The following is a 57671-nucleotide window of genomic DNA, read 5'->3' as shown; positions in this document are numbered from 1 at the left end:
GCGGCGATGAAGGTTCTTGGCCAACGGCAGGTTTGGGCCGGAATCAGTCCGTTTCGTCATTTTGCGGAATTGGCGGCATAAGCCGAGGGTTCGGTACCAACTCTTCGTTCAGTAAGAAACTTTGCAACAGATCCGCGTTGCACAGAGTCAGGAAGCGCCTGACCAGTCCGCGCCGCATGCTCCGGTCAGGAACCCATCGCTTAGACGCAGGTTGGGGTCATCCGCCGTGATCTGCTGCGCAACACCACCTTGGGGCAATGTCTTATCCAGACGCTGGCGGTACAATTCACAAAGTTGCGCAAACCCCTTGGATTGTGGGGACAGGCGCAGGGCTGACACTCCGGCCGCACGCAATTGTTCAATCTGATGGTCGGTGCAGGCGTAGCTGTCGGATAAGGTCTGTACCCCGTTCATCGCCATGAAGGGCCTGCCGTCACCAGTCAGAACCTCGAGCCCGTCTGGGTCGTCTTCGCAGGCGAATTGGCAGTTGTCCTTGGTGCGTCCGTGCAGACGCGCGTGATAGCAGCGCCCGGAAATGGCCAGTGGCAACCGGCCGTGGCCCCAGACCTCGATCGCGATGCCCAAATCATCGGCTACCCGCGTCAATGCCTCAACTGATGCCAGCGGCAATTCCGGCGGCAGACAGACTTGAATTGCGCCACGGTCCGCCAGCCAGTTCAGCGTGCCTTCATTGTAGACATTCACCAGCGGTCCTACGGTAAACGCGCAGCCCTTGGGCAGATGGGCCAGGGCGGTCAAATCATTGACCTCGACCGTCACACCCATTTCGGCCAGTTCGGCGGTCAGCTTGCGTTCGCGATTCAGCGTGATCAGCGCAAGGCTGGTGAGTGAAACCTGTTTCCCAGCGTCGAACAAAGCGGAAATCGTTTCGGGGATACGATCCTGATAGAAGGGCAGGCGTTTGGAACAGACCAGCTCTCCGATCACCACACGATCGACCGGAGATTGGGTGAGGTCATGATAAAACCCGGTCCAGAAATTGGCGGGCCAGAAGAACTGGCTGGGCCCGACTGTCAGTTCCATCGCGTTATCTCCATGTTTTCTTATAGGCGCCGGTTGTCATGGCCTGCCCCTCGGACAGGCGGGCAAGCATGCCCTCGGGCATCGGGCGCCCGGCCTCAAGCGCATCCACCGCCGCGCGGAAATTACGCACCACCTGCGTGACATAGGATTTCGACCGTTGCCGCCCTTCGATCTTCAATGCCGTAACGCCTGCCTTTTGCAATTGCGGGATCAACTGCTCGGCGTTCAGGCTGACCGGATCTTCGAACAGATGTCCGGTTTGGGATCCTGCGGTGAAACACCCCTTGCACAGGGTGGGGTAGGGGGCCGGTTCCCCTTTGTCGACACGGTGGATTAGATAACCTCCCAGACGCGCATCCAGGACGCCCCGATCTTCGGAGTAGTCCACATGGCTGGCGGGTGAGCAGACACCGTTCATGTTTGGTGACAACCCGGTGGCATAGGAAGAGAGCGAACAGCGCCCTTCGGCCATCACGCACAGGCCGCCGAAGACGAACACCTCAGTCTCAACCTCGGTTTCGGCATTGATGGCGGCAATCTCGGGCACGGACAGAACGCGTGGCAGGACCACACGTTTGACGCCAAACGTGTCGGCGTAGAAATTGATCACATCGGCATTGGCAGCGGCGGCCTGTACCGACAGGTGCCGACGCAATCCGGTGTGGGTGCAGGCGGTGTGGTCCAGCAGTCCAAGATCGGCCAGGATCACTGCGTCCGCGCCACAGGTTTCGGCATCTGCCACGGCTCTATGCCAGATCGCCTCATCCCCTGCGCGGGGGAAAGTATTGATGGCAACCAGCACTTTTGAGCCGTGTTGATGCGCAAAACTCACGGCATCGCGCATTTCGCTGCGATTGAAGTTCAAGCCAGGAAAGTTTCGGGCGTTCGTTTCATCGTTGAAACCGCAATAAACCGTATGTGCCCCCGCCTTGACGGCGGCCCGCAAGGCGGCGGGCGTTCCTGCTGGGCAGACTATTTCCATTACCATATTACTGCGTCCTCGGGTCGGGCCAAGCAGAGGCCAGTTTGACGCTCGGCCAGGGCAATCAGCTTTTGCACCGGACGCGCAAATGGCCCTGAAAACTTGGCCGCTTCTTGCGCCAGGTCCAGTTCGGCATCGTCCACGGCATTGCGCAGGGCGAGGGCTGCGCCGGTATCGCCCTCAACCACCAGATCGCGCGAGAAAAACAGCGCATCGCCATCAAAGGCACCGTGAACCAGGCCAAGTAAGGCCGCAAGCGGACCCGAGATCCTGGCCACCCCGTTCCCCCGACTGCGAGTCAGGGTCACCTTTGGTCGACCATCGTTGGGATTGAGACACAGAACAATCGGCAGGTCGACCGGGTCGAGTACAAAATCAGTCTTGCTGTATTCGCCCAGGCGCTGAAACAGGCCGGGTGAGGTGCGGGCAATTTTGCGCGCAAAAACCGTCAGCGAAAGGGACAGGGGCGCAAGCGGTACCAGCCGCAGCGCCGCCGCCAGAGGGGTGGGGCAGTGCGGTATTGTTATGTGAGGATCGGACAAACTGACCTCCGGCGGTTTAGCAGGTCCTGCTGTCGTAGGCGGGTGCAGGTGCCCGTGAATTGACTGTTGTCAATTCTGCGCGACAAAATCGTTGTTAGGGGAAGGGCAAATTACCGGAGCTGTCCCATTCGCACCTTACCGAAATTTCCCACCCTTCGTGATTTTCTTGGTTGGAGCGAAAGCATCGGCCAATTCCAGGCGGTGTCCGAACCCGTCTCTTTGCGCCACCAGATGACGGCCGTGCATCGCGCTGTTTTGGAAGCACAAGGGCCGGTTCTGCTGTTTGATCACCCGATAACGGCGCAGGGCGACCGATTGGATATTCCCGTCGTAGTCAACCTGTTCGGCACCGCCCGGCGCGTCGCCGCAGGGCTGGGCGTTGCGCCAGATGGCCTAGACGAATTGGGATCCTTTCTGGCGGCGCTGCGCAGCCCCGCGCCGCCGGATGGGTTGCGCGATGCCCTGTCACGCTGGCCGATGCTGAAGGCGGCGTTGGCAGCGCGTCCAAAAACCGTTCGGTCGGCGGCGGTTCAGGATGTTGTCCACACCGGGACAGATGTCGACCTGTCTGCATTGCCGGTACAGACCCATTGGCCGGGCGATGCCGGGCCACTGATCACGTGGCCCGTGGTGGTGACCCGCCCTTTTGGCAGCGATGCCGGGGATGTCAGCCGCTATAATGCTGGTATCTACCGTGTGCAGGTTCTGGACCAGAGCCGATTGATCATGCGCTGGCTGCCTCATCGCGGCGGGGCGGGGCATCATCGCAGCTGGGTACAGCGTGGCGAAAAAATGCCTGTGGCCATCGTTTTGGGTGCCGATCCTGCAACGCTGTTGTCAGCGGCGCTGCCGCTGCCGGAAACCGTGTCAGAGGTGAGTTTTGCAGGTGCCTTGAACGGCACTCGAACCCGGATGATACCTGCCAAATCTGTGCCACTGTTGGTGCCAGCCGACGCCGAGATTGTGTTGGAAGGCTGGGTTTCCCCAACCGATACCGCCCCCGAAGGCCCGTTTGGCGACCACACTGGGTACTACAACCCGCCCGAGCCGTTTCCTGTAATGCACGTCTCTGCCGTGACACATCGTGAGGCACCAGTTTACCTGTCCACTTATACAGGTCGCCCCCCGGATGAACCTGCCATCATCGGCGAAGTGTTCGCCCGGCTGTCATTGCCGACCATCCGCGCGCAGATTCCCGAAGTGTGTGACCTCTGGCTGCCGCCTGCCGCTTGTTCGTATCGCATGGCGGTTGTCAGTATCGACAAACGCTATCCCGGACAGGCGCGGCGGGTGATGATGGCGCTTTGGGGGATGTTGCCGCAATTCAGTTATACCAAGATGATCGTGGCCGTGGATGACGATATCGATCCGTCGAACTGGGACGACATCGCTTGGGCGCTGGCCACCCGCATGGATCCTGTGCGCGATGTGATGTTGCTGGAGAATACTCCTATAGACTACCTCGACTTTGCCTCGCCCCAACCCGGATTGGCGGGCAAGATGGGCATCGATGCCACCAACAAGATCGGCTCGGAAACCTCGCGCGAATGGGGTGAGGTCATGCGAACCTCAGTTGCCGATGCGGCCTTTGCTGCTGATCTGTTGGGCCGGATCATGCCGGGGCTGAGCCAATGAGCGCTGCCCGTGTCATATTGGGGGTGTCCGGTGCATCGGGCGCAGCGCTAAGCCTTGCTGTGGCGGGCAATTTGTCGGGGTTGGGAGTTGAGATTGATCTGGTCGTCAGCCCGGCGGCCAATCTTACGTTGGCGCAGGAATGCGGCGCGGATGCGTTGGACGATCTGTGCAATCTGGCGACCCGGCACCATGCGACCGGCGATGTGGGGGCAAGTATCGCTTCCGGTTCGGTCCCGGTTGCGGGCATGATTGTAGCGCCTTGTTCGATGCGCACGCTTGCAGCGATTTCGTTGGGTCTGGACGACAACCTGCTGACCCGAGCAGCCAGCGTGCAGCTTAAGGAACGCCGTCCTTTGATCTTGCTGACCCGCGAAGCGCCGCTGACGCTGGCGCATCTGCGCAATATGACCTCTGCAACGGAAATGGGGGCCGTGATCATGCCGCCCGTGCCCGCTTTTTACCTCAAGCCGCAAAATTTGAGTGACGTGATCGATCAGATTGCTGCGCGGGCCGTTGATTCCCTGCGTTTGAACGACCCCACCGCCGCGCGCTGGAATGCGGGTGCCTGAACAGGGCGCGAATTGGATGTTACGGAATCCATAATTCTGCCACTATGGTGCAATCTATTGGCGAGTATTGGTTTTTCGGGGTTCTCTCATTGTGAACGCTCTTTTTCCTGATATTTCGGCAGCACCAGTCAAAACCCCCATTTTTAACGTTGAAACCGAATTGAATGGCGCCGTTCGGGCCGAGCTGCGCCAATTGGAGGCGCGCAAGCAGTTTGCACTGAACCTGCCTTTTGCCCTGGCCTTGAGTGTCTGGGCTGCCATTTTCCTTGCTGAATCCGTGGGCACTTTCTTTGTTTCATGGCATTCGAATCTGGGCTTTTCGGCGGCCGGTGAACAACCTTGGATCGCGTTGTTCGTCGGGCTGCTATGTCTGTTCTTTGCGCGGTCGAGCGCGTTGAAAGCAGGCAGTTTCTGGGCGATCTGGACGGGTCGCGCACCTGTTATTCTTACCCCAACTGAGCGTGTGCCCGAGGCGGTGACTTATTCGATTGAGCAAGATCACGTCACCGCGCAAGAGGAGGATTTCACCGAATCTTGGCATTTTGCGCATATCTCTAAACTTGAACGCAATGGGCGGTTCGTGATGTGGCGCAGCCCCGACATGAGGTTGCTTTTTATCCCCTTGCCGACCGAGCAAGACGCCCAACACCTGCTGCGCAAACTCAAACAGGAAAGCCGTTCGGGCAAAGGCGGTTTTGCGCTACAAGACGCACCGGATGCGGCGTTGGTGCAGAATACCTCGGCCCGCGACGCGTTTGAGGCGCTTGAAGGGGTCGCAAGTAAAACAGGAACCAAATGCCCCAATAGGTTGGATTCTGTTTTCAACTATTTGACTTTCCTAATCCTCACCGGGTTTGCTGCGCTTGGCCTGTGGTCTCTTGTTTCGGGTGAAACCGTGCAGGCAGGTTTTCCGCTGTTCAATCAGCTGTGCGTCGTGTTGTTGGTCACCGCACTGATGGCGCATGCGTCATTTTTTCGAAGGCATCTGCCCCGTCTGCGGCATCTTCACTTTGCTCGTTACGGGCTTGTGCGCGGCATCGCGTGGGGGCCGATCGCCGTGACCTGCGACACGTCAGGGTTGGAGATCTGGCGGGAAGGTAGGGTTTTGCGCATCGGCTGGAACATGGTGCGCGCGATACACAGCGAAAATTACCTGACTGTTGTTGAGCTGACCGACGACCAGGTTCTTGTTGTCCCTGAAATCCCTTCGGCGACAAATCTGTTGGCTGCCCACCGCACATCGCGGGGATTGGGCCCATGGGATGGTGCCAGACATGCCACGGTACCGAAACAGGGAAAAAAGAAACGGTGGTGGTCGTTCCTGATCAGCGGCGTGGTCTGGTTGATTATTTTCGTGACGATCTTGGGATTCATCGGCTGGCTTCAATCCAAACCCGCCGCAGCCGAGATGCTGCGAAATCCAACCCTGCCTGCATGGTACGAAGAGGTTTCACCACAGGATCGACAGGCCGCTTTGGCAGCAGACAGACCCGTGAGCCAACCCCTGTTTGACGAGAAAATGCGGGTCGAAGAGGCCGGGTATGAAATCGTCAGACAGGGATTTTTTGTTGTTCACGACCGGTCCAGTCTTGAGGATTTCGGTGAGGTTCGCCTGACGATGGATCCGATTTTCGAACGCACCACATTGCATCGGCTGCGGATACATCGGGGCGGAAAGACATTTGACCAACTCGACTTGCCGTTCCGAGAGTTGAGTCTGGAGCGTGAACTTAAATCCGGCGTGATGCAGGGTGATATTGAATATTTCGGCCAGATCGCCGATCTGCGCGTGGGGGATGGAATTGAGATCATCTGGTCGAAAAAGGCGACAACACCGGTTTTTCCTGACCAGTTCCACTATTGGGCAGACAAGCCCAGAGTCAGCAGTTGGACGGAGAGGCGGATAAGCATCGACTTGCCCGCGTCGACCCGTTTTGGTCTAAATCATACCGAAGACTTCTCGATCAGCCGCCGCGAAGCCAATGGGCGCACGGTCTTGTCGTGGGCTTTTGACGGGATTGAGGAAGACGACGGAAACCTGCATGCGGCAGAGGCCTGGGATGTCTCGAATGACGGGATGCAGCTGTCCACGTTTCTCGATTGGGGACAGATCGCACAGCGCTTTGCGACAGATTACCGACCTCGTCCCGATCTTTTGCCCGATGATCTGATCGCAATACTTGAGGAGATCGCGGAGCAATCGAACGACCCCGAATGGCGCGCGACTCAGGCCCTGCGGCTGGTTCAGGACCGTGTGCGGTATTTCAGTGTTTCCATCGGGGAAGGCGGTTGGATACCCCGTACGCCGAATACGGTCTGGTCCACAGCTTATGGGGATTGCAAGGATAAGGCGCTGTTGCTGATTTCGATGCTGGCGCATCTGGGTATTCAGGCCGATGCGGTCATCGTGGATCATGAAATCGGACCTGCCTTGCCACGCATGTTGCCGTCACCCTTTGTTTTTGATCATGCGATCGTTCGCATTCGCGATGTACAGGGTGACTGGTTCGTTGACCCAACCGACCTGTTGCAGGGCGGGGTCGGTCGGGCCATTTCGCTGACCGGTTTCACCTGGGGGCTGCCGCTGTCGGCTGACAGCACCGAACTGGTCGAGATTGTGCGGCATCTGCCGGATGAGCCCACGTCCGAAGTTCTGCAAGAATACACTTTGTTGGATGAAGGTCCGGTGGCGGCCATTCTGGATGTCACCGAAACCTGGCGCGGTGTGAACGCAGATTACAGACGGTGGCTTTTCGATCGCCAGGATGAGGAACAGCGGCACAAGAATTACGAAGATTGGTATGCGGATCGCCTTCCCGGTGCCACGCATCCCGATGCGATGGTTGTTGAGGACGATCTTGACGCCAACGTCATTCGGCTGGTGCAGCGATATTCCCTGCCGCGCGACGGGTTCGAAGAAGACGGCCTGTGGGAGGACCTGAGCCACTTTGGCTATGCGGTTTCGGATCAGCTTTACGAGCTTGATGATGACGCGGTGTTGGCAGGGCAATCGCAGGTTAATAATCCGATCCACGCTGTACACACAGTGGTCATGCGCAACGTGCCGGCACCCCTGAACCAACCGGTCGGTCACAGCTTTGAAAACCGCTTTGTCGATTTTGAAACCAAGGGCGAGTGGAACGAAGCTGAGGCGTCCTTGCGCTATGAGTGGGTCCTGAAAACCAAGAAAACCACACTAAAGCCGGGAGATGAAGACGCCTGGCGCGAGGCGGCTGATTACGTTGACGATCATGACTTTTACAACGTCAACTTGCATCAAAACCTGTTCGGCCTGGAATTGGATAAGCCGGTCTATCTGGGGCAGAACGCAACTCAGCTGATGGTTCTTCCCCTGCTTGTGTTGGTGGCCATGGTGACGTTTGTGATGTTCCGTCGCGGTGTCAGAACTGAAGTGGCAGCCAGCCGCGCAATGTTGGGCGCGGACCGGCGCTAATGCCCGCCTCGCCTTGTTATCCGCCTTGCCGGGAAGACAGGATCCAATCACGCACAATCTCGGCCTTTGGTGTCAGGGGACGGGTTTTGGACCACACCAGATAAAACCCTTTGCCCGTTTTCCAGGCCCATTCAGGACGCGCCGCCAGCATGCCCTGCCGCACCAGCGGAGCCACAACATGATGCCAGCCAAAGGCAAAGCCCTCGCCAGCCATCGCGGCCTGCAAAACCAACGCATAATCGTTCAGCCGCAGACCTGTGCGAGGAGTGACCTCGGTGATGCCAAAGGTGCGAAACCACTGTTCCCAAGTGGGGCGTTCACGGATTGGCTCCTCTAGGTGAATGAGCCGTTGATTCAGCAGGCCTGGCACATTCTTGAGCGTGACGGCGGCGGCCATGACGCGGGGAGCGGCGACGGGATAGATCATCTCATCTGATATCAAATGTGCGTCGCAATCGGGCCAATTGCCATCGCCCAACCGCACGGCAAGGCTGATGGTTTCCACGTTCAGGTCCGGCTCGCGATCGCTGGATTGCAGGCGCAACTCAATATCGGGGTGGTTTTGCTGAAACGACGCGATACGAGGCATAAGCCAGTAGTTGTTGAATGCCGAGGAGGCGCTGAGTGTCACGTGATCATTGCTGGCAAATTGTCGGATCGAAGCTGCGGAATGCGACAACAGTTCAAACGCGCGGGTGACATCTGAAAACAGACGGTTTCCTGCATTGGTCAAAGTGATCCTGCGATGGCTGCGCCGAAACAAAACGACGCCAAGTGAGGTTTCCAATTGCTTGATCGAGGCACTGACGGCGGGTTGCTGCACATTCAACTCCTCGGCCGCCTTGGTGAAAGATCCCGTACGCGCAGCAGCTTCGAAGACGACCAGATGGCGAGGTGAGGACAGAAGGGACCAGGGTTTTTGCATAACTTCAGATTATGCTAAACATAAAAATTTTCAACCGTCACAGAGGTGCGATTGAGCACTATGGTTTTTTAAAGAAACATGGCGATGAGGGTTTCAATGGCACGGCGCGCTCGGACATCCAGAAATCGGCAGGACACGCGCGCGGCGGTGCCCACTTCGCCCTATATTCAGCGTCAGGCCCCGTTTTACGATCTGCTGGATGAGGAACAGGCCGTCCGTCTGGAACAGCAGGTGGATTGGATTTTGCAGGACGTGGGCATTGCCTTTCGCGACGATCCCGAAGCACTTGTGCTTTGGAAACGGGAAGGGGCCCGGGTTGACGGTGATATCGTACGGGCCCCTGCAGATTGGATCCGCGCCCTCTGTGCCAAGGCTCCCCGTGAGTTTACCCAGTTGGCGCGCAATCGGGATCGGTCCGTTGTCATTGGTGGTCGAAATCAGGTTTTCGCCCCGATATATGGCGCACCTTTCGTGCGCGACCTGAAAGGTGGGCGGCGCTATGGCGATTTGAAATCCTTTGAGGACCTTGTCAGACTGACCTATATGCACCCGAACCTGCATCACGGCGGCTTTGTGACCTGCGAACCCTGTGATGTTCCGGTCAGCAAACGGCATCTGGATATGTTGCTGGCCCATATGACGCTCAGCGACAAACCACATCTTGGCGCCATCACCGAGATGAGCCGCGCACAGGACAGCGTCGATATGGCCGAGATTGTTTTCGGTGCGGACGTGATGGCGGAAAACTGTGTCATTATGGGCAACGTGAACACCAACTCGCCGTTGTTGGTGGATCGGGTGGTGACCGAAGCTGCCCGCGTCTACAGCAGCCGGGGACAGGGCATGATTGTGGTGCCGTTTATCTTGTCCGGGGCGATGGGGCCGGTTTCGACCGCGGCCTCAGTTGCGCAGGCGATGGCTGAGGCGATGATGGTCTGTGCCTATGTTCAGCTTCTCCGTCCGGGCTCGCCTTTTGTTTTGGGGAACTTCCTGTCCTCTATGTCGCTGAAATCCGGCGCGCCGACTTTTGGCATGCCCGAACCGGTGATTTCAAACTACGCAATCGGACAACTGGCCCGCCGCGTGGGTCTGCCTCTCCGTTGCGGTGGATCGTTGACAGCCTCAAAGATCGAGGATGCGCAAGCTGCTTATGAAAGCGCGGATTCGATGCATTCAACCATGCTGGCCGGGGCAAATTTCGTTCTTCATTCAGCGGGTTGGCTGGAAGGTGGTCTGTGTACAGGGTTCGAAAAGCTGATCATGGATGCGGATCGGCTTGGGTCGTACCAAAAGGTTCTGGATCTTGGGCTGGACACATCAAACGAAGCTCTGGCCCGCGATGCCTATGAAGAAGTCGGTCCCGGCGGCCATTTCCTGGGCTGCGGCCATACTATGCGTCACTATCAGAACGCGTTTTACGAACCGGCACTCAGCCACAGCGAAAATGTCGAAAGCTGGGAGGATGAAGGTGCCAAGGACATGCGCACCCGCGCTTATGAACGCTGGACCCAGATGCTGAAAGACTATGAAGCGCCCCCGATAGATGTGGCGTTGAGAGAAGAGCTGGAGGCATTCGTTGCCAAGCGCAAAGAGAGTCTGCCCGACGCCTGGTATTAACCCTCCGACCTTTCACCTTTGCCGGTCAACCAAGGAAAACACGTATGCCCGAGATTCAAAAAGACGAAACAGTCACCGGCAAACCGCTGCCGTCCCACGCCAAGGTCGTTGTAATTGGTGGCGGTGTCGTTGGCTGCTCGATCCTGTTTCATCTGGCCAAATTCGGCTGGAAGGACGTGGTGCTTCTGGAACGAGATGAGCTGACCTCGGGTTCGAGCTGGCATGCGGCGGGGCAGATTCACACGATCAGCTCGGACCCGAATATCAGCCGTCTGCAAAGCTATACCATTGATCTGTATAAAGAGATCGAGGAGACCTCGGGCCATTCGGTTGGATTGCATATCACTGGAGGGTTCTACGCGGCCTCGACCAAGGAGTGGTACGACTATCTGAAACGCGAGCGGTCCAAGGCGCGCTATATGGGCCTGCATCAGGAGTTCATTTCTCCGACCGAGTTGGCCGAACGGCACCCGCTGGTCGATCCGAAACACTACTATGCAGCACTGTGGGATGATCAGGACGGTGATCTGGACCCGTCGGGCGCGACCTATGCCTTTGCCAAATCTGCGCGCGTTCATGGCGCGCAGTATTTTACCCATTGCGGTGTCACTGCGATGTCGCAGCGCCCCGACGGATCGTGGGATTTGACCACGCCCAAAGGTCAGATCAATGCCGAGCACGTGGTGAATTGCGGTGGGCTGTGGGCGCGTGAGGTCGGGCATATGTCTGGTATTCACCTGCCGGTGCAGCCGATGGAACATCATTACCTGATCACCGAGAAAATCCCTCAGATCGCCGAGCGGATGGAGATCATGGGAGAGGCGGGGCGTCTGCCCGCCGGGATCGACTATGAGGCCAACATCTATTTCCGGCAGGAACGGCAGGGAATGCTGCTGGGCACGTATGAGCCGAAATCGACCCCATGGAAGGTAAACGGCACGCCGTGGGATTTCGGGCATGAACTGCTGCAACCCGATCTTGACCGTATCGCCGACCGTTTGCAGATGTCGTTTGAACGCATTCCTACCATTGGTGAGGCCGGGATCAAGGACATGATAAACGGGCCTTTCACCTTTGGCCCCGATGGCAACCCGATGATCGGCCCGGTGCCAGGGATGAAGAACTATTGGGTCGCTGTGGGCGTCATGGCGGGCTTTTGTCAAGGCGGCGGCGTGGGCCTGACCATGGCTGAATGGATGATCGACGGAGAGCCCTCGATCGACGTCTGGGCCATGGATGTGGCGCGGTTCGGTGAGTTTGCGACGCCAGACTGGGGCACGATCAAATCCTCGGAGAACTACGAACGCCGTTTCGTGATGACGTTTCCGAACGAAACGCTGCCCAAGGGACGGATGCAGAAAACCACCGCGCTGTATGATCGGCTGGTCGCAAAAGGCGCGCGGATGGGGCAGGGCTTTGGGCTGGAAAACGCGTTGTGGTTTGCCGATGGTCCTGAGGACGCGCATGAAGATCCGACGTTTGAGCGTAACCGCAGTCACGACTATGTCGCGCGTGAGGTGAAAGCGGTGCAAGAGGCTGTTGGTGGGATCGAGATTGCCAACTTTGCCAAGCACGAGTTCAAAGGCGCGGGTGCGCGGGCCTATCTGGATTACGTGCTGGCCGGGTATGTACCCAAACCGGGGCGCCTGACGCTGACACCGATGTTGACGCCCAAAGGTAAGCTCTATGGTGATTTGACCGTGGCCTGCCTGGCCGACGATCACTTTATCCTGTTTGGATCGGGCGCCATGCAAGAGGCGCACCGTCGCTGGTTCGAAAAGGACCTGCCGGATGGTGTGAGCTATGCCAACGTGTCAGATGACTGGCACGGCGTCGCATTGTCTGGTCCCAAATCCCGCGAGTTGTTGGCGCGGCTGACGCGAGAGGATGTCTCGGCTGAGGCCTTCAAGTTCCGCGATCTTCGTCAGACCTTTGTCGCTGGGGTACCGGTGATCCTGAACCGTATCTCATTCAGCGGCGAGCTGGGCTATGAGATTTACTGCAAGCCACAATACCTGCTGCGTCTGGCCGAAGCCATCGAAGAGGCCGGGGCTGATCTGGGCTATCGCTGGTATGGGGCCCGCGCGTTGATGTCGATGCGGCTGGAGAAAGGGTGGGGTGTCTGGACGCTTGAATTCCGCCCGGATTTCAATGCAGTCGAAAGCGGCATGGACGTCTTCATCAATTGGAACAAGGAGTTTGTCGGCAAGACGGCGACCGAGGCGGCCCGAGCGGAAGGCATCAAACAGAAGCTTGTGACCATGACGATCGACGTCGACGCAATAGATGTGTCGAATGATGAGGCGGTCCTGAAGGATGGCACTGCCGTCGGGTATGTCTCGTCCGGTGGTTTTGCGCATCGGGTCGGGGCGTCGATGGCGATGGGATATGTTTTAGCGGACCATGCCGCGCCGGGAACAATCCTGCAGGTGGAAATTCTTGGCGCGTTCTATGACGCCACAGTCTTGGGTGCGCCAATTTACGACGCCAATGGAGCCAATATGCGCGCCTGACCTGACGGCCATCAGCGTTCGTCAAAGGCGTTGTTCACGGTCTGATGTACAGGCTTCAGCATATAGGCGAGCAGAGTATTCTCGCCCGTTGTCATCTCTGCCACCACGGTCATCCCAGCCTGAAGAGGACGTTCATACGCGCCGCTGCCGACGGATTTTCCGGCCAATTGTATCGACGCCCGGAAATAGGTTTCGCCTGTCATCTCGTCGACAAGCGGCACCGGAGACACCGCGGCGATCTTACCATGCACTTTGCCAAAACGCCGTACATCGTAGGTATCGACGGTCAGGTTTACGGGCTGCTCTGTTCCGATATGCCCGATCTCGCCATTTGGTATGCGGGCCTCGACCATCAGGTCAAGCTGCGAGGGTAGCAACTCGAAAATCGTCTCACCGGGTGCGATGACTTCACCCGAGTTTGGGAAAGCAACGGATTGTACGATCCCCATGTTGGGGGCCGTGATACGAAGCTCTTGCAGCTTGCGATCCACGATGTTCAGTGACACCAGCAGCTCGCTGCGCATGTCGGTCAGGTCTTCGATCTGGTTCAGCATCTCTTGCCGCAGGGTCAGTGTCTGCTCGGAAATACCCGCCTGAGCAAGCGTCAAAGCGTTGCGCGCCTGGGCTAGGCGGACTTCTCCGTCTGATGCCGCAGTGCGCAGGGCATCCAGCTGGTCGGCATCCCTCGCGAGATCACGCGAGGTCGTCAGCCCCTGCCCATGCAGACGGCGTGCGCGATCCAGTTCGAGTTTTTTGCGCTCAACCCGTTCCAAGGTGAATTTCTGCGAGGCCTTGAGGATTTCGAGTGTCTCTTGTTGCTGCAGGATTGTCTGCTGTTTCACACGCTGGCTTTCGGCGTGGATTTCCAGTGTAGCCGCCGCACGGTGCATATTTCGGCTGCGCAGCGATACCAGCTGAGCCTTGGAGACCGCGCCGCCGTTAGACAGAGTTTCCAAAACGGTACGGGCCTGCGACAGTTTGCGGTCCAGCGTCGCGAGTTGTTCGTGCAGTTTTTGCTGTTCCTTGCTGAGATCTGGGTGGCGCAATTCGACCAGCACATCGCCTGCCTTTACCCGATCACCGTCTTGAACAAATACGCGCTCGACAATGCCGCCTTCCATTACTTCGATCTGCGTATAGTCACCCACTGGCACAATGGTACCGGGGGCACGCGTGACCTGGGGCACCTCGGTAAGACTGGCCAAAATAACCAAAGCAGCCACCATGCCAGAAAAGACAATGGCATTCAGCGCCGCAAATCGCGTCTGACGGGTCTTTTCCTTGTGTTTGACCTTTGCAATTGGACCCCTTTTCTGCCGCGTTTTAAAGGAAATGCGCATTGTTCAGGCTCCTGTTGCTTTCAAAACTGCCTGCACCTTCTTGACGGCTGCAGGCCCGGTGTCATCGATGACGACACGATCCCCGTTCAGATAAATCAGCCGATCCGCCATCTGCATGAGCGAACGGTCGGCGGTGGCTATCAAAACGGTTTTGTTGCCTCGTTGGCTGTCCAGCCATGTCTTGAACCGGGTGCGGCGTGCCTGCGACAATCCGTTGGTCGGTTCCGAGAACAGATATACAGAGGAACGCCGCGCCATGCTGCGTGCCAAGGTAAGTGATTTGAGAAGTTCACCAGAAAGATTGGACATAAGCTGAATATTCAGGCGTGTGTCACAGCCTTCGGGCAGGGCATCAATTTCACTTCGAATTCCAATGCTGTCCAATGCCGCGCGGATGTCGTCGTCATCCAGCGTAGGGGCGGCCAGACGGAAGTTCTGTTTCACGGTCCCGTGGAACAGGCGTGGGTCATAGGTTGCATATGTCACCGATTTTCGCAGCTCATCACGCGCGATCTGACGGATGTCTATACCATCATGTTCGATCACACCGGCCAGCGGCGTCGCAAGCCCGCTGATCAGGTCCAGAATTGCCGTTCGGCTGGCTATGTCCCGGCTCATGATGACGACCAATTCTCCGGGTGCGCAGCTGAATCCGGTTGCTGTCAGCAGCGCTGGGTTCAGCGGGTCGGGTCGATAGCTGACCCCTTGAAACGAAATTGCGCCGCGCAGAGTTTTTTGGTGCGACCGGCCCTGACCCAGCTCAAGCTCTTGCGTCAGAGCCAGAACCTGATCCGCTTGTTTCTGGCTATTGCGGTAGCCGACAAGCTGGCCGAGCGAAGACTGAAAGGCCTGGAGCGGGGCCAGAACTTTCGACACAAGCGCAATTGAGGCAATCAAGGCACCAAAGCTCATGCTGCCCGCAACCGCGCCATGGGCGCTGAGGACGATGGCGCCTACAGACCCAAGGGTGACAATGGTTTGCGACAGGGATTGCACCAGGTTGCGCAACTGACGCGCGCGGGCTGTTGCGGCCTCGGCCACTTCGGCCAGTGGCATGCTGCGGCGCAACCATTGCTCCTGCATTCCCAAGTTGGTCAATGCGCGCTGATGTTCGACCGCATCCTGAATGACCATGGTGCTTGCTCTGGCGGCTTCACCTGCCGCGTGATCCAACCGCTGTTGGAAGGGCAGGGCGAGAAACCCGATACCCAACAGCAAAACCGCAAGCCCAAGTGTCAAAAGCCCAACGGAGGGGACTAGATACGCCAATACAGCCAAGAACATAACCGCAAACGGCAGGTCAATCAGGGTGGTTACCATCTGGCCGGTAAACAGCTCTCGCAAGGATTCAAAATGGCGAAACCGCGCTATTTGCTGGTTTACGCTGGATTTTTGCAGTTGCGACAGCGGCAAGCTCATCAGTTTTGCAAACAGATCAATGGCCAGCATACGCTCTCCGTTCTGGCCAACATGGGCCAATGCTTTTGTGCGGACGTAGCGAAACAGAAAATCCGACATCGACAGAATGGTCACCCCAATGGCCAGCGACATCAGCAGATCAGTCGAACCGGACGGAATCACACGGTCATAGATCGCCATGATCAAAAGCGGTGCCAGCAGCCCCAGCAGATTGGTCAGAAATGCCGCCAGCAATAGGCCGGGGACCATTTGGCGTAATACCTTGAAAGCCCCTCCGACAGTTCTGAGTTCTCGCTGGGAAGGCTGATAGTTGTATTTTTCAATGCGGATCACCGTGCAGGGCATAGACCGCACGTTAAATCGTGTCCGATTGCCGGTGTTCAGATCCGCAATCCGTAGCACATCTCCTTCGCGGCCAAGCACCACGTAACTCCCCCCGCGCGTCAGAACTACCAAAGCAGGACATTCTTCTTGGGTTATGTCGCTCTCAAGACAGGTTGTATGCACATGGGGCACTTCCAGGTTTTCAAGCGTCCGGAGCAGGTCAGCGGCATCAAGCGTTTCGGAGAGATGGGGAAATGCCTCGGCGATCGCGTCTGCATTGTTTTGCCAGCCGCCGACCAGCAAAAGATGCTTCAACAAGGACGCGGCATCCTGAGTGTTGACCATGCTCATGCCACGTCCTTTCTTTGCCGGTTGGCAAACTGCTCGTCACATGCGTCTGCTTTCCAATCTGCAACCTCATCTCCTGTCAGGTGCGTCAGCTGGCAGGTCACGTCCGCAAGACGCGCCATGCGTGGATCGGGGCTGTCCATAAGGATCGTCGGTCGCGAATTAAGACTGGAAAGACAGTCTGACAAAGCCTCACGCTCAGCCGTGTCCAGAACCGAAGTTGGTTCGCTCATGATCAACACTTGCGGTTGCAGCGCCAGTACGCGGACCAATGCGATCAGTTGGCGGTTGACGGGATCGTCCTCAAACACACGGCCCAAACCCATCATGGTATTGTAGCCCATCGGAAGGCGATTGATCCGTTGTTCCAGACCTAACCGCGCGGCAAGTTGTTTCGCCCGAGTGATCTGATCTTCGTCGCCAAAGGCACTGAGGTTTTCCAACAGGGTTCCGGACAAGATGGCCGGATCGGTCTCCAACATGACGATGGCATTTGGCCCGCGCCAAGACACGAGGGAGTGCGCCGGTATTCCGTCGATCATCACCTCACCGGCAGTCGGCATCCGCAGTCCGGCCACCGCGTCATAAAATGCCTGCACTTTCCAGCGCGCCGCGCCATCGACCAACGCGATCTGACCAGGCGCTAGTGTCAGAGCCTTCACCATCACATCTTCAGCTTCTGCGCTGTCGCGCCTGAGTCTAAGGTTGCGCAAGGTAATCCTGCCTTTGATTGGAGCGGCGTTTTTGGGAATAGGCGGAGTGGTCTTCAGAGCATCAATCTCGCGCAGTTTGCCCCAGGAAAACGCCACATTTTCGGACTGCACCCACAAGGTCATCAACTTGGTCAATGGTTGCACGATGCGGCCGTTCAGCAACATACAGGCGGCCATCTCGGCGATCCCGATCTGCTGTTGAATTACCAGAAAAGCGCCAAGCAGACCCATCGCGGCCACTGAGACCTGCCCGAAAATTGCACCGAAGTTCTGCGCAAGGCCGGAAAACCGAATCAAGCGATGACTGATTTCAACCGTTTGATCCTCTAAAAGCTCAAAGCGGCGCGTCATCTGACGTTCCATCCTGTTGGCTTTAATGGTCTGGCTGCTTGAAAGCACTTCGGACAAAAAGGCGTATCGGCGGTTGTCCAGTGACTTGCGCCTGTCAAACAGGGACCATTGCGCCCTTTTCATGACCAGTGAGAAGACCAGGACCGCCACCAGCCCGACCACGGGAACCAACACCAGCCATCCTCCGATCAATGCCACCATAGCGGCTAAAACCAGGGTAAATGGCAGGTCGATCAGCAAGGCGTGGTTCTGTCCGGCATGATGATCGCGCAGCTGGGCTATGGCTGCAAAGCGATCCAGATAGGTGGATGCCGGGTGACGTGAAAACGCGGTCACATCAGCGCGCAGCACTCGGCTGGCAAAGCGGTGATAATTTGATACTGCTGCCCGCTCAGACGTGACGTTCAACAATGTTGAACGGCTCCAGCGCAGGATCATTTCGATTGTGACGCTTGTCAGCAGAAGCAGCGTCAGCATCGTCAATGTTTCGGTTGACTGAAAAGGGATGACACGGTCAAAGATCAGCAAAATAACGACCGGCATGATCAACGCCACTGTATTCAGTGCCAGTGATGCAGCCAGAATAGGCACTTTTGTCGCAAGGGTGCTGTCGCGTCCCTTGAAATCCTGTTCTTCCATGTCTGCCCCGTTCAGTGACTCTTGTTGAACAGACGTCAGAACTTCTTTCATTTTCATAAACTTACCGGGTTCGAGACGAGAGAAGTTGAATCAAATGCGCTGGAATATGGAAAGGCTGGTTTAACTTTTGATCGCTACGCTCCGACTCTCAGGTATTGAAAACGGGGTTTGTAATGGCTGAGCTTGACAAAAATGGGCCGAGCCTGAGCCTGGCAAAGGAGCAGCGCGATAAGGAAGATTTAGCGTCCGAGTTGTCGAAAGGGGCACAAGTCACCCCCGAAGATCAAAGCCGCAGCACGCTTCACACCGGTGATCAAAAAAAGGGCAGTGCCGTTGCCAGGGCCACCACGGAGGGGGTGCATATACACGCAAAAGAAGAAAGCGCTGCGTTGCCGGTTGAAGCTAGCCCTGAAGTCGGCGGCGAAGTTATTGGCGTTTCAACCGAAGTGTCGGGCCCGATTGCAGCAGAGGTGGCCAGTGTCGAAACGCGTCAGAATTTCTCGACAGTACTGCGTCAGGCTGACAACGAAATCCTTCACCTGAACCAGAAAGAAATCAGTACTATTGCGGAACCTGCCGAGGTCTCTGGTAGCCCTGTGCAATCGGCACGGCAGTCGGAAAATTTTAGCGCAGACGAGGCCAGGCAAAAAGCTGAAGAAACGCCGCAATCGAACCACGCGCCGGAAAGTATCGCTCTGACCTCTGTCGCGGTTTCGGAAAACGTGGATGGTGCTGTTGTGGGCACCTTGTCGGCCCACGATCAGGATGCAGAGGACAGCCACAACTATACCGTCTCGGACGACCGGTTCGAGGTTGTGGATGGCGAGTTGAAACTGAAAGACGGTGTTGATCTGGATCACGAGACCGAACAACAGATCGATGTTCAGGTAACTGTCACGGATGCTGCGGGGGCCGTTTATACCGAAGATTTCACCATCGAGGTCACCGACATAAACGATGCCGTCACTGGTATGGAGCTGTCTGACCAAGCCGTTGCCGAAAACGTGGACGGTGCCGTGGTCGGCACCTTGTCGGCCCACGATCAGGATGTCAGCGACCACCACAGCTATACCGTCTCGGATGACCGGTTCGAGGTTGTGGATGGCGAACTGAAACTGAAGGACGGTGTTGCGCTGGATCACGAATCCGAGCCGCAGATTGATGTTCAGGTGACCGTCACGGATGCAGCGGGAACCGCGCATACCGAAGAATTTGCTATCGATGTTTCGGACCGGAACGAGATGCCATCAAGTCTGATCCTGAGTACTGAGTCTGGAAATCTTATCCACAACGGCAGTTTTGAGAGTTTTGATGTCGATCCCGGGCGATGGAACATCTTCCGCGATGATGAATCCGGCGCGTGGGAAACCGATAATGGCATGGAGATCTGGGATAATCTGGGAAACACGCATGCCTCGGACGGAGAGCAGCATCTGGAAATGGACGCGGGCCGCGGCGTCGACAGTTTCAGTCAGACAATCCAAACCAGCAAAGGACAGGTCTATGACCTTGGCCTTGATCTGCGCGAACGGCTGGCCAACGGCACCGACACGGTCGAGGTTTATTGGAACGACACTCTGGTCGGTGAGCTGAACCCCTACAGTACGGATTGGACCACCTTTGAGATGCAGGTCGTGGGCACCGGTGAAGATCGGTTGGAACTGCGTGAAGCTGCCGATGAAAATGACTCTTACGGGGCGCTGGTGGACAATGTCACGTTGACCGCTGCGCCGAGTACAATCGCCGAAAATGTAAGCGGGGCGATTGTCGGGCAGTTGAGTTTCGAGGACCCGGATATTGGCGACAATCACCGTATCGAAGTCTCAGATAACCGTTTTGAAGCCGTCGACGGCGTCTTGCGCCTGAAAGAAACCGCAGCGCTTGATTTTGAAGACGCTAGCACAGTCGACGTCTCGGTCACTGTAACGGATGCAGGTGGGCTCAGCACATCAGAAACGTTTTCCGTTGAGGTGGCTGATACCCATGACCTGTCAGTCTCGACCGGGTTTCAAGCGCAGTATTTCGACGTAGATCAGCGGCTGGCGTCATTGGATGATATTGATTGGACCGCAGAACCCACCCATCAGGAACTGATTTCGCAGGTCAACTATGAAAACGGCCGGGATTCGTTTTGGGAAGGTGGGTCCAGGGACACGTTCGGCGTTGAAATCACCGGCTCGGTACAAGTGGATGAAGGCGGCATATACCGTTTCGACCTGGGCGGCGACGACGGGGCGCAGTTGATTATCAATGGAGAGGTCGTGGTCGCAAATGACGGGCTGCATGCCTATCAGACCAAATCTGGTGAGGTGCATCTGGACCCCGGTACGCACCATATCGAAGTGCGCTATTTCGAAAATTACGGCCATGCTGGCCTGAAACTGGAATGGGAGGGTCCGGGCACAAACGGGCTGGAACTTGTCACGGCCCCCGACATTTCGGCCGCGCAAACCGTTTCCGGCATGCCTATTGCAATGAACGTTGCTCATCCAGAGGTCGAGTTGAGTGAGACCATGAGCCTAGCTTTGAAAGGTTTGCCCCCGGGCACCATCGTCGAAGCAAGCGGCCAGAGCGTGCAGGCGGATGGTGACGGCAACGTCGACATCACCGGGTTAGAATCAGAGATGCTGTCAATCACGCCGCCGCATGACTTCGCAGGGGAAATCAACGCAACTCTTACCATGACCCAGGACGGTGGCGCCAAGATCAGCCAACCTATCGCAGTAAATGTGGCCGAGGCGCAGATCACCGCGCCAACTGCTGGTCTGACCAAGGGATTCCGTGCCGACTATATAGATGTGGATCATCGCGTTGGAAAATTGGATGACGTGAACTGGGATGCCAATCCTGACCATCAGGAACACACTGCGGAAATCGACTATGCGAACAGCCGGGATTCCTTTTGGGAAGGGGGCAGCAAGGATACATTTGCAGCCCGGATACAGGGGCAAGTCACGGTTGAAGAAGGCGGCCAGTACACATTTTTCACATCGGCGGATGATGGTGTGGTTGTCTATGTCAACGGACAGGAAGTCGTTAAAGACGACGGCAATCACGGGTATCGTGGCGACTCGGGTCAGATTGAACTGGAACCCGGCACGCATGATATCGAAGTACGATACTTTGAAAATTACGGTCGTGCGGGGTTGAAACTTGAATGGGAAGGCCCGGATGTTGAGGGGCGTCAGACGGTACAGGCCGATCAGGATGTTGCAGTTGATGTGAATGGGACGTTGGATGTGGGGGTTGCACTTGAAGCCGCCAGCGTAGGTGCAACTGTCGCCATCGAGGGTCTGCCACCCAACACAATTCTGACCAGCGGTGATAATGCCCACGTCACAGATGGCGGTCCCGTCGATCTTTCAGGGTGGAATACCGATGCATTGGAGATTTCACCTCCGCCCGGATTCGAAGGTGCGATAAACGGTGAGATTGTCGTTTACGACACTGCATTCAACGGTGCATCTGTGACGTCCAGCAGTGAATTCATGATAGCGGTTGGTGAAGCAGACAATGCTCTGGGTTCTGAAGGTCCCGGCCCTGACATGATTTTACCTGAAGGTGACCAAACCGAAGCATCAAGGCATGCTGATATGGCATGGGATGATTTGCCGGAACGTGACGGTTCGGGTGAGGCCGAGGCATCGGGGATTTCGCAATCGGATGTGCTGGCCGAACCTGTCTCGATCCAGAATGTTCCTGATGTCACCCAAATCGGAACTGAAACCCACGAGCGGCTGGACTGGTGAGGGAGCAGTTGGCGCAGGGTGGGCGTGCCATTTGTCTTGGCCCATCCACCCACCGCCCTCAACGTTTCATTTGGTCCTAACCGCGTCCGCGATAGGGGGGGACGCCCTGATCGGGTATCCAGACATGTTCGGGTGTGGAGCCGGTTTGCCAGAACACGTCGATCGGGATGCCGCCGCGTGGATACCAATACCCACCGATCCGCAACCATCGGGGCGACAAGAATTCGACCAGACGGCGGGCGATGGAGACGGTGCAATCCTCGTGAAACGCGCCATGGTTCCGGAAGGAGCCAAGAAACAGTTTCAGGGATTTCGATTCTACCAGCCAATCTCCCGGCACATAGTCAATCACCAGATGTGCAAAATCAGGCTGCCCCGTCATCGGGCAGAGCGAGGTGAATTCGGGCGCGGTAAACCGCACGCAATAGTCGATATCGGCCTGCGGGTTCTGGACCCGCTCCAGCTCGGCCGCTTCGGGTGAGCTGGGCAGTTCTGTTTTCCCGCCCAATTGGGTCAGATCGCTGTAAATGGTTTCCATTGTATGCTCCTTTTCGGGGTCAGACCCCGCGTTTGTTGCCCCATAGCAAGACGTGCAGCTGCGGCAGAACCCGAGGTGAAAACCAGCCATCGGCGGTTACCTTCTCTACCAGCCACAACAATCTGTCCGACAGGGATTGCGGATCGACGGGCAGATCGGGATCGACCTCAGCGTTGCCCGGTTGCAGATAAAGGGGCAGTGCCGGATGGCGGTCCGCCACCGTGCGGGCCCAGTCATAGTCAACCTCATCAAAGATCACGATTTTCATCACCATCTTCGGGCCGGTTTGGGCCGCGTCGAGGCAGGCCGCAAACGCGTTCCAATCCACGGTTTCGCCGCTTGACGGCGGTTTCGGGCTCAGAACCAACGTATCCAGATCGCCGAACCAGGGTTTCGCAATTGAACCCTGGGTTTCGCAGGCAAACCGATACCCTTTTGCCTGGCCCTGCGCGATCAGGGGACCAAAGTCTTGAATGGCAGGGTTCCCACCAGACAGCGAAACGGTTAGGGGCCGCCCGCCCGACAAGGTTCGCACTCGTTCCCAAACCGCATCCGTGGACATAGCCGCCCACTCATGGCGAAAGGCTGTGTCGACCGCGTGCATGCTGTCACACCAGCTGCACCGATAATCGCAGCCGCCAGTGCGTACAAACACGGTGGGTTCCCCGATCAGCGCGCCTTCGCCCTGAATCGTGGGGCCGAAAATCTCGGCAATGCGCAGACGGGTCATGGGCGGTACTCGGCCCAGGTTTTTGGCGTTTCGCTGACCCGGACGGCCGCTGTTTCCGGCCAGCGCGCGACACACCAGTCATAGAAATGACGCGCCATGTTTTCCGCTGTGGTCAGGATGTTCATCACGTCGTTCAGATGCCGGTGGTCGAACGTCTCGTCAATATAAGTCTTGAGCGGCTTAAGCTCGCCGTAATCCCGCACAAACCCGTCGGCGTTCAGGTCGGATGCGGCCAACTCGACCTCGATGATATAGTTGTGCCCATGCATGCGGGCGCATTGATGATCGTCGGGCAGGTGGGTCAGTTGATGCGAGGCGGAAAAGTGGAATTCCTTGGTGATCCGGTACATCAGGCGATTTCCTTTTGTGCCGTTGCCGCGACCCAGAATTCCGGGTCCTCATAAGTGGTTGGGTCTTCGACATTGGCCAGGTGAAACGCCTCGCGCCGCTCGACACAGGTGCCGCAGCGGCCGCAATGGTGTTCGCCGCCTTTGTAACAAGACCAGGTCTGCGCAAAGGGCGTGTCACACCGCGCACCTTCGGTGACAATATCGGCCTTGCTGCGATGGACAAACGGGGTGAACAGGGACACATCGGCGTAACCGTCCAGCGCGTGCTTCTGCATGGTCTCAAAGGCTTGCGTGAATTCCGGCCGGCAATCGGGATAGATAAAGTGATCGCCGCCATGCACCGCCGTGGCCACCGCATCGGCCCCGCGCGCTGCCGCCGCGCCAAACGCCACGGTCAGCATGATGGCGTTCCGGTTGGGAACCACGGTTACGCGCATGCTGTCTTCGGCATAATGCCCGTCTGGGACATCTACATCATCAGTCAGCGCCGATCCGGTCAGAACGGCTCCGACCGGGCGCAAGTCGATGATATCATGGGGGACACTCAATCGCTGCGCGCACAACGCGGCATAGTCCAGCTCTTTCCGGTGGCGCTGTCCGTAGTCAAAGGAAATCAAGCCCGTCAGCTGGTGATCGCGGGCAACCATATGCGCCAGCGACACCGAATCCAGCCCGCCCGAGCAGATTACGATCGTTTTCATATTTTGAACCCTTGTTTTGTTACCCGGGTAGGCTGCGACCGGGATGCGCCCTGTTACACACGGGGGCTAGGCGTGCCAACCCCCCCATTCCCGCAATCACGCGCTTGTGGTGGATGACCCGTGGGTCCCACGGCGTGACCAGACATTCACTTGCTGTGTTCAACACCGGGTAAACTAATCGGCATGATCCTTGAAACTATCTGGAAACAAGAAATTGCACCCTCTAATCTTCCACTAACATTTGGCCGATCAACCCCAGGTTTAAGCCACCAACAGCCGTTTTGGACCACAAGTGCGAGTCAGCGTAGGAATTGCCGTATCAATACTTGTCGCGCTTTCAATCGGCGCGTCGACTTTTGTGGTGCATTCGCTGTGGTGGACGACCGCGCGGGAAAACAGCCGGATGTTGGCGGCCGAAATCAACAGTCAAATCGCCAACACTGTTCGGATCGAAGTGGGATTGACCCTAAGGTCCGCCGAAGCGGCCTGGGCCGCGGTCCGGACAATCTTTGTCCAGAATGTGATTCAGACACAGCAAGCCGACAAGCGAGAGTTTGTGTTCCTGTCGCAATTGCAGGCGCAGCCCAACATATCGTGGATTACCTTCGGTTGGCCTGACGGAGATTTCTTCGCCGCCCACCGTTTAGGTGACAGCGGGCTGGAGATGATCGAAATCAACGACGAGATCCGGGATCGGAGCCTGCGCAAGGACCGCTACATATTTATTCCCGGGGACATCCAATTCGAAGACCGCTCGTTTTCGCCAACCCAATACGATCCGCGTGATCACGCCTGGTACGGCAACTTCATCGATCGCGATACGCCGGACTGGATCGAGGTGCGCGATCTGCCGGGTAGTGACAAGACGGTGTATGCCTTTGCCGGGGCAATCGACGTGAACCGCAGACGCCAAGGCGTGTTGACAGTGGCCATCGAAACGGATCGCCTGTCGCGCTTTCTGGGATCTTTGCGGCCAGGTGAGTTCGGCGCGGCCTATATTTTAAGCGCGGATGGCAAGGTGATCGCCGTGCCTGACCCGGAGGCGGATGAGGTCACCCCGGCGCGGATGGGTGAGGGTGAGCTGTATGAGGTTGCCAAGATGTCCGGGGAAACCCTTTTGGCGACCTCTGGTCCGAATGTCGCCGGCAGTTTGACGACCCGTGTGGTGTATGACGACGTGCCCTATGCCGTGGCACTGACCCCGCTTGGATTTTACGGCTGGCGCGTGGCGACGGTCATACCGGAGGCAGCCTTCCTGTCGGGTATCGACCGGACGCTTGTCAATCTGATCTATGCGCTGCTTGGTGTGGTGGTCGTGGCGACTGGTCTTGCCATTTGGTTGATGCGCAAGGTTGTGGCAAACCCCTTGTCGCGCGTTGCCGAAGACCTCAGCCGGATTGAGCGTTTTGATGTCGAACAGGTCTCGCGGCGTCCCTCGCGCCTGAAAGAACTCAATAATCTGTCCGCTGCGACGGCGAACATGGCGGCGGGTCTGTCGGCGTTTCGAAAGTATGTGCCGACTGACCTTGTGAGAATGCTGGTGGCGGCGGGTATCAAGACGCAGCCCGGAGGGGAAACAAAAACGATATCTGTGCTGTTTTGTGATGTGTCGGGTTTCACCGGCCTGACCGAAAAGCATGGCCCGAAGATTGTCGAGTTGATGGCACCGTTCTTTAGCGCTGCGTCATCGACCATTGAACGGCATCACGGAACAATCGATAAGTTCATCGGGGACGCGGTAATGGCGTTCTGGGGTGCCCCGAGAGAAAACCTCGACCACGCTGAAGATGCCTGCCGTGCTGCGCTTGAACTGGTTGAAGTTGTCGAAAGCGCTGGCTTGCGAAACGATTCCGACGACTCGTTGCGCGTCAGGGTCGGTCTGAACAGTGGTGAAGCTCTGGTTGGGAATATCGGATCGGAACAGCGGCTGAACTACACGGCAATCGGGGACGTCGTGAACGTAGCAAGCCGTCTGGAGGTGGCCAACAAGGCCTATGGCAGCGCCATCCTTATTGGACCCGATACTCGCCGAGAAGCAGGTGATGCGATCATCGTCCGGGAACTGGATACGCTTGAAATTGCTGGCCGGTCCGGAGAATTGGTTGTTTTCGAACTGATTGCCATGGCTGACAGTGTCGCTGAGACGCCACCGTGGATCGAGGCTTATGAAACAGGTCTTGCCCATTACCGGGCCAGGCGCATGTCCGAGGCGGTCACGTCCTTTGAAACCGCAGATAGTATGCGCGGTGGCGACCCTGCGTCCGTTTCGATGATCAAGCGAGCAAAATCGTTGCTGGCAGACCCTCCGCTGGGTGACTGGACGGGCGTTGCGTTCATGGATGATAAGTAGAGTTTCGTTGCTATGTTCGGGGGCGTGAGGCGCCCGTCACTCTGTTTTCTGGCCGCCCGTCTTGAAATTTTGTTTCGTTTTTCTGGCAATTACTGAAACATCATGACAGCGCGAGCTTGATAGTTTAGTTGTTCAATTTAAAGCAAAATTGACAATGTCTCGGTGAATATAGTGGAACACGTAGCCTTCACGTTTGAGATGGGAGTGGTGTGCGCTTTGTTAGCCTTCACCGTTTTCCTTTTCGTATCGGAAGTTGTCAGAATAGACCTTTCTGCGATACTGGTTTTGGTTCTGGTCGGCCTTCTTAGCTATGCTCCGGGGCTTGAGAACCTTGCCAATGTTTCGCAACTGTTCGACGGATTTGCGTCCAACGCGGTGATATCCATCATAGCGGTTATGATCGTGGGGGCGGGTCTGGATAAAACCGGCATCATGAACAAAGTTGCGGCGGTCATTTTGAAATATGGCGGCACCGCCGAGAACCGGGTGCTGCCAATTGTTTCGGGCACGGTCGGCGTTATTTCATCCTTCATGCAGAATGTCGGGGCGGCCGCATTGTTCCTGCCCGTTGTCAGCCGGATTTCCTCAAGGTCCGGAATCCCTCTGTCCCGCCTGCTGATGCCCATGGGGTTTTGCGCCATTTTGGGCGGCACGATGACAATGGTGGGCTCATCACCGCTGATTTTGCTTAACGATCTGGTCCTCACTGCAAACAAGGGGCTGCCTGCTGACCAGCAGATTGAACCATTTGGTCTATTCTCGGTTACACCGATCGGAGCGGTCCTGATCCTAACCGGGATCGGGTATTTTCTGCTGCTTGGACGATGGGTATTACCGGGTGATACCGGATCTGACAGTACCGGCACAGGGCAGGGGACGCAGGAGTATTTGCAGCGGGTGTACGGGCTGCAGGCAGATGTTTTCGAGGTGATCGTGCCCGAGGATAGTCCGCTGGTGGGGCGCATTCTGGCTGATATCAACCACGAAGAGCACCTGTACATAATCTCTACGTTCTATCGTGGCAAAACGTCGATGGTTCAGGTTTTGACTGCTGAAATTGCAGCGCCTTGCAGGTTGGCCATCATCGGAAACCGCTGGGATGTAGAACAATTTGCACTGAAATTCGGTCTGACCGTTCTGCCGGAACTGGATATCTTCGTTGAAGAATTTGCACCAACCAATGCTGGCATAGCCGAAGTCGTTGTGACGCCCGATAGCAAACTGATCGGAAAATGCCCGCGTGAGCTTTTGTTTCGCAAAACATACGGCATGTCGTTGCTTGCAATTCATCGCGGCGAAGAAACGCTTAGCCATGTTGAAACCGACACGCACGAATCCACACAGATCGGGCTCGAGGAATTTCACGCAGGTGACATGCTTGTTGCGCATACCCGGTGGGACAACTTAATGCGCATTAAGCGGGACCCTGATTTTGTCGTTGTAACAACGGATTTCCCGCAGGATGAATTGCGGCCGCAGAAGGTTGGTTGGGCCTTGGCTTTTTTCGCAATTTCCCTGTCGCTAATATTGTTCACCGACGTTCGTTTGTCGCTGTGCCTGCTGACTGGCGCCGCGGGAATGATGCTCACGCGTGTATTGAGTGTGGATGAGGCTTATCGCGCCGTCGGATGGAACACCGTATTTCTGTTGGCATGTCTCATACCGTTGGGGCAGGCGGTGCAAAATACTGGAACGGCGGCATGGATTGCGCAGCAAATCATGATCATTCTGAACGGCTGGCCGATTTGGGCGCTACAGGCTGGTGTCGCGATATTGGCCACGGCCTTTTCGTTGGTCATGTCAAATGTCGGGGCCACTGTCTTGCTTGTGCCGCTTGCCATTTCGATTGCGGTGGCGGCCGGTGGCAACCCCGCTGTCTTTGCACTGACCGTAGCTATCTCAACCTCGAACAGCTTCATCATTCCGACCCATCAGGTCAACGCCCTGATTATGGGCCCTGCAGGCTACAAAGTTATGGATTTTGTGCGTTCGGGTGGGGTTATGACAATTCTATTCCTGGTTGTTTCCCTGTTGATGCTCAACGTCATCTACTGAGCCGCCAAGACGCGTAGCCCGATCAGATCTGTTTGTTTCTGATCAGGGCGCTGGTTGACTGGGTAACTTATCGGCGGACGTTTTGGATCAGTCTGTTATTTCTTTCGCGACAGAAACGAAGGATAAAAGTGGTAAAAAATCACCCTTCTGATCAATGGCTTATCATTGATCCACGCGGCGCTCTTTATGACCGCCAGTGTTACTGGGCTAGAATGTCTTTTGTAGATTTCACATCCGCGATTTCACCGTCAAGCGTTGCCATGCTGACCGAATGAACTTGAGCGGCACTGTGGGATTTTCCGTCCGGGCCGGTAAGCCCATATGTCCAAACAGCATCGGCCGCATAGGTTGGCTGAAAGCCAAGATCAGCTGCACTTCGCGTGGTCGATTCTACACAATGATTGGCGGTCGCGCCGCACAGGATAACACGCTCGACACCAGCGTCTTGCAGAATTGCCTGCAATGGTGTTCCCGCAAAACCGCTGCTGCCGGTCTTGACGACGATAGGCTCATCGGTGGCAGGGGCCGCGAACGGTTGAACTGCACAACCCGGGGCGTCAGGGTGAAACGGGTCATCAGGATCCGTACCATGATGGTGAATATGGACGACCGTACTGCCGTCACCGCGAAACTTATCCAGCAGCCGGGTAATATTGCTTTCTGCCTCAGGACATGATCGTTCCGTGCCCAACGCATCCTCGTGCGCCAGGGCCATCTGAACATCAATCACCAGAAGTGCGGTTTTCATACTTTTCGATCTTTAGCTCGCGGTTTCGGCCTTGCGGCTGGCCAGTATGTTTTCCACCCGCTTGCCGTAAATGCGAATGTTGATCTCATCCCCGATTTCGCGGTCGGGCTGTTCGTCATAAGTCATCGTGGCCGTGATACGGGGGCGGTCACCTTCAACCTTGGTCACACCATGTAACGAGTACCCGCCACGGAACAACGTCAGCGTTCCCGCCCCGCGCACGAAGGTCTGGGCATGGGACAAGTCCCCATCCAACAAGCGGTCCACCGCCTCTCGGTCCTCATCCTCGTCTGTCCGGGAATTCGGAATAAAGGTGAACTCGCCACCTTTTTCGGCGGCCTGCAACAACAGCGTCACGGTGCATTCAGTTGTATCATAGTGCCAGGCATGTCCGCTTCCGGGTTGCAGGGCGACGACGTTGAGCGCCTGAAACTCATCCACGCATCGATACAGTTGGTCTTTCATCTGCACCCGCCGTACAAACTCGGTCAAAATTTCCGACTGGTACAGCTGCTTGAGGCCCGACTCTGCCGGTATCTGATCATCTGCAAGCTGCGCGGCGCTATGAATGAACTCTTTCCGGCGCGGATCATCGTCGGGCAGCGAAGGGTCAATCGCCCCCTGATAGATGTTTCGCTTCACGCGCAAAATCTCCGCTGTCGGGAGCAGGGCGTTTGCCTCTGCATTCAAATGTTTCAAAGCCTCGGAATGCAGAAAGCTGTCCAGATTGCACCAGCCATTGGTGTTGATGCTGTGCTGACATTCGGCCAAGAACTGCGCACCCGGGCCATTGTCCAAATCGGCAATTGGATAGCGGTCGAGGTCTACAAAATCCAGAGCGACATCCCGTTTGGATTGGCTGGTGTCAGTCATGATGGTCTCCTTTAGGAAAGCTCAATCGGTCAGCGGTGCGGTCACATACCCCGATACTATGCAAGACCCTCATGATCAGATAAAACGAAACAATATGCGCCCATGAACATAAAAAATTTATGAAAAGCTGATGCGCCACAATCTGAACCTCAACTGGTTGCGGAGTTTCGAAGCCGCAGCGCGATTGCTGAGCTTCACATCCGCCAGCCAAGAAATCGGCCTGACTCAGACTGCCGTAAGCCAGCATATCAAAGCCCTTGAGGCGCAGCTGGGCGATAAGCTGTTCGTGCGCCGCCCCAAAAGTCTGCAATTGACCGATGTGGGCAAAGCTTATTTGTTGCCTGTCCGCGAAGCACTGGGCACGATTGAGATGTCCACGACGGGCCTATTTGGTCCCCATGCGGCGGCGACGATCACTATACGCGCCTCGATGGCCTTTATCATGTGGCTGTCTCCGAGGTTGGATGGCTTTCTGCACGCTCATCCCGATACCAGCGTCAAACTGATGACCTCGATCTGGAAGGATGCCTCGGATCAACACCCGGTCGACGTCGATATCGTCTTGGCCTCCAAAGACTATGCGGGCCCTAATCTGGAGCCGCTTTCGGACGAAGCGATTGTTCCGATTGTCAATGCTGCGTCCCAAGGCAGGATAAAAGGGCCCAAGGATTTATTGCAGTACCCCTCAATTCATATCCTGGGTTTTGATGATCATTGGGCGCGCTACCTGTCTGCCTTTTCGCTGAAATCAACGCGCCCTGGTGCGCGGTTGGTGACCGACACCTCAACTGCCGCCATCGAAATGGTTGCAGCTGGTTTGGGCTGTGCAGTGGTCATTGAGCGTTTTGCGACACAGGCGATCGCGGCCGGGCAGAACATTCGCATCGCTGGCGAAGCGGCAGCATTGGAGCAATCTCACTACCTGATCCGAACAGATCACCGCGCCGCTGTTCGGCCACAAGTCGAAGCGTTCAATTCTTGGCTTCGGCAGCAGTTCTGAGTTTTGCACCCTGATGCTGCCTGATGAGTTGAACCGGGCCGCAACAGAGTCAGAATGAGGTCCTGCACCCTTTCTTCCCAAAACATGGGGGAAACCCCCATATTAACCCGCGAATATTCACGTGAACGAATCTTGCACCGTCGGTGATAGGGTGAGACCATCGCGGTACAGTCCGAGCCAACAAGCGACAAAGGGGTGTTTATGCAACCAGGCAATCTCAGGCTATTGCCAGTTTACAAAGAGAAAGAACTGGCCGACCTGTCTCTGTGCCGTTCAAGTTCTTCTTTGTCGACGGCGATCTATAGTCTCCGGTGCAATTCAGACTTCAAGCAGGGCGATCCCATCGTTGTTCAGCCCGAGCGCAATGCAAATGTCCTTTCGCACTGCTTCGACAAGGCGCTGCCTTTTGTCGGATGTCGGTTTTGAGAATGGAATGCCCAGAGACTTTCTTTATTCCGGGATACGTACACAATTCGCGTAGACCCCGAAACATGGATGCAGGATCGAGATGATCATGCGTCCTGTGTTTTATCAAATGGCCAGTTCATGATGAGCAAAAATCTCACTTGCAATAGTCAACCAGAGGCTGCCGAGACCCAGCGTTCGGCGTCAAAACTGGTCAATGTGATGAACATCGACCGCGATGATGCACTGGGTATTCGCGATCAGATCCGCGCAGAATTGGCTTATTTGATTTCAAGCGGCGTTCTGCAAAACGGGACGAAATTGCCGTCTTGCAGAGCGCTTGCGCGGGATCTGAAGGTCTCTGTGAACTCGGTGTTGGGTGCATATTCCAGGCTTGTTGACGAAGGTACGATAATTTCGAAGCCAAAATCTGGCTACTATGTCTCACTCAATCTGAATCGAACACAGACCAAAGCAGATCAAGAGATCAACGCGAATTTCCCGAACATTGTCGAAAGAATAACCAGAAGGCGTTTGCCTTCCCAAGCGGGCTGTATCACGCGGCCCGCGGATTGGCCGGACTATCAGTTCCCATTTGTGTGCAACCAGGCTGCTTCGAACAGATTTCCTTTGGCCGAATGGCGCGAGTGTTCTCGACTGGCGTTGAACATGCGCGATCTCAGCAATTGGACAGGTGACAACCAGTATCGTGATTCCGACACCTTTGTTGAACAAATCTGTAGCCGGTTGTTGCCGCATCGAGGCATCGTCGCCAAACCTGAAAACGTGCTGATAACCATGGGCGCGCAACAGGCCATCTATATCGTGGCGGCTTTGCTGCGTGGCTTTGGCCGCGTCGTTGCAATCGAGGATCCAGGATATGCGGACGCGCGTAACATATTCGAGCAGACCTTTGATGAGGTCCGGTTCATCCCCGTCGACAGTGAGGGTCTTATTGTCGATGAAAGACTGGCCGGATGCGATCTGGTCTACGTGACGCCAAATCGTCAGATGCCAACGGTTCTGTCTATGTCGCAGACCCGAAAACGTCAGCTACTGGAAATGGCAAAGAAGGAAGATTTCCTGATTATCGAAGACGATTATGAAGGGGATATGGACTTTGATGAGAACAGTCTGCTTCCATTGTATAGTGGGCATTCTCAGGGGCGGGTGATCTATACTGGCAGCCTTTCAAAAAGCTTGGCTCCGGGTCTGCGGCTGGGTTATCTGGTCGCTCAGGAATCTCTGGTGCAAGAAGCGCGTGCCTTGCGCGGAATGATGATCCGCCATCCGCCGCACGTCATTCAACACACCGCATCTCTGTTCCTGCGTTTTGGTCATCATGAGACGCACCGGGCAAAGATGCATCAGATTTTCAACGAACGCTGGCACGTCGCATCGCAGGTCATCCAAGAGTTGTTTCCCGATTTCGAGTTGCAATACGAATATGGCAGCACGAACTTTTTCTTCCGCAGCACCCAGGGGCACAGCGCTTATCAAATCGCGGAAGCTGCACGTCAAAGGGGCGTGATAATCGAGCCGTCAAGCGTCTGTTTTTCTGATGAAAAAAAGGGGGAAATAACCTTCAGGCTTGGCATTTCCGCTGTTCCTGCAGGCAATATCGAACAGGGTCTTCGCACCTTGCGCAGCGCCATTGATGCGCTCTAGCTGTGCCCACACTTAAATTCATCTGTGTCTATCCAAGAGGCCGACAAACTTACCTTTATTGATGGGCAAGGCCAATCGGGCTGGTCTGATCGAGTCACTTGCCCATGCGAAAGCAAGTTATTTTTATTGTTGATTCACCGTGCCCACAGGCCCGTCAGGTCGAATGTAGCGAGGTGAGAGATGAATATTCTGGGGCACTTTGTATCCAACGAATTTTGGCCAGGTGCGAGCAACAGGATTTCTGAAATTGTAAACCCGGCCACGGGGACGGTGACCGGAAAAGCAACGCTGGCCTCTGTCGAAGATGTAGACACCATCGTTAAAACAGCGGCCGAGGCGGCGCCGGGCTGGGCTGCAAAACCGCCTGCAAAACGCGCGATGGTTATGTTCGAGTTTCGCGATCTTCTCAAAAAACATACCAATGAACTGGCTGAACTGCTGTCGTCAGAGCATGGAAAAACACTGCCTGACGCAAAATGTGAGATCGCGCGCGGTATCGAAGTTGTCGAATTCGCGTGTGGGATTCCCCAACTTCTTAAAGGCGAGTATTCAGAGGCCGTTGCAGCAAACGTAGATTGTTTTTCCGTCAGGCAGCCTTTGGGCGTTGTTGCAGGTGTAACACCCTTCAATTTTCCCGCCATGGTGCCACTTTGGATGTATCCGGTGGCCATTGCCTGTGGAAATACCTTCGTGCTGAAGCCTTCCGAAAAAGACCCCTCAGTTGTGATGCGTATCGCGGAATTACTGGCGCAGGCCGGATTGCCACCGGGCGTTTTCAACGTCGTGAATGGGGACAAAGTGGCCGTGGACGCTCTTTTGGATCATCCATTGGTCGAAGCGGTCAGCTTCGTCGGCTCAACAGCAATTGGGCATTACATATACTCGCGTGGCTCTGCGAACGGGAAACGTGTGCAGGCGTTGTGCGGCGCAAAAAATCATCTGGTCGTTATGCCGGATGCGGATATGGAGCAGGTTTCGGACGCGCTCATTGGGTCGGCCTATGGCTCTGCGGGTGAGCGATGTATGGCCATTTCCGTTGCTGTGCCCGTTGGTGAAGACACAGCAGATCGCCTGATCGACGTACTGGCACCCAGGGTGCGGGCTTTGAAAGTTGCGCCATTTACTGACCCATCCTCAGAACTTGGTCCCGTGATCAGCAAGCAAAGTTACGACCGCATCCATGCCTATATTGAACAGGGCCTTGAAAAGGGTGCCGAGCTTGTTGTCGACGGGCGCGAAATCTCGTTACAGGGATACGAAGACGGGTATTTCATCGGCGGATGCCTGTTTGACCGTGTGTCGCCTGATATGTCCATCTACAAAGAGGAAATCTTTGGGCCGGTCCTCTCCGTGTTGCGAGCCGCCAGTTACGAAGACGCAGTTGGTCTGATAAACGATCATGAATATGGAAACGGGACGGCGATCTTCACCCGCGACGGCGACGCTGCGCGTGATTTCTGGGCGCGCGCGCGCATAGGTATGGTCGGTGTAAACGTGCCAATCCCTGTTCCGGTCGCTTATCATTCCTTCGGAGGGTGGAAGCGGTCCTTGTTCGGCGACCATCACATCCACGGCATGGAAGGGGTTCGATTCAACACCCGGCTCAAGACCATGACAACCCGATGGCCATCTGGAATTCGTACCGGGGCTGAATTCAATTTTACCGGCGGTAAAGATGTCTGAGGCAACGCTGAGGTAGAGCGACCGTCATTATGGATCTCGCATTGAGACGCTGTGACACCAGATCATATTCTGGCAATATTCTATCACTTGAAGTTGATCCCAAATATTGCGTGAAAAGATTGACACGCGACGATGCAATATCAGCGTAGCATCCTGTTTTTTGGTGAATCTGATCTTTTATAGCCACCGGGGCGACAAAGAAACACCGACGGGTCGATACTTTGAGGCACTATGCGTCGGTCGGGCGCTAACTGTTCCCATCGACATTGAAATTATCCGCATGATTCTTGCCCGTGATCGTTAAATATTATGAATTTTCAATATGATAAGCCATGCATGGATCTGTGCCCATATTTTCACTGATCTGTGCCTTTCGCTTATTGGTCCGCATAATCTTAACTTGACCCGAGGAGGACGATGCAAGCCTTCTGCGAAATGAGGGGTTGCGCCTGCTCGCGCATGGAACGCATCATATTCCTCTAGGGAAGACAGAGCTGGGTCTGCAAAGTCATTGCAACGCCTTGTTCAGAATAGGCATTTTCACGGGGAGGACAAAGCGTGCTGATGCGAGGACTTGAAGCTCTTACTGGGGCCATATCCGAATTCGCAGGTTGGATCGGATGGTTTCTGATTTTGTACTGCATGGCGTTTGGTGTTTCCGACGTTTTCATGCGTTACCTGCTCAACAACCCATCGCAATGGATCGGCACCACCTTGCAGGCCGCAATGGTGCTTTTGGCATGTGTGGGTGGTATCTATTCGCTGCAGCATGATAGCTTTGTGAAGCTTGATCTTTTCTACGCGAATGCGACAACGCGAAAGAAGGCGATCCTAGATGTGTTGACCGCGCCCATCGCGATCCTCTTTCTGGTTACACTGATCTGGAAAGGATACGAAGCGGGTTCGCTTTCACTGATGCTCAACCAGTGGACGCCGACATCGGTGCCGATTCCGATCTACCCAATCAAATTTGCAATCCCACTCGCCGGGTTCTTTGTTCTGCTGATCGTCATCAAGAAGCTTCTTGTGGATTTGCAAACAATCTTCGGCGGCGAACCTGATGAGGCGTAAGCCGAAACCCGGCGACGTCCTAATCTGAACAAGATCAAAACGAAAAAAAATCATCTCTACAAACAAGGAGGATACAAATGAAACTTGAAAAATCCATAAAGACAGCCTTTTGGGCCGGTGCTCTTGCCACCAGCGCAAGCGTTGCTTTCGCTGCAGACGGCCCGCCGGATGAGGTAACCGAATGGGTTTTCCAGCCGGCATTTGACCAAACCGACGCCGGTTGGGACAATGGCCTGATCCCTTGGGTTGAAGCCGTTGAGGAAGCAACACAAGGTACCGTTAAAATCCGTGTCGAGCCTGCTGGCGCACTGGTAAGCGGCGCCGAGGCCTTCTCTGCGGCCGCAGCCGGTCAAACAGACGGCTATGCCGGCTGGGGATCCGTCTATGGTGGTGACATGCCGGAAGGCATGCTGGCTTTCGGGATGGCAATGGGCGCCAACAACACCGAAGAAGCATGGGAAGTGATGTGGGGAAATCCTGATTATCGCGTAGGCGATATCGTTCAGGAAGCCGCGCATGCACGTAACCTGCACTGGGCTGGCTGGACCAACCAGGGTCCGAACGCAATGTTCACCAAATTCCGGGTCGAAAAGATGGAAGACCTGGAAGGGCATAAAATGCGCGCAGGTGGTCCTCAGGCGATCTTCCACTCTACTATGGGTGGCGCGCCGGTTTCCATGAACGGTGGTGAAATCTATACCGCCATCAAGCTGGGAACGATCGAAGGCACCTACTGGGATACCGGCGGGATCGACGACATGTCCTTCCAGGAAGTGATCGACTACGCGATCATGCCCGGCTGGAACCCTGCACAGCACCAGGAAATCTTCATCAACCTGCAAAGCTGGAATGCTCTGACAGACTGGCAGCGCGAGCAAATCGACGGCATTTTCGAGGAAACCTACTTCCAAACCAGCAAAATGCACGCCGATGGTGTTGAAGAAGCACTGCAAATCCTGCGCGACGCAGGTGGCGAAGTAATCACGCTGAGCGACGAAGAAGTGGCAAGAATGCGTGAGAAATCCATCGCAGAAGTTTGGCCGCAAGTTGCGGCAGCTTCTAAAGGAAATGCCAAAGGCGTCGAAATCTTCAAGAAGTTCTTGGACGATAAAGCCGCAGGCAACTAATCCACCCACAATTCGCCATACAAAACGCGAATAAAATGACCGCTGGCTTGTTAATCGAGCCAGCGGTGCCCCAGAAAATGCCGCCACTGTAACGGCATTTGGAACGGCACATATGCCGATGCTCCCAAGCTGCAACGTGCTAAGGAAAGACAAAAAATGAGCCTTGAACTTATCACAGCGCTGTACTTCATAGTGCTATTCGCCATTCTTTTCATGGGCTTGCCGGTCTCATTTGGCCTTGGTGGCACAGCTGTACTGTTCGCGATGATCATTGAACCGCGGGCTCTCTTATCGGTGCCAAGTGCCTTTTATTCGACTCCGTGGAGCTCGATTCTGGTGACCGTGCCGCTCTTCCTGTTCATGGGATCCTTGATACGATTTTCCGGAATAGCCGAGGCCGCCTATGACGCTGTCTATAAGCTGATTGGTCATGTTCATGGCGGACTGGCGATGGGAACAGTTCAGGTCTGTACCGTTTTCGCAGCTATCACAGGCATCACACCGCCTGCGACGACAACCATGGGGCAGATCGCATACCCCTCGATGATGCGATATAATTATGACCGTAGGATCGCCATTGGTTGTATCGCGGCAGGTGGCGCTCTGGGCGCGCTGATCCCGCCGAGCGTTCCGTTCATCTTCTATGGTCTTTTGGCAAAAGTATCCATCGGTGACCTGTTCATGGCCGGTCTGATGCCGGGTCTGATGCTTGCCATGTTCTATACCATCTACATCGGTGTCCGTTGCCGCATTCAGCCGGAACTTGGGCCCGCTCTGCCGGCAGATCAGAAATTCACGGTGAGTGAAAAACTCAGCGCTGTGCTCAGCATCTGGCCCTTTGCCCTTTTGATCGTGATCGTTCTGGGCGTTATCTGGGGCGGCATCGCAACGCCTGCCGAGGCTGCTGCGTTTGGTGCTGCGGGCGCCTTCGTCATCAACTTCATCTATGGCAAACTTACCAAGGAAGTTCTGGTTGAATCGCTGGTGTCGACGGTAAAGCTCAGCGGTATGGGCCTGTGGATTTTGATTGGCGCAACTGTCTATCTCAACGTGTTTAACACCTTGGGCAGCCAGGACCTTCTGACCAACCTGGTTCTGTCTATGCCAGGCGGAAGCACCGGCATCCTGTTGATGATGATGTTGATCATCTTGATCCTGGGTATGGTCATGGATGACTGGGCCATCATTCTGCTTTGCACCCCGCTGTTCATCCCGATCATTGATGAACTAGGGATCGACAAACTGTGGTTCGGCGCTTTGTTCATCGTGAACATTCAGATCGCCTATCTGACCCCTCCATTCGGCTTCGTTCTGTTCTGGATCAAGGGCGTGTTGCCCAAAGATGTGAGTATGGGCGATGTTTACAACTCGGTTGGACCCTTTGTTGTACTTCAATTCGTTGGCCTCACGTTGATTTTCATCTTCCCGGAAATCGCCACCTGGCTGCCCAACGCGCTGAAATAGAGGATATCAGATGTTCAAACATATACTTGTCCCCGTAGCTCCCGGACATGAGAAAGAGTATTCGGCATCCATAGAAGCAGCAAAGAAACTGTTGGCGGACGGTGGTCGGATTTCGGTCTTGTCCATTATGGAAGAGCTGCCATCCTACATGGCGTCATATTTTCCAAAGGATCAGCTTAAGAAAGCAATCGATGAGCTTGCGGATACTTTGACGGCAGAGCTGGGATCGGACGTGATCGATGTTCATGTTGTGTCAGGACATTCGACCAATGCGATCCTCAGTTGGCAGGAAAAGCACAAGGCAGATTGTGTCGTCGTGTCCTCACACCGGCCCGGTCTATCTGACCTGCTGCTGGGATCTACGGCCGCCAGGGTTGTACGGCATTCCAATTGCAGTGTCGTGGTCCTGAGGTAAGGTCAAGCAAAACCATTTGGTTGTAAAAATATGGGGTTTCCGGTTCCTCCTGATGAGGGGCCGGAAACTTTTTTCATTCAAAGTATTATTTTGAAAAATGCAAAACTCTCAGGCACTTGGTTTCATTTTATTGAAAGCCAACAATTCTCCTTCAAAAGAGGCAATCCACTCATAAGACATCTTATGTTAAATAACTGCGTTTAACTTACCGTCGATATGCGGAGTATCTGTCGAATAGGTCGGCCTGCACATCAGATAGCGACCGTATATTTGATGACGTGCTTCACCGAACGGAAGATCCCGGCCGTTCGAGAAAATCTGAAACAAATGAATTTTGGTGCTTGTTTAAGCCGTGAACCTCAAGCTAAACCAGCAGTACGCAGGGGAGTCCCACCGAGGGGACTGAGAGGCTGACGGGGCAATGCCCGGCGACGCGACCCTTTGAACCTGACCCAGTTGATACTGGCGTAGGAAGCTAGGGCGCGCAGGCCACAAAACCGGGCAAGCGCACTCCGAACAGGGGGCTGTCTGCCTTCTCGTTTCCCCAAGCCAAAACTCATCTGGTGTCTTTTTAAGTTGAACTGCTTGAGGAGCACCAACATGAACGTCCCCAACCCCAAAATCACCACCGGTGAGCTGCCCGCATCGCGCAAGATCTATGTAAACGGCACATTGCACCCGGATGTGCGTGTGCCAATGCGCGAAATCTCGGTCCACCCCACGGCGGGGGAGCCACCCTTGCCCGTATATGATAGTTCAGGGCCGTATACCGATCCGCAGGTGATGACGGACATTCGCCAAGGTCTGGCGCCGCTGCGACGCAAGTGGATTGAAGCCCGAGCAGATGTGGAAGAATATGACGGGCGTGAGATCAAACCGGAGGACAACGGCTTTGTCGAAGGTGATCGATTGACGCCCGAGTTCCCTGTGCGCCCGCGCCCCCTGCGCGCCAAGGATGGAAAAGCTGTGACGCAGCTGGCCTATGCCCGGGCCGGCATTGTCACACCGGAAATGGAGTTCATCGCCATCCGCGAGAACCAATTACGCGAAGCCGTCGCCGAACAGCGCGAAGGCAATGATTGGGGTGCAAACATCCCTGATTATGTGACCCCGGAATTCGTGCGGGATGAGGTCGCCGCTGGTCGCGCCATTATCCCTGCGAATATCAACCACCCTGAAAGCGAACCGATGATCATCGGGCGTAATTTCCTGGTAAAGATCAACGCCAATATGGGCACCTCGGCTGTGACCTCTTCGATGGAAGAAGAGGTCGATAAAATGGTCTGGTCGATCCGTTGGGGTGCTGACACCGTCATGGACCTGTCGACCGGCCGCAATATTCACAACACCCGCGAATGGATCATCCGTAACAGCCCGGTGCCGATTGGCACCGTGCCGCTGTATCAGGCGCTGGAAAAGGTGAACGGCATTGCCGAAGACCTGACATGGGAAGTGTTCCGTGACACGCTGATCGAACAGGCCGAACAAGGTGTGGACTATTTCACCATCCACGCAGGCGTGCGCTTGCATATGGTGCCGATGACGGTGAAACGGGTCACCGGGATCGTTTCACGCGGCGGGTCGATCATGGCCAAGTGGTGCTTGCATCACCATAAGGAAAGCTTCCTATATGAGCATTTCGACGAGATTTGCGATATATGCCGGGCCTATGACGTGTCGTTCAGCCTGGGTGACGGCCTGCGCCCCGGCTCGATTGCGGACGCTAACGACGAAGCTCAATTCGCCGAGTTGGAGACGCTGGGGGAGCTGACCAAGATCGCCTGGGCCAAGGATTGTCAGGTAATGATCGAAGGCCCCGGTCACGTGGCCATGCACAAGATCAAGGAAAACATGGACAAGCAATTGGAGTGCTGCCACGAGGCGCCCTTTTACACGCTTGGCCCCCTGACCACCGATATCGCGCCGGGCTATGACCACATCACCAGCGGCATTGGTGCTGCGATGATTGGCTGGTTTGGTTGTGCGATGCTCTGCTATGTCACGCCGAAGGAACATCTGGGGCTGCCGGACCGGGATGATGTAAAAACTGGGGTTATCACCTATAAAATAGCGGCTCATGCCGCTGATCTGGCAAAGGGTTTGCCGGGCGCGCAACGTCGTGACGATGCGCTGTCCCGCGCCCGGTTCGAGTTCCGCTGGGAAGATCAGTTCAACCTGTCGCTGGATCCCGAAACGGCACGAGAATTCCATGACCAGACCTTGCCTAAACAGGCACATAAGGTGGCGCATTTCTGTTCAATGTGCGGGCCGAAATTCTGTTCGATGCGGATCAGCCACGACATTCGAACTGAAGCGCAGAAAGAGGGGATGGAGGCCATGGCCGCCAAATTCCGCGAAGGCGGCGACCTTTACATGCCCGTGAAAGACTAAACACGGCGGCGGAGCCGATCCTTTCGGCTCCGCAAGCTTCTGCACTGAAAGGAAACTATTCTCAGGGCAATAGATCGGATACTTTGCTGAACCCGGTCAAATCGAAGCCAAATGAAATTGGCTCTCCGACCCTGTTTTTGGCGTCGATCTGCAATTGATTACCCGCGCGCATCGCAGACATCCATTCGGGGGAAACAGGCGAACGGGCAAAACAGCCTTGTGCCTCGCATGTCAAAAACTCCAGACGAGCGACCTCGGCATCATCCACTTTTGCAACCAGGCCTTCCGAGAACAAAAGACCGAATGGCAGGGTCAGCACGGTCTCAGTCTCGTCCTTACCTGCGGCCTTTACAAACGCGATGGATGTAAGCCTCTGGTTGTTTTCGGTCAAAACGATGCTTTGGGTCATTTCGCAGATCAACTCGGACCCGCTGGCCCGATTGCTGCAATTGACCGACCATGGCGGCGCTGCGCCTTCCTGCGCAGCCAGGGGGGTCGCCAAACCCAATGCGACACCCAACGCGCTTACCCAAGTTTTCATCCTGCTGTCCCTCATCGATTAGAATTGTAGTCCAAGGCCAAGACCTACCTGTAAGGCCCTGGTTGAGTCTCCGAACAAATGATCCAGGCTCAGATTGACAAAGCTGCTGTCGTCCAGCGCAAACAACCCCAACCTGGCCGAGACCAAGCCATGCGCGTCGCCGACAAAGCTGGTGTTTGAAAACCCACCGTCAGCGGCGCTCGCTCCGTTAAACCCGGCAGTGACCGATACGGTATCATCTGACGAGAGAATGGCACCGACCTGAAAACTTGCGCGCAGCTTCTGCGAGGCACTCAGGGTTTGCTCGGTGCCGATTTCCAGCGAAGGCGTGAAGGAATAGATCATCTCGCTATCGTCTTGCAGAACGATCCCCGCCAGGGTTGCATCACCATTGCTTTCGGTTGCCAGACGTGTGGCATCAACAGCAACCTCAGGGCGCAGATAAGAACTGCCGCCCGCGAACCTGTGGTCATAAGCAAGGCTGAGACGCAGGTTCTGATGGTTCATCTTGTGCTTGATCTCGCTGACGCCAACGGTGCTTACGATTTGACCGTTGGGCAGCACGCCACTGATCCCGCCCGCGCTGAGCGTGTCATAGTCTGACCAACCGGCGGACAGCTGGGCTGCAAACTCCCACGCGCCAGTGTATTTGGTCAGCGAGGCACCCAGATTGAATCGATCACCCGTTGCATTGTAATTCGATCCGTTCCGTAGGCTCATCTCGTCATAGCCTACCGCGAACCCAGCGAACAGCTCGTCTCCAACCGGCAGACGGACACCAGCCGACAGGTTGGTGTCGTTGATGTCTAGCTCTTCGTACATGCCGGTCTGATCACGGTCATAGAAGGACCGCCCGCCCGAGAACCAGACACAATTGCGCGGGTCATCCCCGAACTGGTAATCGGTAAACCGTTCGCAATTGTGTAGCGTGTCCGCAAATACCCGAGTGCCATAAAGTGCATCCACAGCGTCGGCGGCATAGTCGGCTGTCGACAAGCTTTCGATTGCGGCGATGACATCGGCCTCGGACTGCATGTTGCCGATCAAGGCAAACAGTTGGCCTTGGGCAGCCGATCCCTGTCCGTTCAGAACTTGGTTGATGTAATCCCCGATGGCCGCCTGATTGGCGTTCATGCCGGCGGTCGAATAATCCGGCGTGATCACCAGATCGACCGAGCTGCCGTCAGAGGTAGAGCCGTTCAGGCCAATGGAATAATCCAGCACAACAGTGTCCTCGATCATCGTTCCCGCATCTGCGGCGGTTCCATCAGGATTGATGATGACAAGGGGCAAGGCCCGTTCCAGCGCGTTCAGCAGTGGCACCAGGGTGCCGCCCATGGTGGCATTACCGGTGGCATTAACCAGGTCGCTATTGCCACCCGACACCCCAGAAGTCAGGAAATACACGTCAAAGGTTGATGTTGCCGTTGCTCCAAAAGCCAGGCTTCCGGTCAGGTTCAATGTCTGGCTGACATTTCCGCTAAAGGTAAAGTCACTGGCCGCAACCGTCGCCGTCAAATCTCCGTCCAGACCCAGATTGGCCCCCAGGACAAAATCACCGTTCACCTGCATGAACCCGTCAGCACCCAGATTGACCGTATCCAACGCATAGAAGGCCGCGCCATCTTCGACGGTAAAGCCGTTGGTGCCTGCGCCAAGATCCATGTTGCCAAGGGCCGCACCCGCAAGCGATATCTGTTCGTTGCCGTCGCCCCCATTCACCAATTGATCGTTGCCGGCAATCAACAAGGTATCTTTGGACAGGGTCAGCACATTGTCGGTGCCACCGTCCACAACGATTGATGCGACTGACCCCGCCTCACCCGTGCCGCCCATGACAACGCCGTCAAAGCCAAGTGTGATCGCGCCCGCGCCATCGCGCCCTTCGGATTGTGCCAAGACGCCGATGCCGCCCTCGCCCACCGACAGGATATTACCATCGAGTATCATGTCGATGGCGCCACCAGAACCCGCGCCACCGGCAGCCCCGCGATAGACCGAGTCCACCATGCCACCGCCGCCGCCAAGCGATTGCGCCACAACACCAATCGCATTTTCACCCGTCGTGACGATGTTGCCAGATTGCGAGAATCCGATATCGCCACCATCACCGCCATTTGCAGCAGACAGGTTTACCGTGATCCGGCTGGCCTCCATATCGGTTGAAACAAGACCGCCGCCGCCACCGATACTTTGGATGACGAACCCGTGCGATCCGGTTCCACTGGTGGTCATGTCCCCGATATTCGCAAAGCCGACATCACCGCCGTCACCGGTTGAATCATCCTGCGCGCCCAGCGTTACATCCGCGCGCCCAAGACCCGAGATGACAACTTCGCCCCCACCCGCACCGATACTCTGGACGCTTTGGCCAAAGGACCGGTCACCACTTGTGAACACGTCGCCGTCCAGCGAAAGGTCGATATCACCGCCATCGTTGTTGAAGCTGGGATCAGAGCCCAGGATCACAGACGCGGCCTTTTCGATCCCGGCTTCGCCATTCGTATTGCTGTTCAGCACAAGTTTGCCGCCACCGCCGCCGATGGATTGCGCCGCACCGGCGGACGAGAACGCGCCATCGGTGCCAACATCACCGGTCCGGCTGCCATCCACGTCACCACCACCGGCGTCATCCGTGTCAATCGCACCCAGACGTGCGGTGATATCGATAGCGTCACCGTCTTGAACATCCACCGTGGTCGCGGATGCACCACCGCCGCCACCGACGCTCTGCAGCATCAGGCCGGTCGAACGATCGCTTGTGGTGGCGATGTTGCCGTTATGGGCCTGTGTGATCTGGTTGCCCGCCATGCCTGACACGTCATCGCCACCAAGGGCGATATCGCTGCTGACGACCGAGCCGGTCGCGCCAGCAGTTGTTGTGGTGAAATCGACAGAGGTATCAGTATTGCCGCCGCCGCCATTCACCGATTGGACAAAGACCGCTTCGCTGCCCGCGCCGTTGACAAGAATATCTCCGGTCGAGTTGACGGTGACGATGCCCGCAGAACCGGTGGATCCTTCCCGGGCCCCTAGAACCTGCGAGATGGTGTAATCCAGCACCGAGACCAGCGGGGACGACACCGAATAACCCGCGTTGCCGCCGCCACCGCCAACGGATTGGGCATAGATGCCAAACCCGTTTTCGGCATTCACAACAATTGTGCCAGTGTGGTTGACCGTGACGTCTCCACCATTCGCACCCGATCCACCTGATCCGCCAATGGCGATCTTCGAATAGGATTTGCCGGTCATGGTGTTCTTAAGGTCATTCACGTCCATCGCAACGGCCAGACCGCCATTGCCGCCGCCGCCACCGACGGATTGTGCAAAGATGCCGTAGGCACCTGTACCATCTACCTGAACGTCCCCGGTGTTGGTGACAACCACGTTGCCGGCAACATTGCCGCTGCCGCCCGAACCGCCAATATTCAGCTGCGCGGTCGGAGAGCTGCTGTCCCCGGTCTTGAGCCGCAATGTCCCCGTGATCGAGCTGCCGCCATTGCCACCGCCCCCGCCGACGGATTGGGCAAAGATACCGTGCGCACCCGCACCCGTTGTCACGATCGTACCGGCATTGGCAACCGAGACGTTGCCGCCCGTGCCACCAGTACCGCCCGATCCACCCAGGCCAAATTGCAACGCTCGCCGCGTAGTGGCCTCGGCCCCACCATAGCGCCCGTCAACCGAGATGGTCGAACCGCCATTACCGCCACCACCACCAATGGATTGGGCAAAGATGCCATGACTTTCCGTACCATCGGTCAGGATCGTGGCATCGGCTTCGTTGACGACGGTTACCGTGCTGCCCGCGCCGCCAGTGCCACCAGTTCCGCCGATCAGAATGGCGTTTGTCGTTGATCCTTCCGACGATCGACCCAAGATGATGTTGCGCACCTGTTGTGCATCGCCTCCGCCACCGCCGACGGATTGCGCATAAATACCGATGGACTTGTCACCCGCTGTTGCGATGACATTGCGGTTGGTAACCGACACCGCGGCCGACATCGCACCGGTGCCGCCATTGCCGCCAATCGAAATGGTCGCCGTGTTGCCGATCTCTTTGCGCAGGTTGATGATGCGGTTTTCCACCAGGCCACCCATGCCGCCACCGCCGCCGACGGATTGCGCATAGATGCCGTGCGCCATCGTGCCCGCCGTGGTGATCATGCCGTCATTCACAACGGTCACAATGTCCGACGTCATGCCGTCCCCGCCAGTGCCTCCGATATTGATAGAGGCTGCCGTCCCCACGGTTGATGGGTTAACGAAGGATTTGATCGTATCAAGGTTTCCCTGACCCGCCTGCACCATACCGCCAGTGCCACCTGCACCGCCCACCGATTGCGCCAGCAACCCGATCGAGCGTTCCCCCAGCGTTGCGATCCGTGCGGTACTGGTCACATCGACCGTGCCACCTACGCCGCCAGAGCCTCCGGTGCCACCGATCGAAAGTGATGCCGAAATGCCGCCACCAGCCGAGTTGCTGGCCTTGCCGCCATTGCCGCCACCGCCGCCCACGGATTGCGCGAACACCGCATGGGCATCGTCGCCCTGAGTGACCACGGTACCCGCGACCACAGAAGTCACGTTACCGGCCGCGCCACCAGTGCCACCCGCCAAACCGACCGACACGCTGGCCTTGTTGCCCTTGCTGTCGCCGGTCTTTGGCGTGCCAATGCTGACCGAGGTAGACGAAGAATTGCCGCCGCCGTTGCCAATAGATTGGGCAAAGAACCCGTAAGAGCGGTCGCCCGCAGTGCTGATGATACCGTCCGAGCTGGCAAAAACATCGCCGCCACTGCCGCCGGTGCCACCGGTTCGGCCGATCTGAATGTTGACGTTGCCGCCATCCACCGAGGTCGAGGCCGAGTTATAGCCCGCATTGCCACCACCGCCACCAACGGATTGAGCGAACAGCCCATGGGAATCCGCACCGAGCGTTGTGATGTCGCCGGTATTGCGCACGTCGACTGTCCCACCGATGCCGCCCTGACCTGTCCCGCCGCCAACGGCCAGGCCAAAACCCTTGTTGGTTTGGTCCGAGGCAAGTTCATAGGCAAAGGCCAGGTTCAGGGCTGCGTTACCGCCGCCGCCACCAATGGATTGGCCAAATACCCCGTGGCTACTGTCTTGTTTCGTAAGAATATCGCCGTAATGGTCAATATCGACCGTCCCACCATCCCCAGCGGTTCCGGCATCGCCGCCGATGGCAACCACAGCCGACATGCCGGTTTTGTTGCCAGAAGAATCCGCTGGATTCACTTTGCCTTCAAGCTCATCCAGCACGTTGTTGTAATTGGCAATTACCGAGTCATCCACGCCCGTATTGGTCGGTGTCTTTCGGTCGGTTGAATCGCCGGTGCCGCCGTTACTCTGGTTGCCCGTTGTTTTGCTGATACCCACAACTGCATTGACCCCAGCATCACCACCGCCGCCACCAATGCTGGACGCCTCGATCCCGTGCGCGCCGACACCGTCTGTCGTTATGGTGCCTGCTGCCGCCAGGGCTGTCCCACTCACGACGGTCACATCGCCAGCGTCACCGCCGCCACCGCCAAAGCCACCAATGCCCATTGCAATGGGTGAGCTGTCCTTGGTGCCAACAAAGGTCGCGTTGATCCCGCCAGTGCCACCGCCGCCGCCAATGCTTTGGGCAAAGATGCCCCGCGAGTGATAGCCATTGGTCGAGATATTGCCGGTTTGCGTGACAGTGACGTTGCCCGCATCTGCGCCGGTGCCGCCGTGACCGCCCAGACCACCGACGATGCTCAGGTCGGTTTTGCCGTCGGAATTGTTGGAATCGCCATAGTTCAGTTGCCCGGTCACGTTCAGCGCGCCGTTGCCGCCGCCTCCTGCGATGGACTGGGCCAGAACGCCGTGCTTCCAGTTGCCCGCAACTGTAACCGATCCCGCGTGATCCACGGTTACATCGCCCGAGACATTACCATTACCGCCAAAACCGCCGACTCCGAATGTGACCGAAGGGATCTTGCCATCCTTGCTTAGCGCGATCCCGCCCGACACGTTCAGGCCGCCATTGCCGCCGCCGCCGCCAATGGATTGCGCCAGCAGACCAGCCGAACCATCGGTATCCGGCTTTTCTTCGTTGAAGACCCCCATGTCGATGAACAGACGCTCCAACCCGTAGGTCGAGGCCAGCTCTTCGGTCTGATCCACGATGGTATCCCCCAGGAAATCGCGCAGCTTGTCTTCGAAAGTTGTAGTGTCAGGGATCGAAATATCGTCCGGGTCCGTCGTGACCGTGATATCCGCCTGCGACGTGACTGTGACATCGCCCGCCTGACCACCGTTTCCTGCGAACCCACCAACACCCACGATCAACGAGCTGTCGGACACGATCCCGCCCGACACGTTCATACCGCCATTGCCGCCGCCGCCGCCAACGGATTGCGCCAGCAGACCAGATTGGCCGGTCCCATGCGCCATGATCGTGCTGCCGGAACCAATGTTTACGTCGACGTTCCCGGCATCGCCGCCACCACCACCAAAGCCGCCGACCCCGACAACAACGGCGTAGGATTTGCTGCTATCCGTTTGTCCCGCCCCAGGTTTGCCGCTGATCGCGATTCCGCCAGAGACATTGGTGCCGCCATGACCACCGCCGCCACCCAGCGATTGCGCGATAATGCCGCTGGCACCTTTGTTTTCATCGACGGCAAAAGTGCCGTCGGATTGTTGCACCATCGGTACCGCCTGCACGTTGCCGGTGTAATCCAGATCGACATCGCTTGCGTCGCCGCCTGATCCGCCAAAGCCACCCACGCCCGCTGCGACGGAAAAGATCGTGTCAGACCCCGACGGTTTGGTCAGCGCCAGTGAGCCCGAGATATTGACACCGCCGGTACCGCCACCGCCGCCTAGGCTTTGGGCGAAGATGCCATGCGCCCCGTCGCCTGCGGTCACTACATCGCTTTGAACGTCCAACGTTACCGTACCGGCATCACCGCCACCGCCACCAAAGCCGCCAAGGCCCAATGCGACCGCTGCACCGGATTTGCCCGTCAGGTTCACCGCGCCCGAAACATTCAGACCGCCATTGCCGCCGCCGCCACCAACGGATTGCGCCATCACACCAATGCTGTCCACGCCCGTCGTGACCACTGAGGTCGTGCCACTACTGTCCGTGCTGGAACGTAGGGTGCTGATCACGTCGCCAGCATTGCCAGCCCCGCCGCCAAAGCCACCCACGCCCAGGCTGACCGAGCCGCCGTTTTGCTGACTGATGCCCAGTGAGGCCGAGATGTTCGTGCCGCCATTGCCGCCACCGCCGCCAAGGCTTTGTGTCAGAATGGCCGTGCTGCGATCGCCAGAGGTCAGAACCCCGCCTGTAACGGTCGATTGAACCAGCGCACCGGCATCCGCGCCGCCGCCGCCGAACCCGCCGACGCCAATGCCTATGGCTGCGTTGGTCGAGCGGGACAAGGACAAGGCCGCCGAGATGTTGGTGCCGCCGTTACCACCGCCCCCGCCAAGGCTTTGTGTCAGAATACCGACCGAGTCATCGCCAGCCGTGGTGACATTGCCGGTGACTTGCTGGGTGACGTTGTCCGCTGCGCCGCCGTCTCCGCCGAAGCCGCCAACGCCGATCCCAAGACCGCCCGAGAAATTGCTGGCCAGAGAAATAGCGCCGGAAATATTCGTGGCTCCATTACCGCCGCCGCCGCCCAAACTTTGCGCCATGACGCCAGCCGACCGCGCGCCCGAAGTGCTGACATTGCCCACAAAGGTGTTGTCGACCATGCCGCTGGTGCCTCCGCTGCCGCCGAAACCACCAACACCGATCCCCGCCGCGCCGGAACCTGTCCGCGCAATGCTAAGCGCACCCGAGATGTTGACGCCGCCATTGCCACCGCCGCCGCCAACGGATTGCACCAGAACACCGGTTGCGTTTTCGCCACCCGTGGTGACATCACCGGTGACCGAGCCGGTGGCCGAGCTTGCATTGCCGCCGTCCCCGCCGGACCCGCCGATACCCACGCCAACAGCACCGCCGCCAGTACCCGACAAGTTCACAGCGGCCGAAACATTCAGCCCTCCGTTACCGCCGCCGCCTGCTGCGGATTGCACCAGAACGCCCCCCGAATTGTCGCCTGCCGTGGTGACATTTCCAACAACTGTCCCGCTCGCCGTGTTGGCATTACCGCCATCGCCGCCGCTGCCGCCAAGCCCGACCGATGCACCACCGCTGCCGGTTCCGGCAACCGTGACTGTGGCGGACACATTCATACCGCCATTGCCCCCACCGCCGCCAAGGCTTTGGACGATGACGCCGCCAGATTCGTCTCCTTGGGTTGATACATCGCCGGTCAGCGTGGCTTCGGCCGTGCCGCCGTCACCACCCGTACCGGACGCGCCGCCGAGACCTACCGAGGCACCGCCCGCTCCCGTGCCCGCCGCAGCAACCGCGACCGAGACGTTCATGCCGCCATTACCACCACCGCCGCCGACGGACTGCGCCAGCAAGCCGGTCGACGTGTCCCCCAGCGTCACCAGGTTGCCCGTGACATTTGCCGTAACAGCCGAGGCATCGCCGCCACCTGTCCCGCGGCCACCCAGACCAACAGCCGCCGCACCAGAGCCTGTGCCCGCTCCGCCCACGGATGCCGAGACATTGAACCCGCCATTGCCACCGCCGCCGCCAATGGATTGTGCGACAACTGCACTGGATTGCGCGCCTTCGGTCTGAACATCATTTGCGACGGTCAGGCCCACGATGCCACCCGTGCCCCCGCTGCCACCCGAGCCGCCCAGACCAACGCTGATCGCGCCGGACCCGGTGCCCGCGCCCGCCAAAGCTGGCGATACGTTAAAGCCACCATTGCCACCGCCGCCGCCGACAGATTGCGCCAGAATACCAACCGAGGCGTCGCCCTTGGTCACCACATTTGCCGTGGTGCTGGCGGTAACCTGACTACCGTTACCGCCGCCCGCACCCGAACCGCCCAGCCCAACTGAAACTGAGCCCGCGCCCGTACCTGCACCCGAGACTGTGGGGGACACGTTGAACCCACCATTGCCGCCGCCACCGCCGATGGACTGCGCGACGAAACCGCTTGAGGCAAACCCGTCGGTCAGAATGGTTCCGTTCGAGGTCATTGTGACGTTGCCACCCTGCCCGCCTGTATCACCTGAACCGCCAAGCCCGACACTGACCGCACCGCTGGCCGTGCCAGCGCCCGACAGAACTGGAGCTACGTTGAAACCGCCGTTGCCTCCACCGCCGCCAATGGATTGCGCCACAACGCCCGAGGACTGGTCGCCGCGTGTTTCTACCGCATTGTTAGACGTAGCGATGACGGTACTGCCGTCTCCGCCGCCTGCGCCGTCTCCGCCCAGGCCAACAGATACACCGCCGCCTGCAGTGCCCGATCCTTGAACCGCCGCGCTGACGTTAAAGCCGCCATTGCCGCCGCCACCGCCGATGGATTGCGCCAGGAAGGCGGTGGCTGAATCGCCCTGTGTCAGGATTGTTCCGTCCGATGTCAGGGTAACCGCACCACCGTCACCGCCACCATCGCCGGTGCCGCCCAATCCGATACTGACCGCGCCCGAGCCGACACCCGCACCAGCACCGGTGCCAGAAACATTAAAGCCACCATTACCACCACCGCCGCCGATGGATTGCGCAACCACGCCGGATGACCGGTCACCAGCGGTTACAATGGAATTGGTTGTGGTCAGGTCGACTGTTCCACCATCCGCGCCGCTGCCGCCGTCGCCGCCCAGCCCAACGCTGACAGCACCGCTGCCAACACCTGCACCTGCGAGCGAGGCGCTGACGTTGAACCCGCCGTTGCCACCGCCGCCGCCGACGGACTGTGCCAGAACCGCAGTCGAATCCGCGCCGCCTGTGCTGACGGTGCCGGAGACTGTGCCAGTGACCGATTTTCCGATCCCTCCGCCCGAGCCACCGCCGCCAAGGCCAACTGTGACGGCACCGCCACCCGCGCCAGCCCCCGCGATCCCTGCCGTGACGTTGAACCCGCCATTACCGCCGCCGCCGCCAATGGATTGGAACACAACACCACTTGAATTGTCGGACAGAGTTGTGACGTTCCCAGCAACCTGAGCCTCGACCACGCCGCCGTCGCCGCCGGTCGCACCGTTTCCGCCCAGCCCGACGCCGATTGACCCGGCGCCAGCACCCGCAGCGGCGACTCCTGCGGTGACGTTAAAGCCACCATTGCCACCGCCACCACCAATGGATTGAACCACTACACCTGTGGACCGCAAGCCTTCGGTTCGAACATCCCCATTGACGCGAACGCCCGTGACAGTTCCGCCAACGCCACCACTGCCGCCGTCACCGCCAAGTCCCACACCGATGGTTCCGGCACCGGCACCCCCGGCGGCCAGACCCGCCGCGACGCTGAAACCACCATTGCCGCCGCCACCACCGATGGATTGCACGACTACTGCACCGGAATCGTCTCCGCGTGTGGTGACATTGGCGTCGACAGTGGCTGTTACGTTCCCCCCTGCCCCGCCACCGCCGGACTTACCGCCAAGACCAACGCTGACCGAGCCCGCCGCAGCGCCGCCAATATCGGCGCTGGCCCCGATGGCATAACCGCCATTGCCGCCCCCACCGCCAACCGATTGCGCGACTACGCCACTGGAAAACGCGCCACTGGTCTCAATAGACGTTCCGCCCGCAACCAGAGTTACATCGCCTCCGATCCCCGCGCCGCCACCGTCTCCGCCGATGCCGACATTGATCCCAATCGCTGCAACACCACTTGCGCTGACACCTGCAGCGATACTGCCGCCGCCGTTGCCGCCGCCACCGCCAACCGATTGCGCAATGATCGCGCTGGAGTTTGTGCCCGTCGTGGTGACATCCGCATTGGTATAGACCTGAACAGTCCCACCGTCACCGGCGCTGCCCGCCTGTCCGCCGATTCCGACCGAGACATTGCCGGAAAACAGCGCCGAAGCCCCGCCGGTTGCTGCAACCGCCAGACCCCCATTGCCGCCACCGCCACCAACTGATTGGAAAAGCATCCCGGTCGAACGATTTCCGGTGGTGACAACCGTGCCCTCGAACCCTGCGACCGTCGCAACCCCGCTGCCATTGAACTGGCCGACCGTTACATTGCCGCCCTTGCCACCCGTGCCGCCATCGCCGCCGACACCAACTGCTAGAGATCCAGAAATCGGGCCGCCGGAAACTGCAACCGAGACAGCATAGCCGCCGTTGCCGCCGCCACCGCCAACCGATTGCAGCATGACACCGACGGAATCCTCTCCTCCGGTTTGCACCGAAGCTGAGCCGCTGCCGCTTAGTGTGACGTCGCCACCATCACCACCATTGCCGGCCGATCCGCCGACCGAAACTGATGCCGCGCCAAAGGCCCCGACGGCCACCGAAACAGCGCCACCGCCATTACCGCCACCGCCACCAACGGATTGGGCAAACACACCTGCCGAGCGGTCGCCTGAGGTTTGGATCGCAGAAGGCTGACTGCTGTCGGTGTTGGATAGGGTCACATCGACGTCCCCGCCGGTGCCACCGGCACCGCCATCCCCACCGATGGCCACGCCGACAAATGCACCAACAGACCCGGACGAGCCACCGTTGCCGCCACCGCCGCCGATGGATTGGGCCAGAATGCCCATCGCGTCGTCCCCGGTCGTGGTAATGATCCCGTCGTTCACGATCGTCACGGTCGAACCGCTGCCACCGCCATTACCATTGCCGCCGACCGAAACCATGCCACCAGACGATCCGCCGTCCCCGCCGCCGCCGCCAATGGATTGCGCGATGATGCCGCGTGCCCCGTCGCCGCCCGTTACAATGCTTCCGTAATTGCTGACGCTGACTGCTGCGCCCGTGCCACCCCGCGACCCGGTGCCACCGATGGCAACCAAACCATAGGAATTCGCGCCCGTGCCACCGCTGCCGCCGATGGACTGAGCCATAACCCCGTCAGAGCCTTCGCCTGACGTAAGAATGGTGCCACTACCCTGGATCGTGACGCTGACAGTGTCCCCGCTACCGCCGTTTGATCCGACCCCGCCCAGAGACAATGAAACCAGCCCACCCGCAGTACCTCCCGAGCCGCCACCACCACCGATGGACTGGGCAACAATCCCGCGCGCGAAATCGCCCTGCGTTTCGATTGCCCCACCATGCAAGACTGACACTGCGCCGCCATTGCCGCCATTATCCGCGCCACCGATCAATGACACCAGCAAGTTGCCACTGGTACCGGCCGAGCCACCGGACCCGCCGATGGACTGGGCGTAAATCCCGTTGGCGTAATCGCCTGTCGTCAGAATGCTGCCGCTTGATGTTGTGTTGACGGTGACCGTGCCACCACTGCCTCCATAGCCGCCGTCGCCTGATGCGCCGACCAACCCCCATTGCGAGCCACCATTGCCGCCATTGTTCGACACACTCAGAGCATAGATGCCATCGGCCGAGTCTCCGGTCGTTGAAATCGACCCGCTCTGGTTGACTGTGACATTGCCCCCATCGGCTGAATGCCCGCCGGTACCACCGCCCGGTGCCGCGAAACCGCTACCGCCATTACCCGCTTCACCGCTGCGGCTAAATGCAAAAATGCCGTCATTGTTTGAGCCGGATGTTTGGATTGTGCTGCTGGAGTTTTGCGTTGCGGTGACCGTACCCCCTTTGCCGCCATCACCACCGTCGCGTCCGTCCCAAAAACTCAGATACGAGTCGCCCCCGTTGCCGCCGTCGCCCCCGACGCTGCCGATCTCCCAGCCAACGTTGCTGGTGGCGTTGACATCGCTGGACAGAGATTTTGTCTGCGTTGGGCCATCATCACCATCTCCGCCTGATCTTGGCGGAACGACTAAGGCGCCGTCCCGTCCGTTGCTGCCATTCTGTCCGTATACAACCTGATTTACTCCGTTGGGCCCAGAGACATTCACTGGCGGTGTCACGGTGCCCGGCGTGCCCGAGCTGTTGAAGTTGCTGTTGTACTGGGACAGCGTCAATTGTGTCGACAGACTCGATGTACCAGTTGCCCCGGAGTTACTGATCTGGGCAGTTGTTCCGCTAATGGAGACAATGTCAAATGCAAGTGGTGGATTGTCCGAATTGTAAATTGTGTCGCCCGCACTTTTAACGAGAAAAACATATCCATCCGCCGTTTCCACAAAAGCGGTCGTACCCGCCGTCGGCGTCGAGGCCGGATCCACAAATAGCGCGCTAACGGTCGTATCCAGGCCGGTCACAGGGTTGGTGACTGTGTCGCCAACTTTGGAGGCGGCTGTCGGCGCCGCAAGCAAAGGATTTGAAATCAATACAAAAAATGAAATCGCGAGCAGCAGATTTGATTTCATTGTCACCCTCGAACCTCGCAACCGACATAGTCTGAACACATGGCAATCGGGTACTGTTCCGAAAAACAGTTACCTGCAATTCGGCGTTTCCCCATCACCATTTCGGGCAGAATACGCGCAAGCTAAAGGAGATAAATTTTCTAAAATTCATCTATTAACAGTTTCGTGAACCTTATTGCCTAAATGCAACATTTTTAATGCGCCAATAGGCTGTCACACGGTTTGAACAGGTAAACCACTTAAGGTGAGACAGCTGCCCTATAAGAACGTGTAATGTGCCAAGGCGACATGACGGGCACCTTCGGGGCGAAGAGTGGATTCGTATAGGGCAAAGCCGGCCACAAGCATCTCTGGCAACGTATTCACTGTGCAATCGTGGGGAATGTGAGCCGCCTGATGATGTGCGTGTTTAAGCCGCGCGATCGTTACATGTGGGCGAAAGCGTCGACGGGGCAACACAATTCCGGCGCGCCGTGTTGCGGTCTGTACTTTACGATGCAACGCAACAAGCGGCGCGCTGTCCTTAACCCCAATTGCCAGCGCACGCCCGAAACACTCGATGCCCAAAAAAATGATGTGGAAAGGTACAGAGGAAAGCGCCAAAAGCTCGTCATGCAAGGCCTCCAATACCTGCTCGGGCTGATCATCCAGAAAAGCCAGCGTCAGATGCAGGTTCTCAGGTGGCACCGGTTTGCCCGCGGGTAACGCGCGTTGTAGCGGCGCAAGAGCCACCTTTGCCTCCTGGTTGAGTGATATGGCGACGAAGGAACGCAATTGATCCTCTTGCTGTGTCTATTGTTGAACGCACGTAAAGTTAACCGTTCATGCCCGCGATGTCAGGTCTTTGCGCGATCTGCATGAAAGCCCGGAATTGATGAATGACTGGCCCGAGCCGACTTATTCTCGGGCGATCCGGGATAGATAGAACTGTGTAATGGCTTGTGTTCTGTTTTTCACCCCAAGTTTTTCATAGATATTCGACAGGTGAAACTTGACGGTATTGGTCGAAATCTGCAGCTCTTTTGACAAATCCCGGTGCGACATTCCCTGTGCCAATGCTTCGAGAATGGCGCGCTCTTTGCGGGACAAGCTTTGAATCGGGTCCCGCTGCATTTTTCGTACGTCGATAAACGGAAATACGATCTTACCTGCCGCCACATTGGCACAGGTTTCCAGCAGGCCTTCAACCTCGCCGGACCGGGCAGCAAACCCTAAGGCCCCGGCCTGCATCGCCAGACGCTGGATATCACCCGTCGCATCGCCATAGACTACAAGCCGCGGGGCGTTGGCCTGCTCGCGCAGCACTTCGATCAGTTTGGCCGCCCCACCACAGGCAAATTCCAGTGGATCACGCCGACCTGCTCGGGAACTCGCATCACGGTCCCAAGAAACCCTTCTGCCGTGGCCGAGGTTGCCACCAGCGAGAATCGTGGGCGCGTTCGAAAATTTCGGACATGGCGGACAGGACCAGCGGATTACTATCCGCAAGCATGACATCAATCGGCACCCAGGGGCATCAACCATCTGTTTCTACCTAATTTTCACCTTCCCCACTCTTTTGGGTAGGAAGTAATTCGGTATACTGCGGTATTTTTGCCACTATGGGTGGGTATTTTCCCATACTTTTAGCCATCCTATAGCTGTAGTAAGTTACGTTGCGTCGCGAGACAAGGCAGCGTTTTCTATTCGGCGATGAAACACGACGGGCCGCAACGCCCGGTCAACAGCCGAGAGTGTCAGACGATGACTTTTCAGATTTTCCCTCCGCTTGAGATCCCCGAGACTCTGGCCGCGGGCCCAGGGCCTGGCAATACCGACGCTCGCGTCCTGCGCGCCTTTGCCAATGCGGGTGTCGCCGATCACATGCAGGGCGACGTCCTGCGCGGGATGATCGAGTGCAAGTATATGCTGCGCAAAATCTGGGGAACCGACAACACCTATACATTCGCGGTTGCCGGCACCGGGTGGAGCGCGCTGGATACCATGTTCTCGGCCGTCATGCCCGGCGACAAGGTTGTTGCATTTAACAACGGCACATTTTCCGGCATTGACGCGCTGA

Annotated in this window: 32 protein-coding genes, 3 pseudogenes and 1 riboswitch; of the genes and pseudogenes, 18 read left to right on the top strand and 17 right to left on the bottom strand. The window is 57.3% G+C overall.

The features are described 5' to 3' along the window. Nucleotides 1–147: 147 nt before the first annotated feature. The 3 genes from AB1A64_RS15065 to AB1A64_RS15055 are packed head-to-tail and all read right to left on the bottom strand — an operon-like array spanning nt 148 to nt 2568. Nucleotides 148–1044, bottom strand: coding sequence for a U32 family peptidase (locus AB1A64_RS15065; RefSeq protein WP_366552155.1), 897 nt, complete (start codon nt 1042–1044; stop codon nt 148–150). A 4-nt stretch (nt 1045–1048) separates the two neighbouring features. Then, complete coding sequence (locus AB1A64_RS15060) at nt 1049–2026, bottom strand: peptidase U32 family protein (RefSeq protein WP_366552301.1); 978 nt, start codon at nt 2024–2026, stop codon at nt 1049–1051. After that, nucleotides 2026–2568: an SCP2 sterol-binding domain-containing protein gene (locus tag AB1A64_RS15055; RefSeq protein ID WP_366552154.1), complete on the bottom strand. Its 543-nt coding sequence runs from the start codon at nt 2566–2568 to the stop codon at nt 2026–2028. The genes AB1A64_RS15060 and AB1A64_RS15055 overlap by 1 nt, the downstream gene beginning before the upstream one ends. Before the next feature lie 126 nt (nt 2569–2694). Here AB1A64_RS15055 and AB1A64_RS15050 point away from each other — a divergent pair, with 126 nt between their 5' ends. From AB1A64_RS15050 to AB1A64_RS15040, 3 genes are all read left to right on the top strand, one after another. Then, nucleotides 2695–4203, top strand: a complete 1509-nt coding sequence (locus tag AB1A64_RS15050) for a UbiD family decarboxylase (RefSeq protein WP_366552300.1) — start codon at nt 2695–2697, stop codon at nt 4201–4203. Then, entirely contained in the window at nt 4200–4772 is a 573-nt protein-coding gene (locus tag AB1A64_RS15045) for a UbiX family flavin prenyltransferase (protein WP_366552153.1), read from the top strand. Before AB1A64_RS15050 ends, AB1A64_RS15045 begins: the two co-directional genes overlap by 4 nt. A 160-nt stretch (nt 4773–4932) precedes the next feature. Next, complete coding sequence (locus AB1A64_RS15040) at nt 4933–8226, top strand: DUF3857 domain-containing protein (protein ID WP_366552152.1); 3294 nt, start codon at nt 4933–4935, stop codon at nt 8224–8226. A 16-nt stretch (nt 8227–8242) separates the two neighbouring features. Here AB1A64_RS15040 and AB1A64_RS15035 read toward each other — a convergent pair whose 3' ends face one another. Then, on the bottom strand, nt 8243–9151 hold the full coding sequence (locus tag AB1A64_RS15035; RefSeq protein WP_366552151.1) for a LysR substrate-binding domain-containing protein: 909 nt from the start codon (nt 9149–9151) through the stop codon (nt 8243–8245). A 96-nt stretch (nt 9152–9247) separates the two neighbouring features. On the opposite strand from AB1A64_RS15035, the gene AB1A64_RS15030 reads away from it, so the two are divergent. Both AB1A64_RS15030 and AB1A64_RS15025 read left to right on the top strand, forming a co-directional pair. Next, nucleotides 9248–10768, top strand: a complete 1521-nt coding sequence (locus AB1A64_RS15030; protein ID WP_366552150.1) for a trimethylamine methyltransferase family protein — start codon at nt 9248–9250, stop codon at nt 10766–10768. A 44-nt stretch (nt 10769–10812) separates the two neighbouring features. Further along, nucleotides 10813–13281, top strand: a complete 2469-nt coding sequence (locus AB1A64_RS15025; protein WP_366552149.1) for an FAD-dependent oxidoreductase — start codon at nt 10813–10815, stop codon at nt 13279–13281. 11 nt (nt 13282–13292) lie between these two features. Here the strand turns inward: AB1A64_RS15025 and AB1A64_RS15020 are convergent, their stop codons facing one another. Genes AB1A64_RS15020 through AB1A64_RS15010 form a run of 3 tightly spaced genes read right to left on the bottom strand, consistent with a single transcriptional unit; the run spans nt 13293 to nt 18472 of the window. Beyond that, nucleotides 13293–14621, bottom strand: a complete 1329-nt coding sequence (locus AB1A64_RS15020) for an HlyD family type I secretion periplasmic adaptor subunit (RefSeq protein WP_366552148.1) — start codon at nt 14619–14621, stop codon at nt 13293–13295. 3 nt (nt 14622–14624) lie between these two features. After that, nucleotides 14625–16715 (bottom strand): ABC transporter transmembrane domain-containing protein, encoded by a 2091-nt coding sequence (locus tag AB1A64_RS15015; RefSeq protein WP_366552147.1) that lies wholly within the window; start codon nt 16713–16715, stop codon nt 14625–14627. Beyond that, nucleotides 16712–18472, bottom strand: coding sequence for an ABC transporter transmembrane domain-containing protein (locus AB1A64_RS15010; RefSeq protein ID WP_366552146.1), 1761 nt, complete (start codon nt 18470–18472; stop codon nt 16712–16714). The genes AB1A64_RS15015 and AB1A64_RS15010 overlap by 4 nt, the downstream gene beginning before the upstream one ends. A 116-nt stretch (nt 18473–18588) precedes the next feature. Between AB1A64_RS15010 and AB1A64_RS15005 the strand changes: the two genes are divergently transcribed. Continuing rightward, on the top strand, nt 18589–22164 hold the full coding sequence (locus AB1A64_RS15005; protein ID WP_366552145.1) for a PA14 domain-containing protein: 3576 nt from the start codon (nt 18589–18591) through the stop codon (nt 22162–22164). 76 nt (nt 22165–22240) lie between these two features. Here AB1A64_RS15005 and queF read toward each other — a convergent pair whose 3' ends face one another. The 4 genes from queF to queC are packed head-to-tail and all read right to left on the bottom strand — an operon-like array spanning nt 22241 to nt 24483. Next, the gene (gene queF / locus AB1A64_RS15000; protein ID WP_366552144.1) at nt 22241–22702 is read right to left on the bottom strand and encodes a preQ(1) synthase; all 462 of its coding nucleotides are present in this window, start codon (nt 22700–22702) and stop codon (nt 22241–22243) included. A 19-nt stretch (nt 22703–22721) separates the two neighbouring features. Further along, nucleotides 22722–23432: a 7-carboxy-7-deazaguanine synthase QueE gene (queE, locus tag AB1A64_RS14995; RefSeq protein ID WP_366552143.1), complete on the bottom strand. Its 711-nt coding sequence runs from the start codon at nt 23430–23432 to the stop codon at nt 22722–22724. Beyond that, entirely contained in the window at nt 23429–23782 is a 354-nt protein-coding gene (gene queD / locus AB1A64_RS14990; protein WP_366552142.1) for a 6-carboxytetrahydropterin synthase QueD, read from the bottom strand. The genes queE and queD overlap by 4 nt, the downstream gene beginning before the upstream one ends. After that, a complete protein-coding gene (gene queC / locus AB1A64_RS14985; protein ID WP_366552141.1) occupies nt 23782–24483 on the bottom strand; it encodes a 7-cyano-7-deazaguanine synthase QueC in 702 nt (233 codons plus the stop codon). Before queC ends, queD begins: the two co-directional genes overlap by 1 nt. A 292-nt stretch (nt 24484–24775) precedes the next feature. Between queC and AB1A64_RS14980 the strand changes: the two genes are divergently transcribed. Both AB1A64_RS14980 and AB1A64_RS14975 read left to right on the top strand, forming a co-directional pair. Beyond that, nucleotides 24776–26833: an adenylate/guanylate cyclase domain-containing protein gene (locus AB1A64_RS14980; protein ID WP_366552140.1), complete on the top strand. Its 2058-nt coding sequence runs from the start codon at nt 24776–24778 to the stop codon at nt 26831–26833. A 198-nt stretch (nt 26834–27031) separates the two neighbouring features. Beyond that, entirely contained in the window at nt 27032–28888 is a 1857-nt protein-coding gene (locus AB1A64_RS14975) for an SLC13 family permease (protein WP_366552299.1), read from the top strand. Nucleotides 28889–29087: 199 nt separating this feature from the next. Here AB1A64_RS14975 and AB1A64_RS14970 read toward each other — a convergent pair whose 3' ends face one another. Further along, nucleotides 29088–29636 (bottom strand): isochorismatase family protein, encoded by a 549-nt coding sequence (locus tag AB1A64_RS14970; RefSeq protein ID WP_366552139.1) that lies wholly within the window; start codon nt 29634–29636, stop codon nt 29088–29090. 12 nt (nt 29637–29648) lie between these two features. Continuing rightward, nucleotides 29649–30509, bottom strand: coding sequence for a hypothetical protein (locus AB1A64_RS14965; RefSeq protein ID WP_366552138.1), 861 nt, complete (start codon nt 30507–30509; stop codon nt 29649–29651). 130 nt (nt 30510–30639) lie between these two features. Between AB1A64_RS14965 and AB1A64_RS14960 the strand changes: the two genes are divergently transcribed. The 9 genes and pseudogenes from AB1A64_RS14960 (at nt 30640) to thiC (ending at nt 41733) form a co-directional block, all read left to right on the top strand. Beyond that, a complete protein-coding gene (locus tag AB1A64_RS14960) occupies nt 30640–31509 on the top strand; it encodes a LysR family transcriptional regulator (protein WP_366552137.1) in 870 nt (289 codons plus the stop codon). A 495-nt stretch (nt 31510–32004) separates the two neighbouring features. Further along, a pseudogene (locus tag AB1A64_RS14955) lies at nt 32005–32346 on the top strand (GntR family transcriptional regulator); the annotation flags it as partial. Between the two features lie 237 nt (nt 32347–32583). Continuing rightward, entirely contained in the window at nt 32584–33582 is a 999-nt protein-coding gene (locus AB1A64_RS14950) for a PLP-dependent aminotransferase family protein (protein WP_366552298.1), read from the top strand. 180 nt (nt 33583–33762) lie between these two features. Continuing rightward, nucleotides 33763–35265, top strand: coding sequence for a CoA-acylating methylmalonate-semialdehyde dehydrogenase (locus AB1A64_RS14945; RefSeq protein WP_366552136.1), 1503 nt, complete (start codon nt 33763–33765; stop codon nt 35263–35265). A gap of 564 nt (nt 35266–35829) precedes the next feature. Beyond that, nucleotides 35830–36336: a TRAP transporter small permease subunit gene (locus AB1A64_RS14940; protein WP_170351235.1), complete on the top strand. Its 507-nt coding sequence runs from the start codon at nt 35830–35832 to the stop codon at nt 36334–36336. A gap of 77 nt (nt 36337–36413) precedes the next feature. Next, nucleotides 36414–37463: a TRAP transporter substrate-binding protein DctP gene (gene dctP / locus AB1A64_RS14935; protein ID WP_366552135.1), complete on the top strand. Its 1050-nt coding sequence runs from the start codon at nt 36414–36416 to the stop codon at nt 37461–37463. A gap of 156 nt (nt 37464–37619) precedes the next feature. Continuing rightward, nucleotides 37620–38927 carry a TRAP transporter large permease subunit gene (locus AB1A64_RS14930; RefSeq protein WP_170379673.1) on the top strand — a complete coding sequence of 436 codons (1308 nt, stop codon included), beginning with the start codon at nt 37620–37622 and terminating at the stop codon, nt 38925–38927. A gap of 10 nt (nt 38928–38937) precedes the next feature. Further along, complete coding sequence (locus AB1A64_RS14925) at nt 38938–39342, top strand: universal stress protein (protein ID WP_366552134.1); 405 nt, start codon at nt 38938–38940, stop codon at nt 39340–39342. A 371-nt stretch (nt 39343–39713) separates the two neighbouring features. Then, a riboswitch (TPP riboswitch) is annotated at nt 39714–39833 on the top strand. A 109-nt stretch (nt 39834–39942) separates the two neighbouring features. Further along, entirely contained in the window at nt 39943–41733 is a 1791-nt protein-coding gene (gene thiC, locus AB1A64_RS14920; protein WP_366552133.1) for a phosphomethylpyrimidine synthase ThiC, read from the top strand. Nucleotides 41734–41794: 61 nt separating this feature from the next. On the opposite strand, the gene AB1A64_RS14915 is transcribed toward thiC, so the two are convergent. From AB1A64_RS14915 to AB1A64_RS14900, 4 genes and pseudogenes are all read right to left on the bottom strand, one after another. Next, nucleotides 41795–42274 carry an invasion associated locus B family protein gene (locus AB1A64_RS14915; protein ID WP_366552132.1) on the bottom strand — a complete coding sequence of 160 codons (480 nt, stop codon included), beginning with the start codon at nt 42272–42274 and terminating at the stop codon, nt 41795–41797. 18 nt (nt 42275–42292) lie between these two features. Beyond that, the gene (locus AB1A64_RS14910) at nt 42293–55612 is read right to left on the bottom strand and encodes a hypothetical protein (protein ID WP_366552131.1); all 13320 of its coding nucleotides are present in this window, start codon (nt 55610–55612) and stop codon (nt 42293–42295) included. A 258-nt stretch (nt 55613–55870) separates the two neighbouring features. After that, a complete protein-coding gene (thpR, locus tag AB1A64_RS14905) occupies nt 55871–56386 on the bottom strand; it encodes an RNA 2',3'-cyclic phosphodiesterase (RefSeq protein ID WP_366552130.1) in 516 nt (171 codons plus the stop codon). A 123-nt stretch (nt 56387–56509) separates the two neighbouring features. After that, nucleotides 56510–57104 (bottom strand): annotated as a pseudogene (locus AB1A64_RS14900) (response regulator transcription factor). A 251-nt stretch (nt 57105–57355) separates the two neighbouring features. Here AB1A64_RS14900 and AB1A64_RS14895 point away from each other — a divergent pair. Next, a pseudogene (locus AB1A64_RS14895) lies at nt 57356–57671 on the top strand (aminotransferase); the annotation flags it as partial.

The organism is Ruegeria sp. ANG10 (assembly GCF_040705255.1).
Taxonomy (GTDB): domain Bacteria; phylum Pseudomonadota; class Alphaproteobacteria; order Rhodobacterales; family Rhodobacteraceae; genus Ruegeria.
This window is presented reverse-complemented; position numbering and strand designations above follow the sequence as displayed.

Bases quoted from the DNA above. Each gene is read 5' to 3' on its own strand.
- AB1A64_RS14970 (WP_366552139.1), bottom strand. From the start codon at position 29,636: ATGAAAACCGCACTTCTGGTGATTGATGTTCAGATGGCCCTGGCGCAC.
- thiC (WP_366552133.1), top strand. From the start codon at position 39,943: ATGAACGTCCCCAACCCCAAAATCACCACCGGTGAGCTGCCCGCATCG.
- dctP (WP_366552135.1), top strand. From the start codon at position 36,414: ATGAAACTTGAAAAATCCATAAAGACAGCCTTTTGGGCCGGTGCTCTT.
- AB1A64_RS14925 (WP_366552134.1), top strand. From the start codon at position 38,938: ATGTTCAAACATATACTTGTCCCCGTAGCTCCCGGACATGAGAAAGAG.
- AB1A64_RS15015 (WP_366552147.1), bottom strand. From the start codon at position 16,715: ATGAGCATGGTCAACACTCAGGATGCCGCGTCCTTGTTGAAGCATCTT.
- queE (WP_366552143.1), bottom strand. From the start codon at position 23,432: ATGACCCGTCTGCGCATTGCCGAGATTTTCGGCCCCACGATTCAGGGC.
- AB1A64_RS15025 (WP_366552149.1), top strand. From the start codon at position 10,813: ATGCCCGAGATTCAAAAAGACGAAACAGTCACCGGCAAACCGCTGCCG.
- AB1A64_RS15020 (WP_366552148.1), bottom strand. From the start codon at position 14,621: ATGCGCATTTCCTTTAAAACGCGGCAGAAAAGGGGTCCAATTGCAAAG.
- AB1A64_RS14910 (WP_366552131.1), bottom strand. From the start codon at position 55,612: ATGAAATCAAATCTGCTGCTCGCGATTTCATTTTTTGTATTGATTTCA.
- queF (WP_366552144.1), bottom strand. From the start codon at position 22,702: ATGGAAACCATTTACAGCGATCTGACCCAATTGGGCGGGAAAACAGAA.
- queC (WP_366552141.1), bottom strand. From the start codon at position 24,483: ATGAAAACGATCGTAATCTGCTCGGGCGGGCTGGATTCGGTGTCGCTG.
- AB1A64_RS14975 (WP_366552299.1), top strand. From the start codon at position 27,032: ATGGGAGTGGTGTGCGCTTTGTTAGCCTTCACCGTTTTCCTTTTCGTA.
- AB1A64_RS15010 (WP_366552146.1), bottom strand. From the start codon at position 18,472: ATGAAAATGAAAGAAGTTCTGACGTCTGTTCAACAAGAGTCACTGAAC.
- AB1A64_RS15065 (WP_366552155.1), bottom strand. From the start codon at position 1,044: ATGGAACTGACAGTCGGGCCCAGCCAGTTCTTCTGGCCCGCCAATTTC.
- AB1A64_RS14950 (WP_366552298.1), top strand. From the start codon at position 32,584: ATGCGCGATCTCAGCAATTGGACAGGTGACAACCAGTATCGTGATTCC.
- AB1A64_RS14945 (WP_366552136.1), top strand. From the start codon at position 33,763: ATGAATATTCTGGGGCACTTTGTATCCAACGAATTTTGGCCAGGTGCG.
- queD (WP_366552142.1), bottom strand. From the start codon at position 23,782: ATGTACCGGATCACCAAGGAATTCCACTTTTCCGCCTCGCATCAACTG.
- AB1A64_RS14960 (WP_366552137.1), top strand. From the start codon at position 30,640: ATGCGCCACAATCTGAACCTCAACTGGTTGCGGAGTTTCGAAGCCGCA.
- AB1A64_RS15005 (WP_366552145.1), top strand. From the start codon at position 18,589: ATGGCTGAGCTTGACAAAAATGGGCCGAGCCTGAGCCTGGCAAAGGAG.
- AB1A64_RS15030 (WP_366552150.1), top strand. From the start codon at position 9,248: ATGGCACGGCGCGCTCGGACATCCAGAAATCGGCAGGACACGCGCGCG.
- AB1A64_RS14965 (WP_366552138.1), bottom strand. From the start codon at position 30,509: ATGACTGACACCAGCCAATCCAAACGGGATGTCGCTCTGGATTTTGTA.
- AB1A64_RS14930 (WP_170379673.1), top strand. From the start codon at position 37,620: ATGAGCCTTGAACTTATCACAGCGCTGTACTTCATAGTGCTATTCGCC.
- AB1A64_RS14915 (WP_366552132.1), bottom strand. From the start codon at position 42,274: ATGAAAACTTGGGTAAGCGCGTTGGGTGTCGCATTGGGTTTGGCGACC.
- AB1A64_RS15045 (WP_366552153.1), top strand. From the start codon at position 4,200: ATGAGCGCTGCCCGTGTCATATTGGGGGTGTCCGGTGCATCGGGCGCA.
- AB1A64_RS15060 (WP_366552301.1), bottom strand. From the start codon at position 2,026: ATGGAAATAGTCTGCCCAGCAGGAACGCCCGCCGCCTTGCGGGCCGCC.
- AB1A64_RS15035 (WP_366552151.1), bottom strand. From the start codon at position 9,151: ATGCAAAAACCCTGGTCCCTTCTGTCCTCACCTCGCCATCTGGTCGTC.
- AB1A64_RS14940 (WP_170351235.1), top strand. From the start codon at position 35,830: ATGCGAGGACTTGAAGCTCTTACTGGGGCCATATCCGAATTCGCAGGT.